The sequence below is a fragment of the Halochromatium glycolicum genome (genome assembly GCF_016584085.1).
GTDB lineage: Bacteria > Pseudomonadota > Gammaproteobacteria > Chromatiales > Chromatiaceae > Lamprobacter > Lamprobacter glycolicus.
Map to the genome: position 1 here is coordinate 1 of NZ_NRSJ01000009.1, position 57,522 is coordinate 57,522.

51 protein-coding genes and 1 pseudogene (1 of these 52 only partly in view) are annotated in these 57,522 nt (G+C 65.7%); 25 read left to right on the plus strand and 27 right to left on the minus strand.

Going from position 1 to position 57,522, the window contains the following annotated elements; all coding sequences use genetic code 11:
- Positions 1 to 266: 266 nt before the first annotated feature.
- Positions 267 to 1,601: an IS701 family transposase gene (locus CKO40_RS06935; RefSeq protein ID WP_207173464.1), complete on the minus strand. Its 1,335-nt coding sequence runs from the start codon at positions 1,599 to 1,601 to the stop codon at positions 267 to 269.
- Between the two features lie 646 nt (positions 1,602 to 2,247).
- Between CKO40_RS06935 and CKO40_RS06940 the strand changes: the two genes are divergently transcribed.
- Positions 2,248 to 3,609: an IS1380 family transposase gene (locus CKO40_RS06940; protein WP_200345477.1), complete on the plus strand. Its 1,362-nt coding sequence runs from the start codon at positions 2,248 to 2,250 to the stop codon at positions 3,607 to 3,609.
- Positions 3,610 to 3,912: 303 nt separating this feature from the next.
- Here the strand turns inward: CKO40_RS06940 and CKO40_RS06945 are convergent, their stop codons facing one another.
- Positions 3,913 to 4,221 carry a hypothetical protein gene (locus tag CKO40_RS06945; protein WP_200345478.1) on the minus strand — a complete coding sequence of 103 codons (309 nt, stop codon included), beginning with the start codon at positions 4,219 to 4,221 and terminating at the stop codon, positions 3,913 to 3,915.
- A gap of 343 nt (positions 4,222 to 4,564) precedes the next feature.
- Positions 4,565 to 4,933: a transposase gene (locus tag CKO40_RS06950; protein ID WP_207173466.1), complete on the minus strand. Its 369-nt coding sequence runs from the start codon at positions 4,931 to 4,933 to the stop codon at positions 4,565 to 4,567.
- A gap of 961 nt (positions 4,934 to 5,894) precedes the next feature.
- Here CKO40_RS06950 and CKO40_RS25285 point away from each other — a divergent pair.
- Positions 5,895 to 6,368, plus strand: coding sequence for a papain-like cysteine protease family protein (locus CKO40_RS25285; RefSeq protein WP_420827370.1), 474 nt, complete (start codon positions 5,895 to 5,897; stop codon positions 6,366 to 6,368).
- A gap of 411 nt (positions 6,369 to 6,779) precedes the next feature.
- On the opposite strand, the gene CKO40_RS06960 is transcribed toward CKO40_RS25285, so the two are convergent.
- Complete coding sequence (locus tag CKO40_RS06960; protein WP_420827366.1) at positions 6,780 to 7,070, minus strand: IS4 family transposase; 291 nt, start codon at positions 7,068 to 7,070, stop codon at positions 6,780 to 6,782.
- A 315-nt stretch (positions 7,071 to 7,385) separates the two neighbouring features.
- Here CKO40_RS06960 and mnmA point away from each other — a divergent pair, with 315 nt between their 5' ends.
- From mnmA to CKO40_RS06980, 4 genes are all read left to right on the plus strand, one after another.
- Entirely contained in the window at positions 7,386 to 8,483 is a 1,098-nt protein-coding gene (gene mnmA / locus CKO40_RS06965) for a tRNA 2-thiouridine(34) synthase MnmA (RefSeq protein ID WP_200345481.1), read from the plus strand.
- Positions 8,484 to 8,663: 180 nt separating this feature from the next.
- The gene (gene hflD, locus CKO40_RS06970) at positions 8,664 to 9,305 is read left to right on the plus strand and encodes a high frequency lysogenization protein HflD (RefSeq protein ID WP_200345482.1); all 642 of its coding nucleotides are present in this window, start codon (positions 8,664 to 8,666) and stop codon (positions 9,303 to 9,305) included.
- Positions 9,306 to 9,371: 66 nt separating this feature from the next.
- Complete coding sequence (locus CKO40_RS06975; protein ID WP_200345483.1) at positions 9,372 to 9,551, plus strand: DUF29 family protein; 180 nt, start codon at positions 9,372 to 9,374, stop codon at positions 9,549 to 9,551.
- Between the two features lie 655 nt (positions 9,552 to 10,206).
- The gene (locus CKO40_RS06980) at positions 10,207 to 10,425 is read left to right on the plus strand and encodes a hypothetical protein (protein WP_200345484.1); all 219 of its coding nucleotides are present in this window, start codon (positions 10,207 to 10,209) and stop codon (positions 10,423 to 10,425) included.
- 243 nt (positions 10,426 to 10,668) lie between these two features.
- On the opposite strand, the gene CKO40_RS06985 is transcribed toward CKO40_RS06980, so the two are convergent.
- The 10 genes and pseudogenes from CKO40_RS06985 to CKO40_RS07030 form a co-directional block, all read right to left on the minus strand.
- The gene (locus CKO40_RS06985) at positions 10,669 to 11,046 is read right to left on the minus strand and encodes a hypothetical protein (RefSeq protein ID WP_200345485.1); all 378 of its coding nucleotides are present in this window, start codon (positions 11,044 to 11,046) and stop codon (positions 10,669 to 10,671) included.
- A gap of 102 nt (positions 11,047 to 11,148) precedes the next feature.
- A complete protein-coding gene (locus CKO40_RS06990; RefSeq protein WP_200345486.1) occupies positions 11,149 to 11,526 on the minus strand; it encodes a hypothetical protein in 378 nt (125 codons plus the stop codon).
- Between the two features lie 459 nt (positions 11,527 to 11,985).
- Positions 11,986 to 13,686, minus strand: coding sequence for a dynamin family protein (locus CKO40_RS06995; RefSeq protein WP_200345487.1), 1,701 nt, complete (start codon positions 13,684 to 13,686; stop codon positions 11,986 to 11,988).
- A 489-nt stretch (positions 13,687 to 14,175) separates the two neighbouring features.
- On the minus strand, positions 14,176 to 16,494 hold the full coding sequence (locus tag CKO40_RS07000; protein ID WP_242476885.1) for an Hsp70 family protein: 2,319 nt from the start codon (positions 16,492 to 16,494) through the stop codon (positions 14,176 to 14,178).
- On the minus strand, positions 16,491 to 17,021 hold the full coding sequence (locus CKO40_RS07005) for a hypothetical protein (RefSeq protein ID WP_200345571.1): 531 nt from the start codon (positions 17,019 to 17,021) through the stop codon (positions 16,491 to 16,493). Before CKO40_RS07005 ends, CKO40_RS07000 begins: the two co-directional genes overlap by 4 nt.
- Before the next feature lie 989 nt (positions 17,022 to 18,010).
- Positions 18,011 to 18,694: pseudogene (locus CKO40_RS25290) on the minus strand (dynamin family protein); the annotation flags it as partial.
- Positions 18,585 to 19,436, minus strand: a complete 852-nt coding sequence (locus CKO40_RS07015) for a C39 family peptidase (protein WP_200345489.1) — start codon at positions 19,434 to 19,436, stop codon at positions 18,585 to 18,587. The pseudogene CKO40_RS25290 and the gene CKO40_RS07015, both read right to left, overlap by 110 nt.
- Positions 19,437 to 19,552: 116 nt before the next feature.
- Positions 19,553 to 19,963 carry a nucleotide exchange factor GrpE gene (locus CKO40_RS07020; protein ID WP_200345490.1) on the minus strand — a complete coding sequence of 137 codons (411 nt, stop codon included), beginning with the start codon at positions 19,961 to 19,963 and terminating at the stop codon, positions 19,553 to 19,555.
- Positions 19,964 to 20,254: 291 nt separating this feature from the next.
- A complete protein-coding gene (locus CKO40_RS07025) occupies positions 20,255 to 20,458 on the minus strand; it encodes a hypothetical protein (protein ID WP_200345491.1) in 204 nt (67 codons plus the stop codon).
- A complete protein-coding gene (locus CKO40_RS07030; RefSeq protein ID WP_200345492.1) occupies positions 20,455 to 20,619 on the minus strand; it encodes a hypothetical protein in 165 nt (54 codons plus the stop codon). The genes CKO40_RS07025 and CKO40_RS07030 overlap by 4 nt, the downstream gene beginning before the upstream one ends.
- An 89-nt stretch (positions 20,620 to 20,708) precedes the next feature.
- Here CKO40_RS07030 and CKO40_RS07035 point away from each other — a divergent pair, with 89 nt between their 5' ends.
- From CKO40_RS07035 to CKO40_RS07065, 7 genes are all read left to right on the plus strand, one after another.
- Positions 20,709 to 21,152, plus strand: a complete 444-nt coding sequence (locus CKO40_RS07035) for a hypothetical protein (RefSeq protein ID WP_200345493.1) — start codon at positions 20,709 to 20,711, stop codon at positions 21,150 to 21,152.
- Positions 21,153 to 21,193: 41 nt separating this feature from the next.
- Entirely contained in the window at positions 21,194 to 23,860 is a 2,667-nt protein-coding gene (gene acnA / locus CKO40_RS07040) for an aconitate hydratase AcnA (RefSeq protein WP_200345494.1), read from the plus strand.
- A gap of 20 nt (positions 23,861 to 23,880) precedes the next feature.
- Positions 23,881 to 24,087, plus strand: coding sequence for a type II toxin-antitoxin system HicA family toxin (locus CKO40_RS07045; RefSeq protein WP_200345495.1), 207 nt, complete (start codon positions 23,881 to 23,883; stop codon positions 24,085 to 24,087).
- A complete protein-coding gene (locus tag CKO40_RS07050) occupies positions 24,074 to 24,313 on the plus strand; it encodes a hypothetical protein (protein WP_200345496.1) in 240 nt (79 codons plus the stop codon). Before CKO40_RS07045 ends, CKO40_RS07050 begins: the two co-directional genes overlap by 14 nt.
- 93 nt (positions 24,314 to 24,406) lie before the next feature.
- The gene (gene purB / locus CKO40_RS07055) at positions 24,407 to 25,774 is read left to right on the plus strand and encodes an adenylosuccinate lyase (RefSeq protein ID WP_200345497.1); all 1,368 of its coding nucleotides are present in this window, start codon (positions 24,407 to 24,409) and stop codon (positions 25,772 to 25,774) included.
- Positions 25,775 to 25,824: 50 nt separating this feature from the next.
- The gene (locus CKO40_RS07060; protein WP_200345498.1) at positions 25,825 to 26,844 is read left to right on the plus strand and encodes a DMT family transporter; all 1,020 of its coding nucleotides are present in this window, start codon (positions 25,825 to 25,827) and stop codon (positions 26,842 to 26,844) included.
- The gene (locus tag CKO40_RS07065) at positions 26,841 to 28,067 is read left to right on the plus strand and encodes a cupin domain-containing protein (RefSeq protein WP_200345499.1); all 1,227 of its coding nucleotides are present in this window, start codon (positions 26,841 to 26,843) and stop codon (positions 28,065 to 28,067) included. The genes CKO40_RS07060 and CKO40_RS07065 overlap by 4 nt, the downstream gene beginning before the upstream one ends.
- A 187-nt stretch (positions 28,068 to 28,254) precedes the next feature.
- On the opposite strand, the gene CKO40_RS07070 is transcribed toward CKO40_RS07065, so the two are convergent.
- Both CKO40_RS07070 and CKO40_RS07075 read right to left on the minus strand, forming a co-directional pair.
- Entirely contained in the window at positions 28,255 to 28,800 is a 546-nt protein-coding gene (locus CKO40_RS07070; RefSeq protein WP_200345500.1) for an OmpA family protein, read from the minus strand.
- A gap of 296 nt (positions 28,801 to 29,096) precedes the next feature.
- Positions 29,097 to 29,687 (minus strand): OmpA family protein, encoded by a 591-nt coding sequence (locus CKO40_RS07075; RefSeq protein ID WP_200345501.1) that lies wholly within the window; start codon positions 29,685 to 29,687, stop codon positions 29,097 to 29,099.
- A 280-nt stretch (positions 29,688 to 29,967) separates the two neighbouring features.
- Here CKO40_RS07075 and CKO40_RS07080 point away from each other — a divergent pair, with 280 nt between their 5' ends.
- Positions 29,968 to 30,690, plus strand: coding sequence for a uracil-DNA glycosylase family protein (locus CKO40_RS07080; RefSeq protein WP_200345502.1), 723 nt, complete (start codon positions 29,968 to 29,970; stop codon positions 30,688 to 30,690).
- Positions 30,691 to 30,951: 261 nt separating this feature from the next.
- On the opposite strand, the gene CKO40_RS07085 is transcribed toward CKO40_RS07080, so the two are convergent.
- Positions 30,952 to 32,475, minus strand: coding sequence for an alpha/beta hydrolase (locus CKO40_RS07085; protein WP_200345503.1), 1,524 nt, complete (start codon positions 32,473 to 32,475; stop codon positions 30,952 to 30,954).
- Between the two features lie 82 nt (positions 32,476 to 32,557).
- A complete protein-coding gene (locus CKO40_RS07090; protein WP_200345504.1) occupies positions 32,558 to 33,754 on the minus strand; it encodes an alpha/beta hydrolase in 1,197 nt (398 codons plus the stop codon).
- 702 nt (positions 33,755 to 34,456) lie between these two features.
- Between CKO40_RS07090 and CKO40_RS07095 the strand changes: the two genes are divergently transcribed.
- Complete coding sequence (locus tag CKO40_RS07095; protein ID WP_200345505.1) at positions 34,457 to 34,828, plus strand: Rap1a/Tai family immunity protein; 372 nt, start codon at positions 34,457 to 34,459, stop codon at positions 34,826 to 34,828.
- Between the two features lie 86 nt (positions 34,829 to 34,914).
- Positions 34,915 to 35,148, plus strand: coding sequence for a glycine zipper family protein (locus CKO40_RS07100; RefSeq protein ID WP_200345506.1), 234 nt, complete (start codon positions 34,915 to 34,917; stop codon positions 35,146 to 35,148).
- A gap of 601 nt (positions 35,149 to 35,749) precedes the next feature.
- Here CKO40_RS07100 and CKO40_RS07105 read toward each other — a convergent pair.
- On the minus strand, positions 35,750 to 39,202 hold the full coding sequence (locus CKO40_RS07105; RefSeq protein ID WP_200345507.1) for a translocation/assembly module TamB domain-containing protein: 3,453 nt from the start codon (positions 39,200 to 39,202) through the stop codon (positions 35,750 to 35,752).
- A complete protein-coding gene (locus CKO40_RS07110) occupies positions 39,202 to 41,118 on the minus strand; it encodes an autotransporter assembly complex protein TamA (RefSeq protein ID WP_200345508.1) in 1,917 nt (638 codons plus the stop codon). Before CKO40_RS07110 ends, CKO40_RS07105 begins: the two co-directional genes overlap by 1 nt.
- A gap of 251 nt (positions 41,119 to 41,369) precedes the next feature.
- On the opposite strand from CKO40_RS07110, the gene CKO40_RS07115 reads away from it, so the two are divergent.
- The 9 genes from CKO40_RS07115 (at position 41,370) to CKO40_RS07155 (ending at position 53,544) form a co-directional block, all read left to right on the plus strand.
- Positions 41,370 to 42,500, plus strand: a complete 1,131-nt coding sequence (locus CKO40_RS07115) for a phospholipase A (protein ID WP_242476886.1) — start codon at positions 41,370 to 41,372, stop codon at positions 42,498 to 42,500.
- A 243-nt stretch (positions 42,501 to 42,743) separates the two neighbouring features.
- Complete coding sequence (locus tag CKO40_RS07120) at positions 42,744 to 44,114, plus strand: V-type ATP synthase subunit B (RefSeq protein WP_200345509.1); 1,371 nt, start codon at positions 42,744 to 42,746, stop codon at positions 44,112 to 44,114.
- A gap of 76 nt (positions 44,115 to 44,190) precedes the next feature.
- Positions 44,191 to 44,796, plus strand: coding sequence for a V-type ATP synthase subunit D (locus tag CKO40_RS07125; RefSeq protein WP_200345510.1), 606 nt, complete (start codon positions 44,191 to 44,193; stop codon positions 44,794 to 44,796).
- On the plus strand, positions 44,793 to 46,598 hold the full coding sequence (locus CKO40_RS07130) for a V-type ATP synthase subunit I (RefSeq protein WP_200345511.1): 1,806 nt from the start codon (positions 44,793 to 44,795) through the stop codon (positions 46,596 to 46,598). Before CKO40_RS07125 ends, CKO40_RS07130 begins: the two co-directional genes overlap by 4 nt.
- Positions 46,595 to 47,041, plus strand: coding sequence for an ATP synthase subunit C (locus tag CKO40_RS07135; protein ID WP_200345512.1), 447 nt, complete (start codon positions 46,595 to 46,597; stop codon positions 47,039 to 47,041). Before CKO40_RS07130 ends, CKO40_RS07135 begins: the two co-directional genes overlap by 4 nt.
- Positions 47,038 to 47,751: a hypothetical protein gene (locus tag CKO40_RS07140; RefSeq protein ID WP_200345513.1), complete on the plus strand. Its 714-nt coding sequence runs from the start codon at positions 47,038 to 47,040 to the stop codon at positions 47,749 to 47,751. Before CKO40_RS07135 ends, CKO40_RS07140 begins: the two co-directional genes overlap by 4 nt.
- Before the next feature lie 15 nt (positions 47,752 to 47,766).
- The gene (locus CKO40_RS07145) at positions 47,767 to 48,432 is read left to right on the plus strand and encodes a DUF2764 family protein (protein ID WP_338074137.1); all 666 of its coding nucleotides are present in this window, start codon (positions 47,767 to 47,769) and stop codon (positions 48,430 to 48,432) included.
- Between the two features lie 37 nt (positions 48,433 to 48,469).
- Positions 48,470 to 50,323: a V-type ATP synthase subunit A gene (locus tag CKO40_RS07150; protein WP_200345514.1), complete on the plus strand. Its 1,854-nt coding sequence runs from the start codon at positions 48,470 to 48,472 to the stop codon at positions 50,321 to 50,323.
- Positions 50,324 to 50,802: 479 nt separating this feature from the next.
- A complete protein-coding gene (locus CKO40_RS07155; RefSeq protein ID WP_200345515.1) occupies positions 50,803 to 53,544 on the plus strand; it encodes a hybrid sensor histidine kinase/response regulator in 2,742 nt (913 codons plus the stop codon).
- Positions 53,545 to 53,832: 288 nt separating this feature from the next.
- Here the strand turns inward: CKO40_RS07155 and CKO40_RS24875 are convergent, their stop codons facing one another.
- The 7 genes from CKO40_RS24875 to CKO40_RS07185 all read right to left on the minus strand — a co-directional run.
- The gene (locus CKO40_RS24875) at positions 53,833 to 54,084 is read right to left on the minus strand and encodes a type I restriction-modification system subunit M N-terminal domain-containing protein (protein WP_338074142.1); all 252 of its coding nucleotides are present in this window, start codon (positions 54,082 to 54,084) and stop codon (positions 53,833 to 53,835) included.
- Positions 54,006 to 54,215, minus strand: a complete 210-nt coding sequence (locus CKO40_RS25295; RefSeq protein WP_420827367.1) for a PIN domain-containing protein — start codon at positions 54,213 to 54,215, stop codon at positions 54,006 to 54,008. The genes CKO40_RS24875 and CKO40_RS25295 overlap by 79 nt, the downstream gene beginning before the upstream one ends.
- Positions 54,157 to 54,501: a PIN domain-containing protein gene (locus tag CKO40_RS24225; RefSeq protein ID WP_242476887.1), complete on the minus strand. Its 345-nt coding sequence runs from the start codon at positions 54,499 to 54,501 to the stop codon at positions 54,157 to 54,159. The genes CKO40_RS25295 and CKO40_RS24225 overlap by 59 nt, the downstream gene beginning before the upstream one ends.
- Positions 54,498 to 54,764, minus strand: coding sequence for an antitoxin (locus tag CKO40_RS07170; RefSeq protein WP_200345518.1), 267 nt, complete (start codon positions 54,762 to 54,764; stop codon positions 54,498 to 54,500). The genes CKO40_RS24225 and CKO40_RS07170 overlap by 4 nt, the downstream gene beginning before the upstream one ends.
- A 41-nt stretch (positions 54,765 to 54,805) precedes the next feature.
- Positions 54,806 to 55,060, minus strand: coding sequence for a response regulator (locus CKO40_RS07175; protein ID WP_200345519.1), 255 nt, complete (start codon positions 55,058 to 55,060; stop codon positions 54,806 to 54,808).
- Positions 55,061 to 55,197: 137 nt separating this feature from the next.
- Positions 55,198 to 56,832, minus strand: coding sequence for a YfcC family protein (locus CKO40_RS07180; protein WP_200345520.1), 1,635 nt, complete (start codon positions 56,830 to 56,832; stop codon positions 55,198 to 55,200).
- Positions 56,813 to 57,522, minus strand: the 3' portion of a protein-coding gene (locus tag CKO40_RS07185; RefSeq protein ID WP_200345521.1) for a hypothetical protein. Its footprint extends 571 nt past the window's final position; the window shows 710 of its 1,281 coding nt (coding positions 572-1,281); the start codon falls outside the window, past its right edge; it ends in the stop codon at positions 56,813 to 56,815. Before CKO40_RS07185 ends, CKO40_RS07180 begins: the two co-directional genes overlap by 20 nt.

Sequence of the window (57,522 nt, forward strand, 5' to 3'; positions counted from 1 at the left end):
GCTTTTGTCCGATGGGTGTGCAACGATTGTTGTGTAGCGACTGCTCAACTGAGGAGCCGGATGCGGGAATTCCGCACGTCCGGATCTGTGGGAACCACGGGTGAGCAATCACCCGTGGTCACCCGGCATACCCCCGCACCTCCACGATCCCGGGCTCGTCCAACAAACGGTTCAGATCGTCGCTCGCTTCGCTCGGACGATCTAACCTTATTCGTTGAAGCGGACACATTTGGTTTCCTGACTCGGCTTTGGCACTTTTCGGCCCCTCAGGCCGTCGCGGCACGCTGATCGAGCAAGCGCTCTAAGCGCTGGGGTGAGATTTGGACAGGGTCCTGCGCGCCGGCTGAGGTGTCGAAATAGGATTCGCTCCAAATCCGGCGCCGGACCAAGGCTAGGCAGTCGGAGAAGGTCGCCTCGGGCTTGAGATACCAGGCGCTCGAGCGCGCCAGGGTGGGCCAGTGCGCGCGCCAGCGATGCACCATCAGGCAGACCAGCGAAAACAGGGCCATCAGCACCGGCGTGGTGCGGGCGATGGCGAGCTCGCTCCACTGACGCTGGGTCTCGACGCCAAGATGGCGGCGGGTCTCCTCGAAGGTCACCTCGAGCGACCAGCGCCAGACGAATAGCTCGATGACCCGCGCCGGGGTCAGGGTCAGCGCCGTGGTGAAGAATGCCTGCGCCGGCAGACGCCCCTCGGGATCGACCACCAGCACCCAGCGAATCGGCAGCGGCGTGATGCCGGGCGTGTGCCAGAGCGCGATGCCGCTGAGCACGCGCAGCGTTTTGCGCTGGCCGCGATACCAGGGCACCGTGACCACCTCGCCCTGGGTGCGCGCTTCCTCCACGCGGCTGGCCAGTTTGGCCAGGCGCGCGCCTGTCTGCGGCTTGCGCCCGCGCCGCCCCGGCGGCACCGGTTCCGGTTTGGCAAACAGGCGCGCATCCAGGCGCAGGCGGCTGATCAGGGTGGCCTGGTGGGTCAGGCACTCCCAGCCCAGGCGGATGCAGGCGTAGCGCCCATCGCCGATCAGCATCCACGGGCGCCGACCCCGCCAGCGGGCCACAAGGCGCACCATGACGAGCGTCCACTCCACGGTGGTGCGATGTCGGCGACCCGCCGCGGTGTCGGCCTGCTCGGAGGGCATCAGCAGGGTCAGAAACGGCAGCGCCCACACCCGCTGGCTCCAGGGCACGGGCACCAACAGCGCCATCACCAGCCATTCCACCCCCAGGCAGGTGACGACCTTGCCCCGGCTTGAGCGCACCGCATCCCGATAGACGCCTTTGGCCCGAATGCGCGGCCCGAAGCGCCGCTCCAGGGTCTCGTCGACCGCCATCACGATCGGCACGCCAGCCGGCAGGAGCGCCAGCAACAGCCCCAGCAGGATCTGCGCACCGCGCAGTCCCGACCAGCGCGCCCGGTTGAGCACGCGATGGTCACGCTCGAAGCGCCGCTCGCCCGACAGACCCATCGCGCGCAGCGCCGCCGTGACCGTGCGCGGCCCCTGCGCAAGCAGGGTGCCGATCACCAACACCTGCGCATGCGCCCAGCTCGGACGCGTGAACAGCACGGCAAACGGTTCTAAAACAGCTACAATCGTCAACGGCAGAGCGGGCACGGGCGGGACAGTTTGGCGTTTTGGTCGACATCAGACGATACCGCTCGCTTCGCTCTGCCGCCAACCGCTCAGCCTCTGGCTGCGCCGCTGACGCCGGCCGCTCACCGGCGACAAGCCGCTTCGGCAAAATGGCCAAAGTCGAGTTATAGGTATAGAGGTTCTTTCGATAAGCAACAGGGACATGTCTGAGACCTTGGGAAAGGTGGCATAATCGCTCTCATTTCGTGTTCGCAGCCAGTTGAGTTACACCCAACAAGTGGCTCAGCTCCGATCCAGTGCCGCGCACCGAACTCAGCGCATGCTGTTACCGCCTTACGGGCGCCGTATTGGTCGGGCTAGCCATACGTTAGCTTCCAGACGACAGCCGAACAATTGTGTGTGAGATATGGCGAAGTCCGTTTACATCGAATCATCCGTTGTCAGTTACCTCACGTCGAGGCCGAGTCGGGATTTGGTAATTGCCGGGCACCAAGCATCAACGCACGAATGGTGGAATGAGGCGCGATCGGTTTATGAGGTCTTCATCCTGAATCCGTGAGCTAAATGAATGAGTAATGGCGAAAAATGCTGCCGAAACAGCGCGATGGTGGTAAAATAGGCATCTTTACCACATCACCCATTTGGTGGCGCCATGCGGCAATTCGTCATTGAGCAATCGGCGGCTGATCTGACCTCTCACGCGGGCCTTGGGCTCATTGGCCGGGCGCTGCATCATCATACCGACTTGGCCGATGCGGCGAGCGCTGTCTCGGATGTGCGCCCGGACGCGATCCAGCACCGGGACATTTTGGCCAGTTATATCGCCTTGGTGTGTTTGGGCAAGAGCGATTTTGAGGCGGTCACCGCCTTTCGCGCGGACGAATTCTTCTACGAGGCCCTGGGCCTGCGCGACGTCCCCTCGGAGGCGACGCTGCGCCAGCGCCTGGATGAGCACGCGCAGGCCTTCCGCAGCGCGGTCGATCAGGCCTCGGAGGACTTCCTGCGGCGGGTGGGCGCACCGATCACCCCGCTGGCGAATGGGCTGGTGCCGTTGGACTGCGATGTCAGTCCGTTCGATAACGGGCGCACCCACAAGGAGGGCGTCTCGCGTACGTACAAGGGCTGTGATGGGTACGCGCCGATGCTGGCCTACCTGGGCCAGGAGGGCTGGTGTGTGGAAGTCGAGCTGCGTGAAGGCCGCCAGCATTGTCAGAAGGACACCCCGGCGCTGCTCGCTCGGGTGCTGGAGCGCACCCGGCGCTTGCTCCCGACGTATCAGGGGGTGCTGCTGCGCCTGGACAGCGGCAACGATGCGTTGGAGAACATCGCTGCGGTGTTCGCGCACAACGAACAGCATCCGCAAGCCGCCCAGGTCCACCACCTGATCAAGTGGAACCCGCGCCAGGAGCGCCCGGAGGATTGGCTGGCGTATGCCGAGAGCCAGGAGTCGGACGCGCACTGGAGCACGCCGCGCCCGGGCAAGCGCGTGGCGCTGTTCAGCGTCGTCGAGGATCGGGTCGATGGCGAGTATGAAGACACCCTGCGCCGGGTGATGCGCGTCACCGAGCGCACCATCGACCAGGACGGCCAAGCCCTGCTGGTCCCGGAGATCACGCTTGAGGGCTGGTGGACCAGCCTGTGGCAGGCGGAGGCGAGCATCATCAGCTGGTATGCCGAGCATGGCACCAGCGAGCAGTTCCACAGTGAGTTCAAGACCGACCTGGACCTGGAGCGCTTCCCCTCGGGCAAATTCGCCACCAACGCCCTGGTGCTGACCTGTGCGCAGCTGGCCTACAACCTGCTGCGCTGGATCGGACAGGAAGGGCTGCTCGGCGCCAAGGCCCCGCCAAGGCATCGCGCCAAACGCCGGCGCCTGCGCACGGTGATGCAGGAGCTGATCGACCTGGCGGCACGGCTGGTGCGCACCGGCCGCCGTCTGAAGCTGGTGTTCGGTGCGCAGTGCCCGGCGGTGACGATCTATCGTGCTTTGTATCTGCAGTTGGCGGTGACGTAGCACCGCCACCCCCTCATCCCGCCCATCCTGAGACGACGCGGCGCGCTCCGAGGAGGGCGTGCGCCTGGCTGCAGCGCACATCCGGCTCACGCGCATGAAAAACCCACATTCGCCTCGTCGTTGAGGCGAATGCCATGGCAATCCAGCGCACTCGGCCTTCATCGCAACCAATCTCTAAACCGCGCATGCCTTTCGATGGAAACCTCCGTTTGGTGCTATTCACCTCACGGATTTACGTGCTGATCAAGCCCTAGCGGTTTGTCCGCCATTCGTTATCCGGGTTTGCGTGGCCAGCGCGCGGGACTAATGCCCGTCCAGATCGCGGTTCGCATCCGTGTCCGCAAAGCCCTCAGCTGGCGAATGCGATCGCGCAACCGTCGCCACTGCTTCCAGTCGCATAGGCGGATGCGCCGCCGCAGCCAGTAGTCCGACTCTTACATCGAAACCAAGAGCGCCATCCATGTGGCGCATGTCTATTGTGTGCGCAAGCGCAACTTCGGCGGGCAGCGCTTCGCGCTGTGTGACGAACTCGCCACCACAGTTGGACGCGATGACGCACTTGTCCGCGGCTACGTTCAGCACCAAGAGCAAGAGCGTCAACGCCTCGACCAATTGCAGTTCTGGAGCTGCACGGCAGCCTTTAGCCGGTCCAATATCCGTGGGTCCGGGTTAGCGTCCCCCGGCCGGTTTGAGCGGCCCGCCCATTGAGCCCACCCGGTTTCGCCAGCGGATGGTTACTCACCGAATTTTGACGGAGCGGATTGTTGCTTGTGCTTGCATCACTGGAAGCGCCGCATCATCAAGCGTTGGTGCGGTTTGGGGTGGCGGTCGTCATGGGTGCAAGCGCGTTGCCAGGCGACGGCGGGATCTAGGCTTGGCGACAAAGCGCTCCGGATCTAGCTCGAACAATCAATGCGGCAGCACCGTCGTGGTTTTGCTATTCTGAGGGAAAGCGCTATATCTGCGTGCTCGACGGACGCCCTTGTTCAAAACATGCTGAAAATATCTGCGTTAAGCACTGCGCGCCCGGCAGGGTGTGGACCTCATCGTACTGGCGTTTGGCCTGCTGGTAGCGAAAGATCACCCGGCCGTTTCGGCAGGCGAGAATATCACTCTCGCTGCCGACACCGCGATAACGATAGCGCCCAACATAGACAAGCGCCTTCTCCACGTAGTCCACACGCTTGCGGCGGACGACGTAGCCGTTGGTGACCGCGGCCGGAAGTGGCCGCCCTTGGTTGAAATGGCCGCCAGCAGCTTGGCCCAGAGTCTTAGAGAAATGATGCAACAAAAGAGTATAAGCATCTCTGATTCCGCACGCCATTTAGCGATGTCTAACGGTTATTGACGATGAATAAATTCAGGAGGGCGCTCGATCTGGCAGTTGAGATTGGTTGCTGCCATGTGAATTTTCGGTTTTGGTTGGCCAAGTGTTCTTAGAAGTCCTAACAGAATGACTTCTGCGGCCTTCGAAGTCAGACATTTGTGCAAGTCAAGCGGGCGGTTTGATAGCGCTTCTTAGAAATTCACTTGGCTCTAGCGTCGAACGTGAGTGCATGCGAGAAGAGGGACATATCATGGGAGAGCCTCGAGAACCGACTTCTAGCCGTTGGGCCATCCGGATCGCTGGTGCTGCCAGCGCTGGCGTGGTCGTTGCTGGTGAGGTAGTGATTGCCGAGATCTGTGACCCGGTCACTCGTATTGGTGCAGCTTTTCGGTATCTGGGTGGCGGAGGCGGTGTAGGCATTGGGGAAGCTCGAATTCCATCTCCGCCAGGAGGTTTGAGCGGTGCCTCTAATTGGGAGCATTTCACGCTGCCACGACCGATACCATTATCCGGATTCGAAGGCGGGGGAAGCGTGACCGCAGCGGGCCTTGGCGTCGGCGGCCACGGTGTAGGAAGTACCGTCCTGATTTTCTCAAACCCCGGCCGCTTGACAGGAAGAAACGTCAACGTGGAATTTTCCGGAGCCCCTCTGATGGGGGCCGGTTTTACCGCAACGACTGGTAACTGGACGATGTCGTCCCTCTATCCGATGCGCCAATAGCCCACAATAGATACGAATGAGTAGTTTGTCTCCATTCTCTTCTGACGCGGCAAATACGGCGCCCCGTACGGCCGGTGCTCCGCTGTCGCGCCCCGCCCCTGTTCCGTTCCGCGCCGCACGTTCTGCAGCTGGCTGTGCGGCAAGAGAGAAGATACAGCTATCTGTCTGGAGAAGCTCGTTATGGCCATCAGCTACGTGGTACCAGGAATAATTTCTCCAATCAGGCAGCGCAACTCTATGAGTTGCTGGGCTGCCATGTTTACCATGATGTATTCGTGGCAGCACAAGACTTCCGTGCCGGTTGAAACAGCTGTCGCAACGCTAGGTCAACACTATCTCGATGTGTACCGTCGAAATACTGGGTTATCGATTGCTGACAACCGAAATTTAGCGCGCGCTGCAGGCATAATTGCCGAGCCGCTGCAGAATTGGAGCATTGAAGGGTGGGCGAGCCTCTTGCGACGGCACGGCCTCTTATGGACCAGTTATGCCTGGCAAACATCCTCACGGAGAGGGCGGCATATAATTATCTTTTACGGTCTCCAGCATGATACTCGGAGAGGGCAGCTCGTGCTATATATTGATCCGTCAGATGGGGCTCGCCATCAGATGCCGTTTTCTAGGGCGGTGGCACAGCACGAATTAGGATTCACGATAACCCCTCTCAGTGATGCTCTGCTAGGACAATTCTCTCAAGTTATTCATTACTAGCCAACCGCCGAGTCGGCAAATGAGCAATACACACAGACGTCGAGACGTCTAGCGCCATCAATGCCCTACACTCGCAGTCGATAAGACTTGTGGGTGCGTCAGCGTTAATAAGGCTAGGTCATTATCATGAGCCGATGCGGCGTCGGTGGCGCGCGCGATGGTCCAGCCCGTCAAAGCCCGAACGAATGCTTCGCAGTACGAGGCTCGCTAACTGGAACTCAAGCCGAATCGTTGAGCTGCGATTGCAGTCTTCAGAGATCAGAGCGGCAAGCGCTACCACGTATTTCCTGCTGATCTTGGCCTCGCGTTCACTTTAGTGCTTGCCATCGATCTCGAGGCCGCGCATGATCAGCGCTGCCGGTTTGATTTTGGGTAGGCGCGCTTGTATCAGCGGGCGTTATGCCCATGCCATTACCCATAAGTCGCCCCCACGCTGCGCTGAGCCTCCAGTGCGAGCACAAAACCCGGGATCCTTTGTAGTCCGATCCAGAGTGTTTTCGGTCCCGGGAAGCCATCGCTGTTGCGATTGAGAAAGTCCCCCAAGCTGGCGACCATCCGCACCATGGTATCCAGTGACGGCGGCTGCTCGGGTGGCGGCTTGCGCTGGGTAACCAGATAGGCCGCCCTCCACTCCTCATCGGCGAACACCGTATCGCACGGCATCTGCGGGCACTCGCGCCCGAGCAGGGCCAGGTACAACACCCGCCAGTCGATCGATCATATCGATCGTCGTCGCTTGGCGAACTATCGAAAGCTGCTGCGCGAGAATGTGCTGGCGACAGCGACCTTGGCTGAGCAACGCGCCCAGGGTCGGGCTCTTGCGAAGATCGTGAAAGCGGGCAAGAGGGTCAAAAAAGATCGGACAAGACGTTATTCATCGGTACCAGGTCGGTCACGGCGATGGCCAGTGGAGTGCGCCTTCGACGTAATCTGTCGGGCACCGGCGCTGCGAGTGTCAGCGTCGCTCAAGTTTGGGTATGGTTTCGTTCATGACAGAGAACCTTGATCATCAAACCCGTGTCGCAGGCTAAGCCGCGGCGCGTCATCATCGGCCTCTCCGGCGGCGTCGATTCCGCTGTCGCGGCGCATCTCCTGCTGGATCAGGGCTATGCCGTCGAGGCCCTGTTCATGAAGAACTGGGAGGAGGACGACGAGCCTGGTTATTGCGCGGCGGCCGAGGATCTGGCCGATGCCGAGGCGGTCGCCGAGCGGCTCGGCATCCGGCTGCACCGGGTCAACTTCGCGACCGAGTACTGGGATCGCGTCTTCGAGCACTTCCTGGCCGAGTATCGCGCGCTGCGGACGCCGAATCCGGACGTGCTCTGCAACAAGGAGGTCAAGTTCAAGGCGTTCCTGGATCACGCCCTGACCCTCGGTGCCGATGCGATCGCGACCGGCCACTATGCGCGCGTCACGCACGCAGGCGATGGCGCGCACCTGCGCCTGGCCGTCGATGCGAACAAGGACCAGACCTACTTCCTGCATCAGCTCAGCCAGGCGCAGCTTGCCCGTGCGCTGTTCCCGCTGGTCGATCTGACCAAGGCCGAGGTGCGGGACCGCGCTCGCTCTCTCGGGCTTGCAAACGCCGAGAAGAAGGACAGCACCGGGATCTGCTTCATCGGCGAGCGGCGGTTCGCCGACTTCCTCGATCGCTACCTGCCGCGCAATCCGGGGCCGATCATGACCCCGGAAGGCGCGGTCGTCGGCGAGCATCGAGGGCTCGCCTGGTACACCATCGGGCAGCGTCAGGGGCTCGGTATCGGCGGGGTCGCCGAGCATGGCGAGGCACCCTGGTTCGTCGCCGCCAAGGCCGTCGAGTGCAACGCGCTGATCGTCGTCCAGGGCGGGGCCCATCCGCTGCTCTGGTCGCGCGAGCTGACCGCGGAACCGCCGCACTGGATCGCGGGGCGCCCGCCCGGGCCGGTGCCGTTGCGCTGCTGGTGCCGATTGCGGCACCGGCAACCGCTGCAGCGCTGCACGATAATTCGCTACGATAGCCGGATGTGTCGGGTTCGCTTCGATGAGCCGCAGCGTGCGATCACCCCCGGTCAGTCGGCCGTGTTCTACCTTGACGACGAATGCCTGGGTGGTTGCGTGATTCGAGAGGCCGCGTAGCATCGGCCTGTGTTTGTGCCCTTGTTGGCGCGAGAGTGGTCCGTTGTGCGGTGCGCGCTGGCCATTGCGTTATCTGCCCGGGCCGCGATAGGTCAGATGCCCGAAACCCAGTGGGCGCCTGTCAGCGCCGGCGGCCCGTCGCGCCGAACCCAGTATTTTAGCGTTCGAGATCCGATATCCATGCCCCACAGCGACCAAGACCGTATCATCGCGCTGGCAGGTCTTCATCAAGCGGCCCACTGCGTCCTCCGTATCGCCAACCGCGGTAGCGTCGATACCGAGCAGATGGAGCCCTGCCTGTACAGCCTGTTCCAGATCGACGCCGAGGATGTCCCGTCAGTGTTCGGCCCACCGGGCGCGGTCGCCACCGGGGCGCGGCAGGTGATCGCGCAGCTCACCGGCCAGCCCGAGCGCAATGTCGAGCTGACCCGCTACGTGATCACGCTTCTCAAGCACGAGCGGACGTTGGCCGGGCGGGGCGACATGCTCGCCGCGATCGCAGACGGCATCGAAGCCGCGGCTGCTCAACGCGGTGACGCCCACTTGCTCGATCAGGCGGTCATCAGCCGCCTGGCCGGGATCTATTCGGCGACCATCAGCAAGCTGGAGCCGCGGATCATCGTCCGCGGCAACCCGCTCTACCTGCAGAACCAGGAGAACCAGGAGCGCATTCGCGCCCTGCTGCTCGCCGGTATCCGTGCCGCGATGCTCTGGCGGCAGTGCGGCGGGCGTCGGATGCAGATCCTGTTCGGCCGGCGTAAGCTGCTCGATTCCGCGCGCGCCTATCTGAGTTCTGGGACCAGCGCGCGCCAGCCGAGCTGAGCGAGTCAGTCGCCGGATCTTGCTCGCACCTCTGATATTTGCCATCGATGAGCCGACCGAAACCTGATGAGCACCGGTTACGAGGAAGACTTCTTCACCTGGACCCAGGAGCAGGCGACCTATCTAAGGCAGGGCCGCCTCGATCTGTTGGATCTCGAGCATCTCGCGGAAGAGGTCGGTGATATGGGGAAATCCGAAACGCTTGGTTTAGGATCGTCCGCACGCCGCGGCACAGCCGCGTCCTAGCAGACTCGCCGGGAAAATCCCGCAGCGCTCTAGCAAGGGGCGATGCTTGCGCGTCGAGTGCCTCCGCAAGCGAGTGGCGCAGCCGATCTTGATCCCGCCAGAAGTCCGCTGGCGCTCGCGAGCTAGCCCGACATTGCCAGTCGACCAAAACCGCCCACTGTCCGATCTCAGCAGCGGTAGCGCTGAGCCTCCGGCAGTCCTTGTCATTGGGCCGGCAAGCCGGAGGTTCTGCGGGCAGGCCAGCGATCGTTGCGGCCCACTTCGGGTCTGCTCCCACCAGCCTTTGCAATGCCTGGCGGACCCCCGCGCGCAAGGCGCCTTGCTCCCGCGACGCCGGTGGCGGCCGACTACCGAATAACGGCTCGCCGCGCGGCCGATGCCGATCAGGAATGCGGCTGGACCCTAACGGCCCCATCCCTTTGGTCCTGCCCCCACCAGGACCAATCGCCCAAGATCGCGACTCCGGCGAGGGTACTTGGGCCACGGTGATCTGCCGGTAGAGATTATCGATTTGCTTGGCCGGGCTCGACTCGAGCAACAGTGGGCTCAGCGCGACCAACACGGCAACGCCGAGCGCACCGGCGGCGAGCGCGGGTCCCTGCCAAGTCCCGGTCCAACGGGGCTGCCTATTGCGGCGAATCAGATAGGAGCGCCAATGGCGCACGCGGCGGGCAATGCGTTGCAACCGAGCCGGGAGCATCCCGAGCTGCTCCAGCTCGGCATCGGCTTGTTCGAGCTGACGCAGCAGATCGAAAGTGCCTGGATCGCGAGCAAGATGCGAGAGGACCTCGCTGCGGCGTGGCTCGGTCAGGTGACCGTGGCGAAAGCGCTCGAGCTCGAGGAGCTTTGGGGCCGGCCCGCGGGCCTGACCTGAGGCTAGGGTCAAGGCGCAATTTACCTGCTGAGCCGCGGTCTTGCCGCGATCGGTCTTCTTCTGGTCCTCTCTTGAGGCTTTCATGCAAGCGGTGTACGGCCTCTAAGCGGTCGATACAACAAGGGGTTTCTGACGGGTTAAACGGATCGGCTTTGACAAAATGACGGTCCGTCATGTTGCGCCACAGCGGTCGGTTGAAAGCCTTCTCCGGCGGATCAGGCTGGCATGAGGGTACAGCGCAGATCAAACGAGGAGGTCATCAAGTGTGATCTGGTTTGCGGAAAGGTAGCGTTTGATCTTGGCGAGGGCCTGCTGGCGGCGGTACCGGACTTGGCGCACGCTGAGACCACCGAGCATCTCGCCCACACGCCGCTCCGGGATCGGGTCTTGAAAGCAGCGCAGGATGAATAGCTCCTCGTCACTGAGCACCAGGGGGCTTGCGTGGCTCTTTTTCAATTCCTCTGCCCGCGCACTGAGGAAAGGGGAGGGGGAGTCAACGTGTGCGCCAGAAAGTAGCTGGCACAGCGCACTGGCTTGGTCGCGGGTCGCGCTGTCGACGGGGTTTCCATCGCCAGCGACGGGCTCGATCCTGGATCGACCATCCTCATCGGTGGCTTCCAACGGCACGGACTCGCTGGCGCGGCCAGCGCATTCTTGACGGCGGTCCATTTCCTGCAGAATCCGGAGGATTTCTGCTTCGTTGGTCGGCTGCCCGTCCGTCGCTTACGGGTCATCGCGCAGCGCGGCCAGGACCTCGCTGTCAGTCAGACGCATCAGGCAGCGCAGCTCGAAAAGACGCTCGCCGAGCGCACCCAACTCCCGCAGCCATTTGCGGGGCGCGGGCCGTCCTGCCAGCTCGCGGTAGGCGTCGACCAGGCAACGCTTGAACGCCACGAAGATGTAGGCGCGGGTCAGATGGCGCGAGTCCCCGTCCGATTCTAGCCGGCTTAAGCGAATGGCGAGGCGTTGCCTGGCGTCTTCAGCCAATGCCTGAGGATCGGTCATGCGTCCGAACGTCTTGCGGGTGATCCCGAGGAAGAGGCGAGTCCATTCCTCGGAGTACAGCGCTTCTACCGTTGGTTCCGCTATTCCGTCTCTCATCGATGCTCTCGATCATCGATCTCGTGCCCAACGCCCGCTGCTAAGGGGCTCCGCCTTAAACCGAATCGAGGGAGGGGGCCTGTCCGCAGGGAAGGCGGTTCCAACGATGCACTATTCCAAATGCTTGGAATCCTGCGTTGGAGAGCCGCAACCCGGGCGACGGACATGCGCGGCGAGCCCCAAGGCCGCCCATATGACGGTAGGCGCTGCAGCTAATGACGACAATTAGGGCATGCGGCGACGAAGCTGCACCCTTCGGAGCGACAGCGATCCCGGTCTCGCCTCAACACTCGAACGGATACTAACCGAACTTGGTCCGCTGAGGGAACGACGCAGTCGCACTGGCATCCGGCGAGATGGGCGGTCCGGCTGGGTGATTAAGAAGCCCTAACAGAATCCCTCCTGTAGCCAGATAGATCAGCAGGTTGCGCGGGTCAAGCGGCCGTTTTGATAGGGCCTCTAAGCCTCACCGGCGGCATCTGCGTCATCAAGCTCATCCAAGATGAGTCCGAGGCGTGCCACGGCGCGCTCGGCGACGGCGCGCCGCGCGGCCGGGCGACCGGACTGACTCACCTGCAGCCAGTGCTGTTGATGGCGGCCGATCTCGTCGAGATCCGTGGGCTGAGTCGAGGGCAGCCGCTCTGCGGTCTGCAGGCCGTAGAGCCCCAACAGACCGCGCAGCGTGTCCAGCTCTTGGTCCGTGAACAGCTCGCTGTGCCGCTCGAGGGTCTGCAGGGCCTCGAAGTCGGCATTGAAGCCTTCGAGCTCGTGGTAGGCGCGCCCAAGCGCACGCTCGGCCGCATCGATGGCCTCGGCGACTGGAGACACTTGTGGTACCGTGGCCTTTTTCACCCATTCGGTCAGCTCTTGGGCGACCGCCGGATCACCCCCGGCGCCGCGGATAAAGGCAAGGAATCGGTCGCGCCGGGCGCTGTCTTCGCGCTCCCGTTCGCGCAGGACCGGCAGCCGATCGTAGCGCAGCGAGCGGACCAGGCGGCGCGCATCGCTGAGGATGCGGTAGGCGCGCAGCAGCTCGCTGCGCTTGAGGAAATGACTCTCCAGCACCGCGTGCAGCGGCGCGAACCCGGCCATGCGCTCCAGCTCGCCGACCACGGCATCGCGATCGCGCTCCGGGTCGGCCGCGAGCCGGGCCACGGTCGTGAACACCGCCCAATCCAGCGGCCCCTTCAGGGCGCGGCGCTCGGCGGTGCTCAGCGGACAGTCGTCGAACTCGTGGTCGCCATAGAACTCGTCGCTGCTCAGCAGCTTCTCGAGCCGTGGCGGCGGCACGCGGCGCAGCCCGTCCATCAGCCGCTGCAACCCGGCCTCCCCATCCGCCATGAGCCAATCCAACGCCCGCTTCAGCCCCGCCGAGATCGGCATCACACAGTTCAGGCTGTCCTTCAACTGCCCGGCGATCTTTCCGGACAGGGCTTCGCGCCGCGCCATCACCTCCGGCGAGAGGTCGATCTTGGCCATCACGCCGATCGCGTTCGAGGCGCTTGAGCGGCCTTGGGTCGCTTGGCCGAACTCCTCCAGGAAATCGCGGTCCGTGGCACGCGCGACGGCGCCGATCAGGTAGATGATGGCGTCGCTGGTCTCCCCGATCTGCTGGGTTTCCCGATCATGGCGCTCGCGCAGTTGGCCATAGAGGCGCATGTATTCGGCGGTGCGCCCTTGGTGCTGCGATACCACCGCGCCGGTCCCCGGCGTGTCGACCAGGGTCACCCGGCGCAGGTAGTCGAGCGGCAGCTGGTACTCCAGGTAGGCGATCCCGTCGGCGCGGCGCAAGGTCTCCTCGTCGTTGCCCTGCAGCTGGTGCAGAAAGTCGGGCGGCATGTCCTCGTAGCCGCCGCCGCGCCAGTGGCAGCGCACCGGTCGCGCCGGATCGGCCGGATTGCCGTAGCGGAAGTAGTTGATCGTCGCCGTGGTCTCGGTGGTGCCGACCGTCGCCAGGTCCTCGCGCGCCCCGAGCAGGGCATTGATGAAGGTGCTCTTGCCGGCCTTCACCCGGCCGACCACGGCGACGACGCAGGGCTCGTAGACCTTGCCGGCCATGGCGTTCAGCTCATCCGCCAATGCGCCCGGCAGCCCCGGCAGGCGCAGCCGCTCGGCCGATCGTTGCAGGGCCTGAACGATCTCGTCTTGGATCGCGCTCATGCTGTGCTCCCCGGTGGGCTCATCGGAAAGTGCCGCGGGCGCCGCGCTGCGCCGTCAGCGACAGGGCGACGGGCGAGCGCGCTGCGCTGGTCGCCGTTGACAGCGGCATTCCAGCCGGCTGATCGACGTCAATGGCGGATTGTGAGACAGCTTACCTCATTGGTCCAATCCGAGCGGCGCCATCGTCGGTCAGTCATCACGCTCGCGTCACCGCGGCCCGCCCGCTGTCCTGAAGGATTCCGTCATGCGCCGAAGCGCATTCAGACGTCCAGGTGTCGGGCTGGATCAAGCCTATGCGGCATGCCGACTCGTGGGGACCGGGTCGGCATGTGCTGGCGCCGTTCGATCTCGAAGCCGGTGACTGGCCCGCACCGCGGGCGGGCCCGTTGCGTCGGCAGAGCGAGCCCTAAACGTCGCGCGTAGCGCCGCTTCGCGGCGCATCAGCGGGCAGGGAATCAGCGCAGCAGCGATCAGCATCCCGGCGTCCAGCTAATCGATGGGGACGCCACAACACACGCGAAAGCCGACGTAGCCAAGGCAAGCGCCGGCGGTGATGTTGTGGCGGTAGGCGGCGCGGCAGTTCCTGGGGTCGTAGTTCCAGGACCCGCCCCGCACCACGCGACGTTCCCGGACAGTCTGCTCGGAAGCCAAACCAAACTCCCTCAGCACCCCTTGGAGGAAGCCCCCGCCAGACGAACGGCGAACGACGGTGCTCACCTTGTCCGGGCTTCCCCGCGCGGCGCCGTCGCTCGGCGCCCCCTGATAGCCGCCGTGCCACTGGTCCTGGCACCACTCCCAGACGTTCCCATGGACCTGATAGAGTCCGAACGGGTTGGGCTGGAAGGTGTTCACCGTCAGAGTCCGCTGGCGGTCGGTCCCGGTCGGGCCTCCGGCATAGCTATAGTTGCCATTGTAGTTCGCCAGGCTCGGATCGATTGCATTGCCCCACCAGAACGCGGTCGTCGTCCCGGCGCGGGCGGCGTACTCCCACTCGGCCTCGCTCGGCAGCCGGTAGCGCCGCCCGGTCTGGGCGCTGAGCCAGTCGCAGTAGGCGAGCGCATCGTCCCAGGAGACCCGGATCACCGGGTGCCTGCCCCGGCCCCAGCCGTTGTCGTCGGGCCTTGTCCGGCCGGTGTTCGCGCAGAAGGCATCGTACTCGGCGAAGGTCACGGCGAACCGGCCGATGGCGAAGGGATGGGCGAAGGTCACCGGGTGCTGGGGGCCTTCGTTGTCAAAGCGTTCGGCCTCGTCCGCCGGCGAGCCCATCAGGAAGCGTCCCGGCGGGATGACCAGCATCTCCGGCCCCTCACCGCCGTCCTGGAGCCGGTCTCGGAACAAGACCTCGAGGCCCAGCGCCGCGGCCGTCTCGCGCTGCAGGCGCTGGACGAGCTCGGCCGGCTCGCCGTGCAGGTCCGTCACCCGCGGCAGCGACGGGCGCGGGCTCCGGCTCCGTTCGGCGGCGCCGGCGCCCGCGCTGGCTTTGTCTCCGCCTTGCGCTGACTGTTTGGCGCGGCGCTTCTGCTGCTCCTGGCGCAGGCGCGCAAGGACCGCCTCCTTGGTCTCGCCCATGACCCCGCGCTCGATGGCGGCGGCCTGCTCCGCGTCGAGGCCCAGCTCCCCGGCGCGTGGTCCGAGCCCCTCGAGGGCCGACGCCGCCGGCGGCTGTGCCGACCAGACCTGCTCCACCGCGGCGCGGTATTGCGCCAGCCCCGCGGGCCGGTCGTCGACCGGTTCCGTTGGCCAGACCCGCTCGCTGAAGTACGCCGCCCCCAGCGCCACGGCCACGTCCATCTCGCCGTACTTGCGCGGGGCCACCGGCAGGGCCTCGGCGAGCTGGCGCTGGATCAGCGGGATGCGCGAGGAGCCGCCGATCAGCACCACCGTCTCGACCGCCTGGCCGCGGGCCTCGGCGCCGCGCACCAGCTCGGCGGTCAGGCGCACCGTGGCCTCGACGCGCTCGCGGATCAGGTCCTCGAACACGGCGCGCGTCAGCGTGTGCTTGAAGACCCGCCCGGCTGCGATCAGGCTGCTGAAGAGCACCTTGTCGTGGGCCGAGAGGTTCTCCTTGCGCTTGCGGCAGTCGCGCAGGAACCCGAGATCGAGGCCCGCCCCGTCGAGGCGCTCGCCCCATTGCTGCTCGGCGAGGCGCTCGCAGTGCTCGTAGAGGGCGAGATCGAAGTCGTCGCCGCCGCAGCGCAGCAGCCCCTTGGGCTCCATCGCCAGCTCGAAGCCGCCGGCCTGCTCGCGCAGCAGGGCCAGATCGAAGGTGCCGCCGCCGAGGTCGTAGACCAGCACATACTTGCCCACGCCGCGGCCGTCGCGGCTGTAGGCGAGCGCCGCGGCCACCGGCTCCTCGAGCAGCTCGACCGCGGCGAAGCCGGCCAGCCGCGCGGCCTTGGCGATCTCGTCGCGCTCGAGCGGGCCGAAGGCGGCCGGGCAGGTGATGACCGCGCGCGCCACGGGCTCATTGAAGTGCAGCTCCTCGGCGTCGCGCTTGAGCTTGCCGAGCACGGCGGCGGCGACCTCGACGGGCTTGACCCGCCGGCCCGGCAGGGCCAGCGTCGGGGCGTTGACCAGCTCGCGCTTGACGCTCGCCACCACCCGCCGGCGCTCCTCGTCGTCTTCGAGCATGTGCTCGGCCGGCGTGCCGACCACCGGCTCGCCGTCGCCGAAGTAGACCACCGAGGGCGTCTTCTCCTCGCCCTCGGCATTCTTGATGATCCGCGCCTCGCCCGTGCGCGGGTCCACCCAGGCCATGCTGCTGGTCGTGGTGCCAAAGTCGATGCCGAGGCTGGGCTCGGTGCTCATGCCGGCTTGTCCTGCTGCGCACCGCCGGTCTCTTCGGAAAGCGCCTGCTCGAGGCGCTGGGTCTGCTCGACGATGCGCTGGAGCCGCTTGCCGAGGGTGTCCCACTCGGCGAGGCAGGCGCGCAGCTCGCCGAGCCGCTCGGTGCGCTGTTTCTCATCGAGCTCGGCCTGTTGTTTGAGCCGTTCCAGCTCGCGCTGGGCCTCGGCCGAGCGCTCGCTAGCAAGCTGCTGCACGCTTTCGCCGACCTGTTGGGCCAAGTCGTCGAAGTGCGTGTCGACGAGGTTGTGCAAGCGGCCTGCGCCGACGTCGACGTCGAAGTAGTAGCGGCGGGCCTGATCGCGCACGCTGTGCAGATGGGCATGGAGCTCCTGCTGGGCCTGCCTGAGCTTCTGCTCTTTGGCCCGGCCCCAGCCTTTGCCGCCCTGGACGAGCGCCCATAGGCTCCCGGCGAGCGCGACACCGACAGCGGCCGGCGGGAAGACCGTGCTCGCGACGACATATTGTCCCGACTGCTGTGATCCGGACACCAAGAAGCCGCCAGATACTGGAAATAGGCGGCTCCTCCGTCTGGATTAGTCCCGGCGGAACAATAACCGACGCCGGCGACGAATCCCACACTCATGAAGTCCTGGCGAAACCCCTTGAACTTGTCGATCCAGTCATCCTGGATCGGCAATTGGTAGCCGGCAGCGGCCGTCTCCGGCGACAGCGAGCTGCCGGCAGCGCCCCGAGACAGCGCCTCCATCGCCGTTTCGAAATCGACGAGTTGCTCGCTTGCGCGCTCTCGGACGTCCTGATCGACCTGTTGCCATTTCTCGATCGCATCCTGCGTGACGCCTTCGGCCAGCCGTTCGCCCAATGCCTGCGCTTGCGGCAGCGAGGTCAGCGCCTTGATCTTGTCGCGCCATTCGCGATCGATGTCTCCTCCGCTCTCGAGTGCCTGCCTCATCTGTTGCTTTCCGCCGGTGACGACCTTTCGGATGCCGTGGATCAGGGCCTGCCGCTTCTCGCCGCGCTCGCCCCAGTCGCTGTCGAACCGGCGCTTGCGCTCGGCCATGTCGCGCTGCACAGCGACGCGCTGCTCCTTGGATTCGGAGAGCAGGTCGGCCACGCGCGTCTGCAGTGCTTGACGGGCGCTCTCGTGGTACTGGCCAGTGGCCAGTATGGCGGTGGCCACGCGGCTCAGGCCAGCCACGCGGAACAGGAAGGCCTTGAGCTCAGCGGCAAGCTCCCGATGCCGACTCAGGACCTCATAGTCCTCGTCCCCGGTCTCGGCGGCCTTCATCAGCAGCGTGCACGAGATCGGCCACACGCGAGGGTCCGTGAGCTTGTCGCCGAGCTCCTCGCGCAGCACCTGCTCGTTGCGCGCCTGCACCTCCTGCCAAGCCTCCCTGGCGAAACGGTCGATCCGCGTCTGGATGAACAGGACGTTGGGGGTGATGTCGAGAATGGCGCCGATGGTCTCCAGGTCGCGCTGGCCGAGGGGCTCGCTGGAGGTGAGCACATAGATCACCGCATCCGCCTGCGGGAGGAAGCGTTGCGTGATCAGGCTGTGTGCGGCGTAGAGGGAGCCCAGCCCCGGCGTGTCGAGCACGCTGACCCCGTCCGGCAGGAAGCGCACCGGCACATCGACCTCGATCCAGCGGATGACCTGATCCAGGCTTGGGGTGCTTTCCTGATCGGCCAGTACCTGCGAGCCGTAGTGCTCGAGCTCGGTCGCGGCGATCTCCTTGACCGTGTCGTCCTCGAAGCGGACGCGGTAATCCTCCTCCGCCGCCTTGTTGACCAGGAACACCTGGCTCGTCGCGATATCGACGTCGGTAGGCAGCAGCGGCCGGCCGATCAGGGCGTTGATGAAGCTGCTCTTACCGCGCTTGGCCTCGCCGACGACGAGGACGCGATAGCGGTTCTGCTGCAGCCTTTCGCGCAGGCTCGCCAGGGCCTCGGGTGGTGCCGGCAGGTCGCAGGCCGGCCGCTCGGCACCGAGGTCCTCGATGGCGTTCAGGCTGTCCTGGCGCAGGTCCTCGAACTGTTGCGGTAGCGGTGGGGTCATCGGAGCGCTTCCTGTCTGTCGGTCGTGCGTTGCCCGGTCAGCCGAGGTCGCTGTCGGCTTCGTCTTGAAGGTCGAGATCTTGCGGGTATTCGCCTGCGGCTTGGTCGACGGCCTCGCCTTCGGCCAGGGTGGACGTCTGCTGGTCATCCGCGCGGCTGTGCTCGGTGGTCAATGCGGCCAGGGATGCGAGCGGGCCCAGGCCCAGCATCTGTAATGCGGTATCCAATGCCCCATCCCAGCTCTCGGGCTGGTCGGCCAGCCCCAGGAAGTTGTCGTACGGCATGCCCCAGACGGTTGGGATATGGCCCTGGACGTAGTCGAAATTGGCCATTTCGGGGAGCCAGTGCGGCGCCGGCTCCTGCGTCGCGACCATGAAGCAGTTGCCGTCGCGCCAGGCGTCGACGAACTGGTCCATCGGGTAGGTGGCCGCCGCCTCACCCGTGCCGGGGTCGCTGATGATGACCTGCACGTTGTCCGGGTCCGTGGTGTCGATGCCGGAGACCACCACGGCGTGGTCGGCGCCGGACATGCCCAGTTTGTCGGCAAGGGACTCGAGGATCGGGCTCTGGCCCCAGATCTCGCCGGAATCGAGGCCGACGATGACCTTGTGGCCTTGCGCCAGCTCGTTGGTCAGGTTGAAGATCGATGCGCCCTCGTACCGGGTCACGCCGATGCCGTGCAGCTCCAGGAGATTGCCGACATCCTGCGGCGCCGTGCCGCCGCCCGGCTGATACCAGCCGGCATTGATCGCCTCGTCGCGCAGCATCGTCTCGTCGAATTCCACGCCCGTGAACTGCTCCAGGATGAACTCCTGACAGCGGATCGCGCAGGTATCGGCATACCCCTGCTGGCCGTCCCAGAGCTGGATGTCCTGCTCCGGCGTGCCCATCTGGGTCTCGGCCGGCCGTATCGGAGCACCGACCTGCGGTTGCGGCGGAAGCAGGTCATCGAACGGCGAGGACCAGTCACTCGAGCCCAAACCAGGGGTTGTGTTCGACGCGTTTGTCATGACGAATCTCCTCGTGCAGGGATGTCGGGACCTCGATCAACTGCAACCCGCGCGCGCCGCAGGATGCGGCGGCCGACGCGGAAACCGGGCGTGACGACCTGTATCGGCGGCCTGGCGCCGGCCGTCGGGGCGCCTGCCGAAAGCTGGTGCAGCTTGCGCTCGAAGGGTCCGTCCTGATCGATCAGCTCGACGCCGTTGCGCTGCAGAATCTCCTGCAACCGCAGGCAGGCATGCTCCGCGATCTCGCGCCCGGCGGCGTCGAGCCCGTCCGCATGGGTGTCGAGCTCGTCGTACAGGTCGGTGCACTCATTGACTAGCTTGAGCCAGGCACGGTTCTCGAGTGTCTCGGTTTCCGGCACCTGAGTCTGATGCCCTGCATCAGGGTCGGTACGGCCTTGATCCTCCACCGGTGGGACGTCGGGAGTCGCCGGGGGCGACGCCGGAACCACAGTTTCGTCGCGCCCCGGCCGGGCTCGTTTGCCCCATGGCAAACCGAATAGCCTAGCGAGGCTCCAACGGCGGTTTGAAACGCCACTTCGAGAAGAGCTCATGACGACACCTCATTATCCTACGGCAGCATCTTCGTCGGCGATCTTCCGGCCGCTCCTTTGGCGATCAAGGCAGCCAAGGACGTAAGCATCGACAACGCTCCGCATGCCTATAGACTGAACGGATTTGCCGCTGCGATCTGACAATCTTCAGTACGGGCCTTCGATGCGAGGCGCGCCGCTGCTCGACTGACGCTGGCCCAGGCTGGAATCGCGCGCTCGCAAGCCCCGCTGCCGGGCCGCCGCGCCGGATGCACCGCCGCGGCAGCGCAGCGTCCAGCATCCGGCCGCCAAGCCCCAGCCGAGGCGCAGGCTCGCTGGCACCGAGGGCAGGGCATCGGGATCGGTTGTCACGGCAACGTTTCGGCCTTTCCGGCACCCGCTGCGGGCTCCAAGAGCGCAAGCGCATAGTCCGGCACGGTCCGTGGCTTGGCGACCACGGGGTGCTGGCTGCCGTCCGTGAGAATCGGGACGGTGCGCTGTACATAGGTCTCAAGCTCGGTGAGGAAGACCATATCGTCCTGAATCAGGTCCGCCGAGCCTCGAACGCCATTGTGCTCATCTGGCGGTAGGTCCCGGGATCTCCCAGAAACATCTGGAACAAGTGCCTGAGTTGCTCATCTACGCGCAGGTCTTGTGCGAACTCTGTTGCATCAAAATCGTCACTGAATGCCGGGGCCGCGAGGAGGAACAGACCGCCGACCAGGATGACGAAGACCTTCTGAAGAAGCGGTTGGAAACCGAGTTTCGTAGATATGCCCAAGTGATTCCTTCAAATAGACTGGCCGTGGGTTGCGCCGACGGCGTCATGCAGGCGGTTCGTCAGCGTCGTGCCGCAGTCCCGGGTCAAAAGCGCTGGTGTCGGGTTGTGCTGAGCAAACCGTCTCCCTGGTCCTTCACGGCGGACCGGATGGGCAGAGATTGCGCCATGCTGCGCGCGGTCGCGGATGTAGCCACTTCCATGCGCGGCGTTAAAACTGACCGAGCCGACGAGCTCGCGATGACGGTCCTTAAGGCTTGGGATGCCTTTCGCGCCCGGCCTCGCTAGAATCGGGCGTCAAGATGCCGTCACCGAATCCCGGAGTCCCCATGCACGATAGCTTCAACGCCAAGGCGCGCCTCGATGCCGCCGGCCAGTCCTACGAGATCTTCCGCGTCGACGCGGTGGAGAACAGCGCGCGGCTGCCGTTCTCGCTCAAGATCCTGCTCGAGAACCTGCTGCGTCACGAGGACGGTGTCACCGTCCGCCGCGCCGACATCGAGGCGCTCGCCCATTGGGACCCGAAGGCGGAGCCGGATCGGGAGATCCAGTACCGCCCGGCGCGGGTGCTGATGCAGGACTTCACCGGCGTGCCGGCGGTGGTCGACCTGGCGGCGATGCGCGATGCGATGGGCGCCCTCGGCGGCGATCCGGACCGGATCAATCCGCTGCAGCCGGCCGAGCTGGTGATCGACCACTCGGTCCAGGTCGATGCCTACGGCTCCGACGATGCGTTGCAGCGCAATGCCGACCTCGAGTTCCAGCGCAACCAGGAGCGCTACCGGTTCCTGAAGTGGGGCCAGCAGGCGTTCGACGACTTCAAGGTGGTGCCGCCCGATACCGGCATCGTGCATCAGGTCAATGTCGAGTACCTGGCCCGCGTCGTCTTCGGCCGCGAGGTCGAGGGCGTGCGCCAGGCCTATCCGGACACGCTGGTCGGCACCGATTCCCATACCACGATGATCAACGGCGTCGGCGTGCTCGGTTGGGGTGTCGGCGGCATCGAGGCCGAGGCCTCGATGCTCGGCCAGCCGATCTCGATGCTGATCCCGCAGGTGGTCGGCGTGAAGCTGACCGGGCGGCTGCCCGAGGGCGCGACCGCGACCGATCTGGTGCTGACCATCGTCGAGATGCTGCGCCAGCACGGGGTGGTCGGCAAGCTGGTCGAGTTCTACGGCCCGGCGGTCAAGAGCCTGCCGATGGGGGATCGCACGACGATCGCCAACATGGCGCCCGAGTACGGCGCCACCTGTGGGCTGTTCCCGATCGACGACGAGACGCTCGACTTCCTGCGCCTGACCGGCCGCTCCGACGCGCAGGTCGCGCTGGTCGAGGCCTATGCGAAGGCGCAGGGGATGTTCGACGCCGACGGCACCTTCGAGGCCGACTACAGCGATTGCCTGGAGCTCGATCTCGGCACCATCGTGCCCAGCCTGGCCGGCCCCAAGCGCCCGCAGGACCGGGTCGCGCTGACCGAGGTCAAGGCCGGCTTCGAGGCCGCGCTGAAGACCCTGAACGCCGAGCGCGGGGTCGACGAGCGGCCGGCCGTCGCGACCGAGATCGACGGCGAATCGGTCCAGATCGGCGACGGCGCGGTCGCGATCGCGGCGATCACCTCCTGCACCAACACCTCGAATCCGACCGTGATGCTCGGCGCCGGGCTGGTCGCGAAGAAGGCGGTCGCGCGCGGCCTGAAGGTGCCGGCCTGGGTCAAGACCTCGCTCGGGCCAGGCTCGATGGTGGTCACGCACTATCTCGAGGACGCCGGGCTGATGGGGCCGCTCAAGCAGCTCGGCTTCCACGTCGTCGGCTATGGCTGCACCACCTGCATCGGCAACTCCGGGCCGCTGCGCCCCGAGGTCTCGAAGGCGATCAGCGACGGCGATCTGAGCGTCTGCTCGGTCCTGTCCGGCAATCGCAACTTCGAGGGCCGGGTGCATCCGGAGGTGCGGATGAATTATCTCGCCTCGCCGCCGCTGGTAGTGGTCTATGCGCTGGCCGGGCGCATGGGCTTCGACCCCTATAACGACCCGATCGCTGATGACCCGGACGGCAATCCGGTGTTCATGCGCGACATCTGGCCGACCCAGGCCGAGGTCGCCGACACCGTCGCCAGCTTCCTGAGCCAGGACGACTATCGCAGCACCTATGCCGATGTGTTCGCCGGCGATGCGCACTGGCAGGGGCTCGAGGCGCCGTCCGGCAAGGTGTTCGACTGGGACCCGGCCTCGACCTATATCCAGGAGCCGCCGTACTTCCAGGGCATCCAGATGGAGCCCGAGCCGGTGCAGCCGATCACCGGCGCGCGCTGCCTGGCCGTGCTCGGGGATTCGGTGACCACCGACCACATCTCGCCGGCCGGCAGCATCAAGGCCGACAGCCCGGCCGGGCGTTATCTGATCGAGCACGGCGTCGCGCCGGCCGATTTCAACTCCTATGGCTCGCGCCGCGGCAATCATCAGATCATGATGCGCGGCACCTTCGCCAATATCCGGCTGCGCAATCGGATGGCGCCCGGGACCGAAGGCGGTGTCACCCTCCATCAGCCGTCGGGCGACCAGGAGGACATCTACGACGCGGCCATGCGCTATCAGAGCGAGGGCGTGCCGGTGATCGTGATCGCCGGCAAGGAGTACGGCTCCGGCTCCTCGCGCGACTGGGCGGCGAAGGGGCCGCGGCTGCTCGGCGTGCGCGCGGTGATCGCCGAGAGCTACGAGCGTATCCACCGCACCAATCTGGTCTGCATGGGCATCCTGCCATTGCAGTTCCAGCCGGGCGAGAGCGCTGAGTCGCTCGGGCTGACCGGCACCGAGTTGTTCAGCATCGGGGACTTGGATGATGGCAACGCCAAACAGGTCGAGGTCACCGCGACCCATGCCGACGGCAGCGCGGTCCGCTTCCAGGCCAAGGTCCGGATCGATACCCCGAACGAGGCCGACTACTACCGCAACGGCGGTATCCTGCACTATGTGCTGCGGCGCCTGGCGGCGGGCTGAGCGGTCTTGTTTGGCTCAGGATGCCGCCAAAGGTTCGAGAGCTGATTGCAAGGTTGGAGCAGGCAGGCTTTGTCGATCGCGGTGGTAAAGGGAGTCATCGCAATTTCGTCCACCCGAGTGTGGTGAAGCCGATTACCGTGCCAGGAAAACCAGGAGAGGATGCCAAGCGATACCTGGTGCGAGCGGTCGAGAAGGCCATTGCGGAGTCGCGCGATGAAAGACAGTGATCAATACGCCAAGATCGTGGAATGGTCCGAGGAGGATCAGTGTTACGTCGGCAGTTGTCCCGGTCTCATGCTAGGCGGCTGTCACGGCGACAACGAGCTGGCCGTTTTTGAGGAGCTTTGTCATGTCGTGGACGAAATCCTGCAGCTCTATCGCGAAGACGGTAAGGCGCTCCCCCCAGCGACGGCCGGAAGAGATCTTGTGAATCAGTTACAAGATGTCGCCTAACCCGGTCGACCAACCTCCTTAGGCAAGACGGGGCGGAATGCTGCGGGTTGAGATTCTGACCCCCTTTCACCCCGAATGATGAGCAACTGTTTGATGGATTTATCTTCTCTGACCGCCATCTCCCCGATCGACGGCCGCTACGGCGCCAAGACCGCCGAGCTGCGGGCGGTGTTCAGCGAGTTCGGGCTGATCCGGCATCGGGTCAGCGTCGAGGTCGCCTGGCTCAAGGCCCTGGCCGCGCATCCGCAGATCAGCGAGGTGCCCGAACTCTCGAACGCCGCCGAGCAGCGTCTCGATGCGATCGCCGGCGAGTTCGGCGAGGACGATGCGGCGCGCATCAAGGCGATCGAGCGCACCACCAATCACGACGTCAAGGCGGTCGAGTACTTCCTGAAGGAGCGCATCGCCGACCACACCGAGCTGAACGCGATCGCGGAGTTCATCCACTTCGCCTGCACCTCCGAGGACATCAACAACCTGGCGCATGGGCTGATGCTCAAGGCCGGGCGCGATCATGTCCTGCTGCCGCGGATGGATGCGCTGATCGAGGCACTGCGCACGCTCGCGCACTGCCATGCCGAGACTGCGATGCTGTCACGGACCCATGGCCAGCCGGCCTCGCCGACCACGCTCGGCAAGGAGCTGGCGAACGTCGTCCATCGGCTGCGCCGGCAGCGCGATGCGGTCGCCAAGGTCGGCCTGCAGGGCAAGATCAATGGCGCGGTTGGCAACTACAACGCCCACCTGGCGGCCTATCCGGAGGTCGACTGGCCGGGATTCGCTCGCCAGTTCGTCGAGTCGCTGGGGCTGGAGTGGAATCCGTACACGATCCAGATCGAGCCGCACGACGCGATGGCCGAGCTGTTCGATGCCATCGGGCGCTTCAACACGGTGCTGATCGACTGGTGCCGCGATGCCTGGGGTTACATCGCGCTTGGCTACTTCAAGCAGCGTACCGTTGCTGGCGAGGTCGGCTCGTCGACGATGCCGCACAAGGTCAATCCGATCGACTTCGAGAACGCGGAGGGCAATCTCGGCATCGCCAATGCGCTGTTCGATCATCTCGCAGCGAAGCTGCCGATCTCGCGTTGGCAGCGCGACCTGACCGACTCGACGGTGCTGCGCAACCTCGGCGTGGCGATGGCGCATACGCTGATCGCGCTCGATTCGGCGCTGAAGGGGGTCGGCAAGCTCGAGGCCGATCAGGCGCGGCTGGCTGCCGATCTCGACGCCAATTGGGAGGTGCTGGCGGAGCCGATCCAGACCCTGATGCGCCGCTATGGGGTCGAGCAGCCCTACGAGCGACTCAAGGAGCTGACGCGCGGGCAGCGCATTGGCCCGGATGCGTTGGCGCTGTTCGTCGAGGGGCTCGAGATCCCGGCCACCGCGAAGGCTGAGCTCAAGGCGCTGACGCCGGCAAGCTACATCGGTAATGCCGCTGAGCAAGCGCGTGCCATTTGATGGGCGCCAGCCGCTTGATGGGTACCAGCCGCGACTGATGTGCGCCTCCGTTGCCTGATCGCCGCCTGCAGCGACCGCAGCGCCTGCTGCTTGGGGCGGGCTTCATCGTGCTGGGCGAGTTCTGCTTCGCGTCGATGGGCGTCGGCATCCGGCTCGTTTCGGGCGAGCTGCCGAACGCGATGGTGGTCTTCGGCCGGAACCTGGTCGGTATCCTGCTGCTCGCGCCCTGGCTATTGCGCAACGGCCTCGGTGATCTGAAGACCGCCGTGCCCGGTCTCCATCTGCTGCGCGCGACCGCCGGCATCTCGGCGATGTACTGCTTCTTCTATGCGATCGCCGAGCTGCCGCTGGCCGAGGCGATGCTGCTCAAGCTGACCGCGCCGCTGTTCATCCCGCTGTTTGCGATGCTCTGGCTGCACGAGCGCGTCAGCGGCCTGCTCTGGATCGCGTTGGGGGTCGGCTTTGCCGGGGTGATCCTCATCCTCGATCTGGCACCGAGCACGGCCTGGGCCGGCGTGTCGCTGGTCTCGTTGATCGGACTGCTCGGCGGGGTCTTTGCGGCCGTGGCCAAGGTCACGGTGCGGCGGCTCTCGCGCTCGGAGCCGACGACACGGATCGTCTTCTACTTTGCCCTGATCGCCGGCCTGATCTCGGCGTTGCCGCTGGCCTGGGAGTGGCAGACACCGACTGCAACCGCTTGGGGCCTGCTGCTCGGCATCGGCATCGCCGCCACGCTCGGCCAGCTCGCATTGACGCGCGGCCTGACGCTGGCGCCGGCATCGCGCATGGGGGCGTTCGGCTACTTCTCGGTGATCTTCGGTGCCGCTTACGGCTGGTTGTTCTGGGATGAGCCGCTGACGCTGAGCCTGCTGTTGGGCACCCTGCTGATCGCCGCCGGTGGACTGCTCGCGAGCCGGGCGCGCAGCGAGACACGGGTCCGCGCGCCGCGCCCAGAGCCAGGCCCAGAGCCGGACCCAGAGCCGGGCCCAGAGCCGGGCCCAGAGCCGGGCCCAGAGCCGGGCCCAGAGCCGGGCCGGCGAACGCGGACCGCCGCGAAACTCTCCCTATGATCAACGACAGTCCTGCGTTCCCAGCGTTGCGGTTTCCATCCGGGCTGGATGCCGAAGGCTTCCTAGCCCGCTACTGGCAACGCCGGCCCCTGCTGATGCGCCAGGCGCTGCCGGGCTTCGAGAACCCGTTGCCGGCCGATGAGCTGGCCGGTCTCGCGTGCGAGTCCGATGTCGAGGCGCGCATCGTGCTCGAGCGGAGCGAGCAGGGACCCTGGCAGTTGTTGCACGGACCGTTCGCTCCTGAGCGCTTCGCGGCACTGCCGGCGACCCATTGGACGCTGCTCGTGCAGGATGTCGACAAGCACATCCCGGAGATCGGCGCGTTGCTCGAGCGTTTCCGGTTTCTGCCCAACTGGCGTCTCGACGACATCATGGTCAGCTATGCGGAGGATCAGGGATCGGTCGGGCCCCATGTTGATGACTACGATGTGTTCCTGATCCAGGCCGAGGGCCGCCGGCGTTGGCGCATCGCGACCCGCGCCGATGCGCCGCTCGAGCTGCTGCCCGACCTCGAGATCAAGATTCTCGAACGATTCGAACCGGATCACGAGTGGCTGCTCGAGCCTGGCGACATCCTCTATCTGCCGCCCGGCGTTCCGCATTGGGGGGTCGCCGAGGGCGCCTGTCAGACCTGGTCGGTCGGGCTGCGCTCGCCGAGCTGGGGCGAGCTCGCCGACGACTGGCTGGCCGAGGTGGCGGAGCGCTTTACCCCGGCCGGCCGCTGGCGCGATCCGTCTCCGGACGGCGGCTCGGTTGCCGTGACGCCGGACGATCCGGCCGAGTTGACGGCGGCGACGATCGCCAGTATGCGCACGCAGATCGAGTCGGGTATCGCTGCGGCCGGGTGCGACGACTTCGCGGTTTGGCTCGGGAAATGGATGACAGAGCCGAAGCTCAATCTGGAGCTGGCGCCGCCCGAACCCTCTTGGCCTGTCAGTGCGGTCATTGCGCTATTGGAATCGCGGGGGGCGCTCCAGCGTGATGGGCGCTCGTTGCTGTTGTTCGCGCGATCATCCGAACCCGTTGGGCCGGTGTTGCTGTTTGCGAATGGGGAAGATCATCGTCTGCCGGCTGAACTGGCGCCGTTCGTCTCGCTGTTGGCGAATGGTCGGGAGCTCGAGGCTGGCCGAGTTCGACCCTGGCTCGATCAAGAGCCGGCGCAGGCGCTGCTCGCAACGCTGTTCAACGCGGGTCACTATCGTGTCCCGGATGAGTCTGCCTAAAGCCGACCGGCTGCTGCAACAGAGGTTTCCGGCGAGCAATGATCCGCATCCGACAGCCTTGATCATCTGCTGGCCCGTCTGCCGCCCAAATGTTGTGCGGCAGGGTTGCAATCCGACCCTTGGGAATCGATCAGCGCGGCATCTGTGATCCAATCTTTGAGGTCTTGGGCGAGGCGCTGACCGAGGTCTATCGATCGACCTTGGTGATGACGACGCGGCGCTGCTCGACCGAAAAGGGGCTGTACTGCGGCAGTAGCTCGCGTTTCCCGCGACTTTCAGGGGGTGCGAGCAGCTCGGCTGGATAGCCTTCGGCAATGAAGTAGTCGCGCACCGCCTTCGCACGCCGCATCCCGAGTGCCATGTTGTACGCATCCGAGCCCTTGGCATCGGTATGCCCGACGATGGTGACATACTCGCGGGCAGGCGACCGCTTCACCTTTCGAATATAGCTATCGATCGTCGCAAGTACCGGGCGGTTGACGACGGTGTCGGGGACGATGTACTTGTCGAACTCGAAGAGCAGCTTGATCGTGAGCTCTTCTGGAACCCGGACGTCGCCGCAGGCAGGCAACTGTTGGGCTGTCGGGTCTTCCCAGCACTCACCGAAGGGCGGCTCTGTCCAGCTCCAGCCGCCCGGGTGGGGACTGCTCCGGTCCGGCGTTGGAGGCTTGGCGCCGCCGGCCGTGCCTTCAGCGAATCCAGCGAGTGCTGGGCCGCTGCAGAGTAGCAGCATGAGGACGGCGCAAACGATGCTGGGTCTTCTGGTGGACGGCTTCAATTCGGTAATCGGGTCGACTTAGGAATGATCAATCATTGCCTTCCCGACGCTGCCGCGACCGGTCGCTTTGAAATCGGGAAGTCGTTTCTGGGCGGTCACCTACAAAAGCGAAAGCCGGCTAGCTGCAAGCTAGCCGGCTTTGCCAGGCTCGATGGCCGGCGCCAAACGCCTCGGGCTCGCCGCCTAATCAATAAGGCCGAAGGCTGCGCTGGTGCGGCAGCGGGCTCTGGCGTCGAGCCTATCCTAGCAGCTTACTGGTCGACCTTGGTGATGACGACGCGGCGCTGCTGGACCGAGAACGGGCTGTACTGCGGCAGCAGATCGCGCTTGCCAAGGCTCTCGGCTGGTGCGAGCAGGCGCTCTGGATAGCCCTGGGCGATGAAGTAGTCCCGCACAGCGTCGGCGCGCCGCATGCCGAGTGCCATGTTGTAGGCGTCGGAGCCTTTCGCATCGGTGTGGCCGACGATGGTGACGTATTCCTCGACCGGCGTGCTCTGGACCCTGGCGATGTAATCATCGATCTCGGCCAGGACCTCGCGGTTCACGACGGTCTCCGGGACCTGATACTTGTCGAACTCGAACAGCAGCTGGACCGTGATCTCGGCCGGGACGATATCGCGCTCGCACGGCGGCAGGTTGGTGGGACCGCTAGGGTAGGCGCTCTGCCAGCACTCGCCGTAGCTGGTCGCCCACAGCTGGCCGTCTGGGAAGTTCTTGCTGCCAGCCGCATACCAATACGACTCTTGCATCTCATCGGCGACAGCAGTGCCGCCCATCAAAAGAGCGGCCGCTGCCGTGCAGGCGATGGCCGCGGTGCGGAGGGGTTTCGTCGTGATGAACATCAGTGGCTCCTATCGTCAGGTTAGAGGTGCAGACTGGGTGACGGCCTCGGAATGCCCAGCAGTTGACGAGGACTTGGCGTCGACGTCCGAACGACTGCCGTGACACAATGATAGCGTGTTGTCGGAAAAATGAAACAAGAAAAGCAAAAAAACCGCCTTAGTGGGCGAACTATACCATAGGTTTGTTGTTTGGACACCATCTTACAGTGTAGTTGTATCGCTGCAACAGCTGTGTCAAAGGCCCCGAAGTGTGGCGGGTTCTGAGTGGCGGCTGCGCTCGATGACGCTGATTGAGAGTGCTTTGGCGTTGCGGGCCGAGGTTGAGCGCTTGGCGTTCCAGCCACCGGTTGCGACGATCTATAACCCGCTCGATTACGCTTGGGAGGGGCATCGCGCGTATCTGTCCCGGTTCGGGCAGGGCTCGCGTGCGGTGCTGCTGCTGGGCATGAATCCCGGGCCGTTCGGGATGGCGCAGACTGGTGTGCCCTTTGGTGATGTGCAGATGGTCCGCGATTGGCTCGGCATCAAGGAGCCGATCGCTGCGCCAGCCTCGATCCATCCCAAGCGACCCGTGCTCGGGTTCGACTGCACGCGGCGCGAGGTCAGCGGTCAGCGACTATGGGGCTGGGCGCGTGCGCGGTTCGATACGCCCGAGCGGTTCTTCGCTCAATACTTCGTCGCCAACTATTGCCCACTGGTCTTCATGACCGAGACGGGTCGCAATCTAACGCCGGATGCGCTGCCCGCCGCCGAGCGCGAGCCCCTGTTCGCGGCCTGCGATCGCGCATTGCGCTCAACGGTCGCGCAACTGCAGCCGGAGTTCGTCGTCGGTATCGGGCGATTTGCGGAGCAGCGCGCGATCGCCGCCTTGTCGCACGAGCCGGTGCGTATCGGTCGCATCCTCCATCCGAGCCCAGCGAGCCCTGCCGCGAATCGTGACTGGGTTGGTCAGGCGGAGCAGGGGCTTCGTCGGTTGGGCATCGCGCTGCCTGAGCCCAGCTAGAAAACGGGCAATTATTGATGAGCCCTCACAACATGGTTCCTGGGCCTTCGAGATCAGTGGCTTGCGCGAATCAAGCGGCCTCTTGATAGCGCATCTCTAATCCCGAAGCTGCCACGGCGATTCGCTGCGAAATCGCAAAGCATCTTCTGACCAGTCATCAAGCGGGCGTTTTGGCCTGCATCCAGGACCCCAGTCGGCTGGCCGATTCTCCTTGGGCCCGGCCTGCTTGGAGTCTGCAAGGGCCTGAGCGCGCGAACGCACTCAGTCGGTTTCTTCGTTTGGCGTATCGCGAGACGGCTGCTGGTCGCCATTGGCCGCGCCGATCCAGTCGAGCACCCGTCGCTCTTGGTAGTCGTAGAACGGATTGTGGCGCAGCCTCAGTAACCATTGAGCAGGCACCTTGAGCACCCCGCGCTCGCCTCGTATCGCGAGTTGCCCCAAGAACACCTGATCGTTACCGGGCGGCGGATAGCGCCCGTAGAGCGGATCGTCGATCGGAAACGGGAGATCCACATGGGAGAGCGAGAGCGCATCGGCGGGCCAGGGCTCGTCGATCCGCTCGGTTCGGGTCGGCTCGGCGCTGAACGGTGGCTTGTACGAGGCGACGACCTCAGAGCTGTCCGGCCCGGCATTGGTGATCAGGGTCAGCTCGAAGGGCAGCGTCGGGTCTTCGAGGAGCTGTTCGGCAAGCGCGGCGCGCTCAGTAACCAACAGCGATGAGGTCACCGCTCGGCGGTTGATGTCATAGAGCAGCAGCCCATGCCGGTCCGGTGCGAGCCGGCCAAGCAGGTTGTCGACCGCGGCCTCGGGTGAGACCGTCGCATCGACCACGCTCAACAGCACCAGGGTTGCCGGGAAGTCGCGGATCGGCCCATTGGTTGCCAGCTCACGCACCCGTGCGGTCGTCGAGCGCGTCATTCGGTGCACCTGCAGGCTCGCGTTGGCCGAGAAGGCGTTGTAGTTGAACGGATCGAACTCGGGCAGCAAGGTGGTCCAGGCGACTTGCTCGAGCCCTGGAACGCGTGACAAGCGCACCAGCCAAGGCGTTGCCGCGGCTGCCGGAGTGATGCCGATCGCCGGCGAGACCAGCACCAGGCTGGCCGGTACCTGCGCTGCGACGGCCGCTTCAGTGCCTTGGGCAGCCATCGCTGTGAGTGCATAGTCCAGCGCCAGTGCGGCGCCGGTCGAATAGCCGATTATGTGCAGGGGTCGGCCATCGAGCTGCTCGCCAAGATGGGCCATGCCGATCCGGGTGGCGGCGGCCATGTCCTCCCAGGTCACCGAGAGCAGTCCGGATGGCGCCGTGCCGTGGCCCGGCATGCGCAGACCGAGCACAAGGTAGTCCTGCTCGGCAAGCGCCTGGCCGATCGCGCGCAGGCTGTAAGGGCTGTCGGACATCCCATGCAGCAGAAGGACGCCGCCGATCGGGTCTTCAGGGGTCAGCTCGAAGCTGCGGTTCCAATTCTGGTCGCGCTCCTCGGGATCGGCGGCGCTGCCGCTGCTGAAACGGTTGAGGATCTGCTCGGGACCAGTCGGCGTCAGCGCATAGACCTTGTTGCGGAGCTCGGTGAAGAGCCGATCCTCCAGCGCCTGGTAATCCTGGAAGCTGTTCAGTCGGTCAGCGTGCTCGGCGCTGAGCTCTTCAGTCAGCTCGACGGTATGCCAAAGCTGGACTGCGAGGCCGCTGCGCACCCAGAGCACATAGAGCACGATCACCCCGGTTAGGAATCCGAGGAAGGCGATCAGTGCCCAGAGACTGAAGCGTTTGAGTAAGCGGACGGACATTCGGGCGGCCCTCAACGGTGGTCTTGGCGTGGCGGTGATCGGCGTCAGTCGTCCGGGGCGGGCCGCGCATTGGCGCCTTGCGTCAACGGCCGCGCGTCAGGACCGAATAGACCGCACCATCGGCGGTTTGGAATTGGTAGCGCTGTCGGTTCAGCGGGCTGCCCTCGTTGGTCAGGCGCAGGAACATGTCGTCGAAGTACTCGGGAACCTCGAGACTGAAGTTGTGGAAGTTGCGGGTGCGGTTCACCGGGGTCACGTCGATCAGCTCGATCCGGCCCCTTTCAGCATCCGCCCACCGCAGGAGTTCCTCGATCTCATCGGTCAGCTCCGCGTCGCGTTTGTCGAGGGTGCTCTGACCGAGTCGGCGCTGCAGGTTCAGGACGCGGCTGAGCAACAAGGCGCGATCATTGGACGAGACGTAGATGGCGGTGTCATCGACCAGGGCCGCGAGCTGTTGTCTGAACTGTTGGTCGAAATCGGACCGGTTGACATCCGGGGCCGTTAGGACGACATCGTTGATCTCACGTCCCGAGTCGGCGAATTCGGGGTCCTGATAGAGCTGATCGATCGCGTCGACGACGACTTGGCCGCCCAGGCTGTTGGCGACCACCCAGAGCCGCTGCGGGCGTACCTCGTCGATCAGCAGTCGCAGCGTCGTCGCCAGCTCGGCACCGGACGCCGTCGCGATCCGGCGGGCGCGACGATAGCCGCTCAGCGTATTGCCCTGGTTGCTCGGCCAATCGAACACCATCACCGGTGCATTGATGTCGAGGATATGGGCGAGGAAGGCGGTCCCGCGCATCGCAAAGTCGAGATCCGTTCTGAGGCCGTGCACGAGCACGAGCAGCCCGCGATGAGGCGAGGTCGAGACCATGCCGCGGAGCTGATGGATGAAGGCGGTACGGTCGAGCGGGGTCAGGTTGGTGATCCGGATCTCCTCGTCGAGGAGCCAGCTGCTTGCGTCGAGCCACATCCCGAGGCCGAGGCTGGGCTCGATCTCGGTGTCGAACGACGCGAAATGCATTGCCGGCGAGCGCGCATTGCCGAGACGCTCGAGGATCGGCGCCGGGCCGGGCTCCGCCATTCGGTTACTGACGATAAAGAAGCGAAAGACGTTCTGGTCGCCGACGCGCGCGACCTGCATCCGGCGAAACTCGAACGACTCCGCACGGTTCAGTGCGGCGTTGGTCGAGACGAAGAACGCATAGGCACCGAGGACGCCGAGCAGGGCGAGCCCAAGGCCAAGGACTACGAGCAGGCGCTTGGTCGAAGCTTTCATGGCCTGACAGACCCGGTTAAAACGGTCGTTTGACTCGCGCAAGCACCTGATTCAACTGGCAACAGGAGCCGCTCTGTTAACCTGAATCTCCGCGGGGTTTTGCGTCCGGCGTGGCAGCGTGGCCTGAGCGTTAGGCGATTGCCGGAAAAGCTCGTACCGAATTGCGCAGGATTGTCGTTTGCCTTCGAGGAGCGTCGCCGGGAGCATAGCCGGGCTATGTGACCGGCGGCGCGACGAAGAAGGCGAGCGAAAAGACCAGCAAGGCGGTATGAGCTTTGACAGAAATCGCCTTAGGGCCTCTAAGACCCTGCCGCGGCATGCGTGGAGGGGCGGCGACGCGGCAAGCCCACCACGGCCGCCCGGCGCTGGCACCCTGCGCTGGCACCCTGCGCTGGCACCCTGCGCTGGCACCCGCCGCTGGGGTTCAGAGCCTAGCCCCCGGGGGTTGCGCTGGCAAGACGATAGGCGATCACAGCTTGTTACTGGGCCGAGGATGCTAAGAAGCGCGACCGATCCTCGGTTATCATCGCAGATCGTTGGAGCCGAACCGGAGACAGGGATCAGTCGCCCCGCCCTGATTCGGGGCCCACGTGCCGGGCAGCTGCGCGTCAGTGCTCTTGTTGGCAGGCGCCGTCGCTGCGTTCATTTTGCCCAACTCATTCAGGAGCGCTTGCCGTGCCGTCTTTACCTCATCGCGGTCGGATGACCTTAGCCAACCTCCTCATCGTCTCGTTCTGTGCGGCGCTAGCCGGCTCGGCCAGTGCCGTTGAGTCAGAAGACCTCCGCTTCGATACCACCGAAGACCTCTATCAGGTCTGCGCCGCTGACCCGGCCTCGCCCGCGCAGCTCGCCTGCACCGGCTTCATCGAGGCCACCGTGCAATACCATGACGGCGTTGCCGACCGAACAGAGATGAAACGCCTGATCTGCTATCCAAGCGGTGCGACCATCGCTGATGGCCGGGAGGCCTTTCTGCGCTGGGCCGAGGACAACAAGGACGACGCGACGCTGATGGGCGAGCAGCCGGTGGTCGGTCTCGTGCGCTCTCTCGCCAACGCATTCCCTTGCCGTTGAGCGTCATTCGGCATCACTCGTGATCAGCCTCTGCCGTCGGTCAGAGCAACAACCGGCGCTTTACCCCGACATAGAGGAAGAAATAGATGATCTCCAAAGGCTTCTCGATGGTCCTGGCGCTCGCCGGGCTGCTGGTCTTATCCGGTTGCGGCGAGACGACGACCAGTCGCGCTGGTAGCGGCGCGATGATGGGTGCGGCCAGCGGCGCGGCATTCGGCTCGCTCAGCGGCAACGCCGGCCGCGGTGCCGCGATCGGTGCTGGCGCCGGCCTGCTCGGCGGATACCTGTTCGATCAGCATCGTCGCGGCAACATCGACTGACCTCTGCCTGGTCTGAACGGGCATGGCTCCGGCCTGAGAAGAGCCGGTGCCCGCCCGCTTTTGCACCGCCGCTCATGGCGGTGAGCGCCCTCAAGCCGCAGATCCCAATTGGACAGCCGGCCACTGGATCATCTCGTTCTGCTTGGTGCGGCAAGCTGGCGAGATGCCGGGAACGGTTTCCGGGGTGCGTCTTGGGCACTGCTGCCGATCCTGCTCCTATCCGTGCTGCGCGGCTGTCAGAGGATCTCCTAGGCCGTAAGCTGCGCGTTGCCCTTGCCGACCCGCTCCGGCTCGAGTCGATCGAGCTTGCAGGCGAGCAGAGGACGCGCTCGGTCAACCTACCAGTGGCGATGGACCTCGAGGCGCCTTTGGATGCAACGCGTTCGATGGGACCGCGCCCGTTCGACGGCCTGCGCGACCTGTTGCGAGCCGATCGCTTAGCAGGTCGGTCACGGCGGCTTCTTGTACCCGTTGGCCGTTGCGGAGCTGATCCGGGTGCTCAAGCTGGACCTGGCAGCCGAGCAGCGCGTCGTGCCGCAGTCTGGCGTGCGTTGAGCATGGCGGGCGGTGAATCTCGCCCGGTCAGTACTCCTTTTCCCAATCAGTACTCGAGCTCGAAGGCGGCACCAGCTCGCGCACCGCCGCTGCCGCCAAGGTCGGTCTCCAGCCGCAATTGCGGACTGAGCTCCATCCGCAGCAGACCCCAGGTCTCCCCGGTCCTCGTGCCTTGGCGCGCACCCAGGTAGATGCGCTCGCTCAGATAACGTCCGCCTTGGACGACCAGCTCATCGCGTCCGTCGGTATCACCGTCGATCCTGAGTCGGTTGAGGCCGAGGCCGGAGCGGGCGCGCTCCAACAGTCCCGGCCCTCCGCCGCCGATGCCGGCCAGCGAGGCGGCCGCGAGCCCGATCCGGGTGATCTGCACAGCCGAGAGCCGAGAGCGGGAGCGTCCGAACAGCAGACGGGCGAGCACCTCGTCCTCCGGCATCTCGGGCTCACCGCGCAGGCGCACAATCGGTGTCCGCGCCGTGCCTTCAATGGCGAGGATTGCGGTGGCCCCTGCGGCCTGCACGCGCGCCTCGAGATCGAGGCTCGGGTCCAGAATCGAGGCCCCATCGAAGCCGATGCGGCCGCGGGTCAGACCGAGTTGTTGTCCGGCCAGCTCGTAGTCGCCGCGCAGCAGGTTGAAGCCGCCGAGGAGGCTCGGATCACCGAGGGTCCCCTGGACGCTGATGTCTCCGCCAAGCAACGCATCGACGCCGCGTCCGCGGACCGTTATCGCCTGCGGGGCACTGAGCGCCAGGTCTAGGGCGATTGCTCCGACCGAGCCGCTGCGTGCAACAGTGTTCGCGGGGCCTGAGCGACGCGCCCGCCGTGGCGGTTGTCGGCGTTCGCCGACCTCCTCGACCTCCAGCGTGGCGATTGTTACCGGAAAGCGTTCCGGGATGCGCAGATCGATCCGCTCGAAACGGGCCGAGCCGCTGAGCGCGCGGCCCTCAGGCAGGTTGCCCTGCAGACGTAGGTCGGCGTCGCCCTGCAGCTGCAATCGGTCGAGCTGGAGCGGACTGGCATTGCGCGCGCTGAGCCTGAGATCGACTGGCTGGCTCGGCTGCAGCCAACCGAGATGCCCGCTCAAGGTCAGGGTGCCCGGATCGGCCCGTGCGCTAAGGCGCTCGATCAGTAGCTCGTCACCCGCCAGCCGAAGCGCGCCGGTGATATCGGTCAGGATCAGCCCGAGCAAACGATCTCTCCAGGCGCCCTCGCGAAGCCGCACCCGGCCATCGACCCGAGGGGCATCCAGGCTGCCACCGATGCCGAGATCGAGCGCAAGCCGCCCGGCCGCCTGACGTCCCGCTTGCGAGAGCAGCGGCTCGAGCAGACCCAGGTCGAGCTGGCCCTGCGCGTCGAGCGCCAGGTCCGCGCTGCCGTCAAAGGGCGGCGCACCGATCCGGCCATCGAGCGCCAGACGGCTGGTCGTGCCGACCGAGGCCCGCGCATCGATGGTGGTCATGGGCGGTTCGAGACGCAGTGCCAGCCTCAGTTCGCCCGCCGGCAGACTGCGCGCTAGCCCTCCCGGATACCTGAGACCGCGAACGTCCATCGATAGGGTGCCAAACGGGCCGCGGGGCTCGCCGGTGAGCCGAGTCTCGAGATCGATCCGCCCGGTCAGTCTCGGGAGCGGTGCCGGCAGCCAGCCCATCGCAACGGCCACCGGCAGGGCTGTGATCCGGGCCTCGAGCTCAAGCAGCGGCGCCAGCCTGCCGTCGAGCTCGAGCCGGCCGCTCTCCACCGGGTTGCCGTCGGGGTCCGGTGCACGGAGCGCCAGCCGCAGCCCGTCGATCTCTAGGCCATGGCCCAACTCGAGGCGGGCCGGTCCGAGCAGGCGAACACCCTGTCCTGGTAGATCGAGCCGGAGGGCGTCCAGTTGCAGTCGCCGCACGCGTGCGTCCAAGATGCCGCCCGCGACGAGCTGAACCGGCGTTTCACCGCCGGGTCGCCGCCATTGCAGATCGGTCTTGCTGCTCAGTGTCGGCGTCTCGATCGGTCCGCTCGCTTGCAGTCTGATATCAGCGGCGAATGCGGCCGTGCTCAGACCAGCAACGATTGCCTCTGAGCGCAGCCGGGATGCACCGAGCGGCTCGTGGATCTCTGCTCGGACGTTGAGCGATCTGATGCCGATCCCATCGGGAAGCTGCAACGCCGCGCCCTCGAGGTCGAGGTTGAGCGCGCCGCGGTCCCGACGCGAGAACCCTGCTTCGAGGCGTCCAGCCAGCGCCGGGTCGTCGCCGAGCCAGGGCGCTAGCAAGGCATCGAGCACCTCGACGCGGTCGATCGCCAGGTGCAGCTCACCGAGCGGCAGGGTCTCTCCAGGCTGCAGCAGCAGGCTGCCCCCCACCCGGATGCCGGCCCAGTGGCTGTCGCCGAGCCTGAGGTTCAGCGCGCCGGTGTCGAGGCGTCTGAGAACCATCTGGACGGCCACCGGTTGCCGCGCCCAGTCGCCGTCGAGAGCCAGGGCGGCCTCCTGCGTTACCGGGCGCAGCATCAGGGTTCCGCTGACCTGGCCGGTCCCGACGGTCTCAGTGCCGGCCTCGGCCGCGAGCAGCGCCTCGACGATGGGATCGGTTGCGCGACCGCTGAGCTGTCCTTGGGCCTGGAGCCGCCCGTGCGCTTGCTCGGTCAATAGGCCGAGATCCTCGATTGCAAGCTGCCAGCCGAGGTTGAGCTGGTCGTTCGTGACGGTCCCGGACAGGACCGCGCTCAGTGCCGCAGCCTGGAGCGTTGCGCGCTCGATCGCCCAGCCTGTTGCGCCCTGCTCGGCAGTGAACGAGAGCGCCGGCTCCGCCCCCAGCAACCCTGCGATCAATGGCGGCGCCTCGTGGATCGCGGCGGTGATGTGCGCGCTGAGCGAGGTCTGCCGAGGGGGCGAGGCGGTCTCAGGCACGCCTCGCGCCGCCTCGCTCGGCAGCGCCTGGCCGATCTGCGCTTCAAGCCTGAGGTCGATGTGGCCGTCGAGTCTGGCATCGTCGAGCGGAGTGATCCGCAGGGCCGTCTCGAGCCGCCCATCCGCGCCGACCGAGCCGGAGCCCTTGACGCCTAGCGCCGGCGCCTCGGCGACCAGGCCGTTCAGCCGCAGGCGCCCGATGCTGAGCTGGTCCACTTCGATCCGGAATGGCAGCCAGGAGCGGGACGCGCCTCTGTCTCGACCGGCCGGGAGCCGGCCAAGCTCGATGCTGTCGGCGTCCACGGCGTGGATACCGAGCGTCCCTCGCAGCAGTGCCCCTGGCTGGAGGGTGAGCCTGGCCCGCTCGGCCTCCAGCCAGGGGCCATCAGCGTCCGCCAGGACCAGCGTCTCGACCCGCGGCGCGAACGGGAGGGCGCCGCTGAGGCCGGTGATCCGGACGCGTCCGGCGCTGGCCCGCTCGATCGTGTCAGCGATCAGTCCCCGCCCGGCCTCGCTGTCGAGGGCGACCCAAAAGGCTGCTGCGATCAGCAGCAGAAGGGGCGCAGGGCTCAGCACCCGCTGCGCCCAGTACCAGGAATGCGAGCGTCGCATCAGAACGCCTGCCCGATGCCGATGTAGAGCTGTACCGGCGGGTCACCCTCGGACTGGGTCAATGGCGTTGCCAGATCCGCACGCACCGGGCCGACCGGGGTATGGAAGCGCAGGCCGAGCCCGGCGCCGACGGCAAGGTTGCCGACGCCCGGGAAGCCGTCCCGAGAGACGTCGCCGAGATCGACGAAGGCCGTGATCCCCCAGCGTTGCCCGAAACGTTGGCGCAGTTCCAGGCTGCCCTCGATCAGGGTATCACCACCGGCCGGTGAGCCATTGCGGGTGCGCGGACCGATCGACTGGAACGGGTACCCGCGGACCGAGCCACCGCCCCCGGCGTAGAAACGCCAGTCTGGCGGCACGGCGCTCGCTGAAGCGCCGAGGATACGGCCGATGGCTATCCGTGCGGCGAGCACTCGGCGCCCGAGCAGCGGCGGGTCGGATGCGTCCGCCGCCGCGAGGCGGGACCCGGCGCTTCTCGATCCGGATAGGTCGAGATAGGTCGCCGCAGCCAGGCGGGCGCGGAGGAAGGCACTGCCATCCCCTTCGGGGACCGAGGTCGGCGTGAGCTGCGCGCTCAGGCGCAGGCCGCGCCGGGGGTCCAGCGGGTCGTCGGTGGAGTCGAAGGTCAGCGTCAGCGGCAGCGACAGGAGCCGAAAGTCCTGCGTCGGGCCGTCTTGGGCGACCTGCGACTGCTCCAGGCCGAGGCCGGCGCTGAGCGAGAGCCTTGGCGAGAAGCGCCGCTCGAAGAGGGCTGAGGTGAGTATCGCATCCCGCTCGTAGGCGTCGAGCCGCTCACGCACGGCGCCGAGCCGAAGCTGAAGGTCCAGGTCGCGGCCTATGATGTCCGGTATCCGCAGTCCGATCTGGGCGGCGTCATTGATGTCCCCCAACGCCCCCGGTGCGATCCGGCTCAGCTCCAGATCGAAGGTGAGACGCTCGGCGCCGCCGAGCAGGTTGCGATGCGTCCAGCCTACGGACAGGCTGCCGCTCTGGTCGCTCGAATAGGCCCCGGCCAGGCGCAGCACGCGCGGCGGTCGTTCGACGACCTCGAGCCTGAGCGGCAGGCGCCCGCTGGCGTCTGCCTGCTCGGCAGTCGACAGCCGCGCCGACGCCAGGGTCTCGCTCGCGATCAGGGACCGGCGGGCCGCCTCGAGGCGACTCGGGCTGAACGGCTCGCCAGGCTGCAGGCCGAGCCGGCGGCGCACATAGCCTTCGCGCAGGCGTTTCAGCCCGATGATCTCGATCTCGCCGAGCGGGAGACGCGCGCCGGTTTGAACGTCGAAGCTCAGGGTCATCGTGCGGGTGCGATGATCGACAAGCGCGGCGGGCGGTGGCACTTGCGCCAACGGATAGCCCAGCTCTTGGAGCGCCTGCAGCAGCGCCGTGCCGGCGGCGAGCACCTGTGGCGCGAGGGCGGGATCACCCGGCTTCAGGTCGAGTGCCGCGCGCGCCGCGGCCGGCACCTCGCCTTGCAGACGCACCGCCTCGATGCGATACCTCGGGCCGGGGTCGATCTCGACCTCGATCTCGACTGCTTCCGCCCCGCCCGAGGCGAGCTGCTCGAGCCGAGCCGGCAGGGTCGGGTCAGCCAGGTCTTGGCCGGCGATCCGGATCACGATCAGGGCATCGTAGTAGCCGAAGCTGCGCAAGACGCGGTCGATGCGGGCGATGTCGTTCTCGGCGCGCGCGATCAACGCAAACGGGTTCAGGGGGCCATCCTCGCGCAGCGTCGAAAGCAGCGAGCCTTCACCGATGGCCCGATCGAGCCGCTCATCGGGCAACGCGGTGATCTTGACCCGGTAGTCTAGATGGTCGGGGCTGTGCTCGGCTGCAGTCACCTGGCGCGCGTCCGAGCGCGACACGTCGGCGAGTGCCGGAAGCGAGCAGAGACTGAGCAGGATCATGATGGCGAGCATAGGCGCATGCGCCAGTATCACGAGCCGTGCCGAGTCTGAATGAGCATTGCGAGAGAAGTGCTTAGCCGAAGACTCACCTCGGCGCTAGAATGGTCGGAAGGGTTGTAGACTGTTGCCGATGCGATAATCGGGTCGCATCCGATGCGGCGCTCGCGCGCCTGGAGCCGGACCGACCGATATCGATCACGTTCGCATTGTGTCACCAATCACCAGTGCGCAGGAGGTCACCAGTGCGCAGGAGGCGATCCGTCTTGAGCCATTCCATCCGGCTACCTTGCTGTCAGTCGGCCCGAGGGGTCATGCCGCTGCTGCTGTTGCTGCCTGCGCTGCTCACGGCCTCGCCGGTGGCGGTCAGCGCGGCGCCCGGCCTGCAATCCTGCGCAGCGATCAACGATGCTCAGCGACGGCTCGCCTGTTATGACCGGATCAGCGGACGTTCTCCGGCCTTGCCAGGGGCGCTATCCACGGGTTCAGAGCCTGCAGCCGCGTCCCGGCAGCCCATCTCGGCGCCGGCAGCCGTGAGCACCGGCGCCGATTTCGAGCGATCAGTCCCCGCCAGTGCGCCGGTGCCGGCCGCCATGTCGATGCTCGAGCGCGCCTGGAGCTTCAATCCGGATAGCGACCGCTACCTGATCAAGCTCTTCAATCCGAACTACCTGGCCCCGGTGCGCTATCAGAGCCGGACCAACGATCGGCCGTTCTCGCCGGTGTTCAGTGCGCTCGAGACCCCGGAGAGCGAGGTCGACAACATCGAGGCCGCCTTTCAGATCAGCTTCAAGACGCGGGTTTGGGCCAATGACGATCGGCGCTTCGGCCTTTGGTTCGCCTATACCCAGCAGAGCTTCTGGCAGGTCTACAACGATGAGAACTCGAGCCCGTTCCGCGATACGAACTATAAGCCCGAGCTGATGGTCGCCTGGCAGCCGCAGCTGTCCGTGGGCGGCTTCGAGCTCGGCCTGCTCGGTCTCGGTTACACCCATGAGTCCAACGGCCGCGCCGATCCGATCTCGCGCAGCTGGGATCGGCTCATCGCCCGGATCGGGCTCGAGAGGGGCGACTTCGCGCTGCTGCTGCGGCCCTGGATCAGGATCGACGACGAGGGCTCCGATGAGGATAACCCCGACATCACCGACTACTATGGCTACGGGGATATCACCGCCGTCTACAAGTGGCGCGGCAACAGCTTCACACTGATGGCGCGCGGCAATCCTGGAGAGTCCAAGGGGGCGGTGCGTGCCACCTGGATGACGCCCAAGCTCGTCGGGCCGTTGCGCGGCTATCTGGTCGCCTTCAGCGGCTACGGCGCGACGATGATCGACTATAACTTCAAGCAGAATGCGGTATCGGTCGGGATCGCGCTGAACGATCTGCTCGACCGCTGATTCAGCACCTGAGCGGAGAGGGCCCATTGTCGGCCGCCTTCCCAGGCCTGGATGGCACGGCGAGGCGCGCAGGGAACGAGCGCTTCAACCCGTCTGCTCGATGAGCCGAGTACGGACGGCCATTGGTGATCTCGGGCGCCTGAGCAGGTCAGCCCTGAAGCCTGAACCCTGAACCCTGAACCCTGAGCCCTGAACCCTGAACCCTGAACAGGTCAGCCTAGCGTCGAGGAAAAACCGAAGCCCATGTCCCAGAGCCTTGCCCGCTATTCGAACGTGGTCGCGATCGTCGGTGATCTGCTCAAGGTCTCGGTCCCGCCCGCGGCGGCCGCCGATACGCAGCCCGTCGCCTTCGGCGACCTGGGCCTGGTCGAGGACCCGGGCGGTTTCCAGTCGCTGGCGCGCGTGATCAAGCTCGAGCGCGAGCTCGTCTCGTTGCAGGTGTTCGGCGGCACCAAGGGGCTCACGACGCGTGCCTCGGTGCGGTTCTTCGGCTATCCGATGCGTGCCACCTATTCGGCTAATGTGCTCGGGCGGGTGTTCCGGGGTGATGGCACGCCATTCGATACGGGCCCGAGCCTGTCGCAGGACCCGAAGATCGAGATCGACGGCCCTTCCGCGAACCCGGCCCGGCGCCTGCTCGCCTCGAAGATGGTGCGCACCAACGTGCCGATGATCGATATCTTCAACTCGCTGGTCGAGAGTCAGAAGATCCCGATCTTCTCGGTCGCCGGCGAACCCTACAACGCCCTGCTCGCGCGCATCGGCATCCAGGCCGATGCGGATATCGTCGTCTTCGGCGGGCTCGGTCTGATCTTCGACGACTATCACTACTTCGTGCGCCGCTTCGAGGACGCGGGTGTCTTCGCGCGCACGGTGATGTTCGTGAATCTGGCCTCGGACCCGGTGGTCGAGCGGCTGCTGGTGCCGGATATGGCGCTCGCCGTCGCCGAGCGCTTCGCGGTCGATGAGGGTAAGCGGGTGCTGGTACTGCTGACCGACATGACCGCCTATGCCGACGCGATGAAGGAGGTCGGGATCGCGATGGAGGCGGTCCCGTCCAACCGCGGCTACATGGGCGACCTCTACTCCCAGCTCGCGCGCCGCTACGAGAAGGCAGCTGATTTCAAGGACGCCGGCTCGCTGACCATCCTCAGCGTGACTACGATGCCCGGCGGCGACGTGACGCATCCAGTGCCGGACAATACCGGCTATATCACCGAGGGGCAGTTCTACCTGCACGACGGCATGCTCGATCCGTTCGGCTCGCTGTCGCGGCTGAAGCAGCACGTGATCGGCAAGGTCACGCGCGAGGACCACGGCCAGATCATGAACACGATGATCCGCTTCTATTCTGGGGCGCGCGACGCCGAGCAGAAGCAGGCGATGGCCTTCGATCTGTCTGAATTCGACCTCCGACTGCTGAGGTTCGGGAAGCTGTTCCGCGAGCGGTTCATGGACATCGATGTCAGCCTGCCGCTCGAGGAGGGGCTCGATCTCTGCTGGCAGACGCTCGCCGAATGCTTCGAGCGCGATGAACTGCTGATGAAGGAGAGCCTGGTCGATAAGTATCTACCCCAGCTTGAGCCGGACGACAGCATGCCGACGGCGGCCTGATTGGAGACCAGCCCAGAGACCAGCCCAGAGACCAGCCCAGAGAGCATCTCAGAGACCAACTCGGAGACCTGCAGCGATGTCCCGTGTCAGCCTCAGCAAGGCCTCGCTCGCCAAGCAGAACCAGGCATTGCGCACCTACGAGCGGTTCCTGCCGTCGCTCGATCTGAAGCGCCGACAGCTCATGGCCGAGCGCGCCAAGGAGATGGCCGCTCGCGACGCGGCCCTTCGCCGCATCGATGCGCTGCGTGAGCGCGTGCGTGAGACCCTGCCGATGCTCGCCTACCACGAGGTCGCGGTCGAGGATCTGGTGCGCGTGCGCGGGCTCCGACTGGGTGAGGAGAATCTTCTCGGGGTCCGGCTGCCGCGGCTGGATGGACTGGATCTGGAACGCGCGGACTATGGACTGCTGACCAAGCCGCACTGGGTCGATTCCCTGCTCGAGCTGCTCGCTGAGACGCTGCACCAGCGCGTGCTGGCGGACCTCTACGAGCAGCGCATCGCTGAGCTCGATGCGGCCGTGCGTAAGGTCACGCAGCGCGTCAATCTGTTCGACAAGGTGCTGATCCCCCGCACCCGAGAGAACATCAAGCGCATCCGCGTCTACCTCTCCGATGCCGAGCGCGCGGCCATCGTGCGTTCGAAGATCGCGAAGAACAAGCGCTTGCGGGAGTCGCTGGCATGAGCATCCAGAACCTCAATCGCTTGACCATCGCTGGCCTCACCAGCGACAAGCATGCCGTGCTCAACGCATTACAGGACCTGGGCTGCCTGCACCTGATCCCGCTGCGCCCGGCCCCCCGAGAGCCCGAAAAGGAGCCTACCGGGCACGCCGTCGAGACGGTGCAGGCCCTGCGCTACCTGCAGGACGTGCGGGACAAGCGCCGTCAGGTGCGCGATCCCGAGGGGTTCGACCTGGAGACGGTCGTGCGGGCCGTGCTCGAGAACCAACAGCGCCGGCGCGAGGTCAGCGATCGCCGCGATGCACTGGCCGAGCGTGCCGCCGAGCTCGAGCCCTGGGGCGATTTCGAGCTGCCCCCGGAGGCGGATCTGGCCGGGCGCAAGCTCTGGTTCTACATCCTGCCGCAGCGACAACTGCGTCAGCTCGAGACCCTCGAACTGCCCTGGCAGGTGGTGCATCGCGACAACCGCCAGGCCTGGGTCGTCGTGATCCATCCCGACGAGCCGCCGCGCGACGCGCTGCCGGTGCCGCGCACCCTGACCGGGGCACTGAGTCTGACCGAGGTGAAGCGGCGGCTCGAGGCGGCCGAGGTCGAGCTCGAGGCGGTCCAGGCCGAGCACCAGGCCTTGACGCGCTGGATCTACCTGATCTCCAGTCACCTCGCGGAGGCCGAGGATCAGGCCCAGCTGCGTCTGGCGCATGCGCAGACGCACGACGAGGACAGCCTGTTCCTGGTCCAAGGCTGGGCGCCGGATGCGGCACTGGAAGCGGTGCAGGCGCTGACCGACAGGCGCGGACTGGCCCTGCTGGCAGAGCCGCCGGCGCCAGGGGATGCGCCGCCGACCTTGCTCGAGAATCCGCCCGCGATCGCAGCGGGTCAGGACCTGGTGGCCTTCTACCAGATGCCGGCCTATGACGCCTGGGACCCGTCGCGGGTGCTGTTCTTTTCGTTTGCCGCCTTCTTCGCAATGATCCTGTCCGACGCCGGCTATGCGCTGCTGCTCGGACTGCTGCTGGTGCTGTATTGGGGCCGCCTCGGGCGCACTGAGGTCGGTCAGCGGATGCGGCTGCTCGCTGCGACGCTGGTCGGGACCTCGGTGGTCTGGGGCATGCTGGTCGGCAGTTACTTCGGCTTCGCGCCGAGCCCGGAGACCCTGCTCGGCCAGTTGCATCTGCTCGATATCAACGACTTCGAGATCATGATGCGCATCTCGGTCGCGATCGGCGTCGCCCATCTGGTCATGGCAAATCTGGAGATGGCCGTCGCGGCGCGCGGCCGCGCCGCCGGACGGGTCGCGCTCGGCTGGATCGCGGCGATGCTCGGCGGCTTCGCCCTCTGGATTCTGCACGGTGCCGGCGCGCCGGAATGGCTCTCGATGACGGCCCAGGGGCTGTTGATACTGGGCTTGGCTGTCGTGCTCCTGCTCGGTAGCGACCGCCGCATCGATGGGCTCAAGGCCCTGGCCCTGCGCGCCTTCGATGGATTGAGCGCTCTGGTGCGGGTCACGCAGGCGTTCGGCGATGTGCTCTCGTATCTCCGGCTCTTCGCGCTCGGGCTCGCGTCGGCCTCGATGGCGATGACCTTCAACGGGCTCGCGCGCGACACTGCCGCCGGGCTGCCCGGCATCGGCCTGCTGCTGGCGATCCTGATCCTGCTGGCGGGCCACACGCTGAACCTGCTGCTCGCGCTGATGAGCGGCGTGGTGCATGGGCTGCGCCTGAACTTCATCGAGTTCTACAACTGGGCGCTGGCCGGCGAAGGCTACCCCTTCAAACCCTTCAAACGGACGGAGTTGCGTGAATGAACGAGTTTGTCGTTGCAATGGGCTGGGCCGGCCTCTTCGCCCCGATGGCCCTCGGGGCCATGGGCAGCGTCATCGGCTGCGCCGTGGCCGGGCAATCGGCGATCGGCGCGATGGTCGATACCGAGTCCGGTTACGGCCGTTACATTGGTGTCTCGGTCATGCCCTCGTCGCAGGTGATCTACGGCATCGTCATCATGTTCAGCCTGCAGCGCGAGGTGACCCCAGAGACGGCGCCGGCGCTGTTCGGTATCGGCCTGCTGGCCGGACTGGCGCTGCTCGTCTCGGCGATGCGCCAAGGGCAGGCTTGCGCCTCGGCCATCCATGCCAGCAAGACCAAGCCGGAGATCTTCGGCCTGTCCTTGGCCCCAGCCGCCATCGTCGAAGGCTTCGCGGTCTTCGCGTTCGTCTTTGCGCTCGTGCTGGCCGGAGGGATTCCAGGATGACTGATCCGGCCAAGCGCGATAGCAGCACAGCAAGCGGGCTCGCGTCCTCGGGGGTCGAGGCCCTGATCGAGCGGCTGCGCGATGAAGGGGTCCAGGTCGGCCGCAACGCCGCCGAGCGCATCGAGGCCGAGGCGCACCGTGAAGCGGCCCGCATCCTGCGCGAGGCCGAGGCGCGGGCGAAGACGATCCGCGAGACCGCCCGCGAGGAGGCCGACGCCCTCAGGAAGGGCGGTGAGGAGGCCTTGCGGCTGGCGATGCGCGACACCGTGCTGCGGCTCAAGGCGGACCTGGCCGATCGTTTCAGCGATGAGGTTAAGCGGCTGATCGCGGCCAAGATGGAGCAGGAGGCGTTCCTCGAGCGCCTGATCCTCGAGGTCGCGGCGCAGGCGCGGGCCGAGTCCGGTGTCGACGTCGGCCAGGCGGTCGAGGTGACGCTTCCGAAGGCCCTCGTGAGCCCGGAAGAGCTGCGGCGCAACCCGCTCGAGCTGCGCGAGGGCTCGCTGTCGCATTTCGTGCTCTCATTGGCCGGGAACGTCCTCGCTGAAGGCGTGACCTTCGGCGTATCGACCGATGAAGGCGAGCGGGGTATCCACCTCTCACTCGAGGGCCAGGAGGTCAAGATCGACCTGACCGACGAGACGGTCGCGGCGACACTGCTCGCGCATCTGCAACCCCGTTTCCGCGCCATCCTCGAAGGGATGGTGAAGTAGAGGGGCGCAGCGACCGTGGCCCATCCCGATCGCTATGCGATGCTGCTGACGGCGCTGCCGTATCACGGTCCGCTGTTCGGCGCGACGCAGACCCCGCTGTCGCGCTTCCGCCTCAATCAGCGCCTGTCGCTGCTGGGCGAGGACGAGGCGCGCTGTCTCCAAGATGCACGCCGCGTGATCGAATGGGCGCAGCAGCCCTCCGAGCGCACCGATGCCGAGACCGTCCGCGAGGCCCGGCGCCTGATCGAGCGCATCGACAATCGCTTCGTGCGCGATCTGGTCGTCTGGCGTCTGGAGTTGAGAACCCTGGTGGCCGCGCTGCGTCGCCGTCACCGCGGCGAGGACGTGCCGCGCGGGCGTGACTGGGGCTTTGGCCGCTGGGTCGGGCACCTCCAGCGCCATTGGCACGAGCCGGCCTTCGGGCTCGAGCGCGCGTTCCCCTGGCTGCCCGAGGCCGAGCGCCACCTGCGCACTGGTGCGGCGGTCGATCTCGAACGCCTGCTCCTCGGTGTGGTCTGGGACCGCCTCGAGCGGCTCAGCGACGGCCACTATCTCGATTTCGAGGCGATCCTGATCTACGTTCTGCGCTGGGACCTGATTGCGCGCTGGACCAGTTACGACGGCGAGCGCGCGCTGCAACGCTTCGATGCGCTGCTCGAGCGCGCATTGGCCGACCTCTGATTCACAGGACCTATCCAAGATGTCCGAGGATGCACCGATGACACCATCCGATGCCGACCGCCAAGATGCGCCTGCCCGTGTGGTCGCGGTCCAGGAGAGTCTGGCGACCATCGAGGCCGGCTGGGAGGGCGGGCAGCGCCGGCTGCTGAAGAAGAACGAGGTCGTGCTGATCATGCCGCGGCGCCTGGCCGCGGACGGGCGCCAGGAGCGCCTCAAGGCCGAGGTCTTGCGTGTTCGCGGTGACTTGGCCGATCTGCAGGTGTTCGAGGATACGCGCGCGATCGCGATCGGCGATCCGGTCGAGCAGACCGGCGAGATGCTCTCGGTGATCCTCGGCCCCGGGTTGCTCGGTCAGGTCTTCGATGGACTGCAGAGCCCGCTCGACAAGGTGGCATTGGAGCATGGGGTGTTCCTGCCGCGCGGGGTCGACATCCCGCCGCTCGACCGCGAGCGCCGCTGGTCGTTCGTACCGGCGGTGCAGCACGGGGCGCGCCTGAAGGCCGGCGGGCTGCTCGGCACCGTTGCCGAGGGCCGCTTTACGCACAAGATCATGGTGCCCTTCGACCAGGCCGGGGAGGTCGAGGTGACCTGGATTCAGGAGGGCAGCGTGACCCTCGACACGCCGGTCGCGCGCATCCGCGACGCCCAGGATCGCGAGCGCTCGCTCGATCTGCGCCAACGCTGGCCGGTCCGTCGTCCGTTGACCGAGCACATGCTGCGCGAGCGCAACACCGAGCGGCTCTATCCGCACGAGCCGATGACCACCACGATGCGCATCGTCGATACCTTCTTTCCGGTTGCACGCGGTGGCACGGCCTGCATCCCCGGCCCCTTCGGCGCCGGCAAGACGGTGCTGCAGCATGCGCTGGCGAAGCATTCGGATGTCGACATCGTGGTGGTGGTGGCCTGCGGTGAGCGTGCCGGTGAGGTCGTCGAGACCATCCAGGAGTTCCCGCGCATCAGCGATCCGCACACCGGTGGCTCCCTGATGGATCGCACCCTGATCATCTGCAACACCTCCTCGATGCCGGTCGCGGCGCGCGAGGCCTCGATCTACACCAGCATCACCATTGGCGAGTACTACCGCCAGATGGGTTATCACGTCCTCCTGCTGGCCGACTCTACCTCGCGCTGGGCGCAGGCGATGCGCGAGACCTCCGGGCGGCTCGAGGAGATCCCGGGCGAGGAGGCCTTTCCGGCCTACCTCGAGTCGGCGATCCGCAGCGTCTACGAGCGCGCCGGTCTGATCCGCACCGGCGACGGCAGCACCGGCAGCCTGACGATGATCGGCACCGTCTCGCCGGCCGGCGGCAACTTCGAGGAGCCGGTCACCCAAGGCACCCTGAGCACCGTCAAGAGCTTCCTGGGCCTGTCCTACGATCGCGCCTATCGGCGCTTCTATCCGGCGATCGATCCCCTGATCTCCTGGTCGCGCTATCTCGAGCAATTATCGGCCTGGTACGGCCAGCATCTCGACCCGAGCTGGACCGAGCGGGTCGAAGCTCTCAAGGAGCTCCTAGCACAGGGTGACTCTGTGCAGCAGATGATGCAGGTCACCGGCGAAGAGGGCATTACGACCGAGGATTACGTCGTCTACCAGAAGGCGCTTTTTCTGGACATGGTCTTCCTCCAGCAAGATGCCTTCGATCCGGTCGACGCCTCGGTGCCGATGGCGCGTCAGCAGCTGGTGCTCGGTCGGGTCTGCGAGGTCGTCGAACGCAGCGACAGCTATCCGGACAAGGAGACGGTGCGCCACCACTTCAACCGGCTCACCGGGCTGTTCAAGAACTTTCACTATTCGCCGCCGGACTCTCCTGACTATCAGCGTCTGCTGGGCGAGATCGACGCCCTAACGCGCGGCGCCGGCGAGCCGGCGCATGATCAAGGATGACGCGAGCAGGAGCAGGTTTCTGGAGAGTCGTCAGATTGCTGCAGCCATGGGTTGAAAATGCGGGGCTTGAACCTAGAAACCGCAGTTGACCGCTTAGCCCAACATGTAACCCTTTGCACTGGTTCCACTTCTGGCGCTTCATGAAGCGCACCCATGGGTGACGGCCGCTACGACCACCAGGGCACGCCCCGCGCGGCGCCCAGCGTTGTTACAACTCGTTGGAATAGAATGACTATTCCGCCTCGTTGTGCCTCGCTGTGCACCACGCGGGACGCACCCTGACGGCCGTCCAACTGCGGTTTCTAGGTTGAACGGTTCTGCCGCTCGAAATCTCGTCGGGCGCCCGCTCAGGATAACGCGGCAACAGCCAGGTCACCATCGCGACGCTGACGGCCATGATGATCATGTGCTGCGATGCGTCGGCCCACCAGGCCGGGGCCTACGCAGCGCAATCGGGATACCTCAGGATCAGCTAGCGAATGGGTTGGGTAACGATCATCTGGGCCATGATGGCGGGCGTAGCGGCGACGCTGGCCGGCCTTTATCTGATCGCCTGGCTCCGGGCGCGAACGGATCTGTCCTACCTCGCCTTTGTCGTCCTGGCCGCGAGCGTCGTGGGTCTCGCCGGGACGGAGCTGTGGATGATGAAGGCGCAGACAGCGCACGAGTTCGGCGAGGCCTTGCGTTGGTTTCAAATCCCGATCTGGTCCGGGGTCTGTTCCCTCGCAGCCCTGGTTTACCTGCGCTTGCGACCGCGCTTCGTTTGGATCGGCTGGCTCGCCGTTATGCTGAGAACGGCGTCGCTGGTGCCGAATTTTCTGTCTCCGACGAATCTCAACTACACGCAGATCACGGGGATCAGTCACGTCCGCGTCCTCGGCGAATCCGTGACGCTGGCCACCGGGGAGCCGAATCCCTGGATGCTGCTCGGCCAAGCGAGCCTGCTGCTGGCGCTGTTGTTCATCCTCGACGGCGGTGTCAGCGCATGGCGACGGGGCGGCCGTGAACGGCCGCTGTGGCTGGTGGTCAGTCTGTCCGCCCTGGTCGCGCTCGGCACCGCCCAGGCGGTACTCGTGTTCTGGGGCGGTGTCGCGTTGCCGATGATGGGCTCACCGCTGTTTCTGTTGACCGCAATCGCAATGGCGCACGAGCTGAGCTCTGGCCTGCTGCGCGCCGAGCGTGCGGAGCGTGAGGTGGTGGCCAAGGACGCGGCCTTGGGACTCAGCGAGCAGCGCTTGAGCCTCGCGGCCGAGGCTGCGGCAGCCGGTTTTTGGAGCCTGGATGGGCAGACCGGGGCCATTTGGGCGACGCCGAAGACGCGAGAGCTGCTCGGGGTGACCGCGGATGGGGAGCTCCGGCTTGCCGATATCATGCAGCGTGTGGATGCGCGAGACCGCCCAGGGCTGGAACAGGTGATCATGCGGGCGCAGCGCTCCGACGAACGCTATCGCACCGAGTTCCGGCTCATCGATCCGCGAGGCAAGGTTCGCTGGCTCGTCGGTTTGGGTCGTCGCGTCGCCGAGCCCCAGACCGGGACCCAGGCCGGGAACGAGACCGGGACCCAGACCGGGAACAAGACGCTGATGGGCGTGGTGATCGACATTTCCGAACGCCGTGCCATGCAGGATGAGATCCGCCGGCAGCAGACGCGGCTGGCGGCGATGCAGCGCGAAGAGAACGTCAGATTGACCGCGGAGGTGGCCAAACAGACCGAAGCGCTGCGTAACGCGAGTGCGCAGGCGCAGGCGAGCAGTGAAGCCAAGTCTAAGTTCCTGTCTAGCGCCAGCCATGAGCTGCGCGCGCCCTTGCACGACCTGCTCGGCTATGCACAGCTGCTCTCGCGCGAGATCCCGCCCGAGGCGCAAGCGCATCTGGCGGTGATCCAAAAAAGCGGCAACCAGCTGCTACACCTGATCGACGACATTCTCGAGTTCAGCCGCGGCGATGCCAAGCCCATCGTCCTCGATCCAGCACCCGTGTCGCTGCCCGAGTTGGCTGCGCACCTCGAGGCGACCTGCGCGCCAGCGGTCGCACGGGGCGGCAATCGGTTCGAGACGCGCGCCCGCCTGGGATCGCTGAAGTGGGTCATCGCCGATGAGCGCAGACTCACCCAGGTTCTGCGCAACCTGATCGACAATGCCTGCAAGTACACTCGCAATGGGCTCATCGAACTCGGCATCGAGACGGTTGACGCCACTGCTGGCATGGCCGGCGAGCCCGAGGGCATCCACGAGCCATTGGTGCGTTTCTCGGTTCGAGATACCGGTATCGGCATTCCGGCTGACCAGCAGGAGGCGATCTTCGAGCCCTTCAAGCGGCTTAACCGCTATGACGACGCGCCCGGCCTGGGTTTGGGGTTGGCTATTTGCCGACAAATCGTCGTGGCCAGCGGCGGGCAGCTTCGCGTCGAAAGCCGCCAAGGGCCGGATTCCGGCAGTCTGTTCAGCTTCGATCTAAGGTTGCGGATGGCTGAGGCCGGAAGCGAGGCGGCGGACAGCGAGAGCCCGCGCGCCATCCTTGGCTATAGCGGGCGGCCACGGACGGTATTGATTGTCGATGACAGGGCCAGCAGCCGCCGGCTCCTTGCCAAGCGTTGTGAGCTCCTGGGCTTGGAGGTCTTGGAAGCGGCCACGGGCCGGGACGCCTTGGACCTGTTGAGCATGGCCGATCGGACACCGGACCTCGCCCTTGTCGATCAATTCATGCCGGGGCTGGATGGCTGGGGTTTCCTGCGCTGCGTGCGCACATCCGACCAGCACCGGGGGCTGCCGATCGTCCTCGTTTCGGCGGCGCCGTTGGAGCGGCCAAAGGGTTTTCCCGCTGACGTCGAATTCGACGAAGTCGCCTTAAAACCCCTCTCGGCAACGGCACTCACCGATATCTTGCAGCGCCACCTCGATCTCGTGTGGGCGTACGCCGAGACGGACCTACCGGCTGACGCTGTCGCCTCAACCTGCGAGTTCGATTCGACAACGCTGTCCCTGCCGCCGGGTTGTTGCGACCTGGAGCTTACCCAGCTCAAAGAGATGCTGGCGCTGGGGGCGGTCGTCGCGATCGATCGATGGGCAGTCGAGATGGCCGAGACCTACCCGGAGCACAGCGCTCTGTGGAATGAAATCAGGCACCGCGCCAACCGCGTCGACCTCTTTGGACTGCGCGACCTTGTCGCTCGACTGCCACGAACGGCAGCCGACTCCGAGCGCGCGAACGAGTTGTCGTGATCAGATCGGCGTGACACGTTCGGCGGCGTTCCGCCATCGGAGACGGTGCGGGAGTTCGGTTTCTCACTGCCGTTGACGTTCTAGACATCATGTCTAGACATCATGTCTAGACATCATGTCTAGACATCATGTCTAAACCGCGTCCAGATTGAGATGCGTAATTGTTGTGCCACTGTCGGCACTCCGTTGCGCCACGTCTCCCGTGGCTGCGTGTTTTGATCCTGTTGTTCACCGGATTGTTGCATATTGACGTTGGACCTTGCCAAATGGCAGCAACCCCCGAAGACCTCAGGCAGCTGTCACTAGCCGGGAGCCGGGGCTGCCAAGGTGGATGAGCAGGATCTTGTAGAACTCGAGCCGATCGGGCGCCGGCTGGTCCTCCAGGTCGCCCCAGCGGTAGTCCGCGGGGAGTTGGTCCTCGGTGCCCGTCTCCTGGGCCATCTTGAGGAACAGCAGGTAGGTCAGCTCGGTGATGTACTGGTGGTAAGTGACCCCATCGTCCTTGAGGACGTTGCAGAGGTTCCAAAGCTTGGCGACGATGTCGTGGGTAACGGCGGTCCTACTTGCTCGTAGGCTTGGATCGTCAAGCCGGGGACCCGGGCGAAGGCGCCGTCATTGGTGATCAGGGTGGCGCCCTCGGCCAGGGCGTGGGCGGCGATCATCAGGTCCATGGGGGCTAGGGGCTTGCCCAGGGCGGCTAGCTCGGCGCGCAGGGGGGCCGTAACGACGCGCGGTCGCGGAGGTCCAGGGGCGGATGTCGATGCCGCCCAGCACGGTCTCGGCGAGCCCGACAAATTCGACCCTTTGCGGGCGGCGTGCAGGGCCGAAGCGAATCTCGTCCTCGGTGACCACCGAAATGCAGAATGGCGCGATGGACAGCCGCAGGTCCAGGTCCGGGGAGCGGGCCTTCATCACCGCCGAGAGCGCATTGGTGTCCAACATCAGCAGGCCGCTCATGGCCAATCGCGCTCGACGTGCTCACCCTGATCGCGATCCGCCATGAATTCGTCCAGCTCCTTGCGCTCCTTCTCCGTCATGCTGGCGATCAGGTGATCGCGCTCTTCCAGCCAATCGCGGAAGGACTTGTTCAGCGGACTCAAGATCACGTTGCCGGTCTCAGGATCGCGGCGGATCTCGACGGCGTCGCCCTCGAAGCGGAACTCCGCGGGCAGGCGTACCGCTTGGCTGCGACCATTCTTGAAGTGTTTTGCGGTCTGCATCTCAACCTCCGATCTTGGCGCGGTATAGATCGCGGTCTAATCTAATGCCGCGGAACCTCGGGGCCAAGGGTGCAGCAGAAGGCGCGCGGGCTCCTTGTGCAAAGGGCTCCTTCGATTTCGGGCATCGCCACGTCCAGCACTCGACAGGCGGGGCCGTGCGGACGTACGTGGGCGATAAACTCGCGCGCGCCGCTGAAGCCTCGAACCTGGAACCCCTCGGCGCGGAGCAGTCGAGTCAAGGCCTTCAGCATCTCGGGCTCGTCGTCGAGCAGATTGACCATCGGTTCATCGGTCATGATGCGGCGCCGTCCCTGGGTAGATACAGGTGCAAGGAGGCGCCGCCGCCGGCTGCCGACTCGGCCCAGACGCGCCCGCCGTGGCTGTTCACGAACGACCAGCGACTGGCGTTAACTGCTCTTTTTTGGGGTTATGGTTAAGCGAGGCTGGCGGCAATGACAAGGACGGCCGCAGAGACGACGAACAGGGCCAGCAGCAGCGGCCAGATGAAGCGCAGGTACTTGTCGTAGCCCACCTGCGCGATGGCCAGGCCGCCGATGACCACGACATTGGTTGGCGACACCAGAAGTGCCAGCCCGTGGCCCAGTATCCAAGCGGTAATGGTCAGTGGCCGACCGACCCCGGCGAAGTCGGCGAGCGGTGTCAGCAGGGGCATCGCCAGCGCGGCATGCCCAGAGCTCGACGGGATCACAAAGGCCAGCGGGATGTTGACCACCATGGTCGCAACAGCAAAGGCGCCCGCAGAGGCGCTCATGATCAGCTGTTCCATGGCGTACAGGATGGTGCCCAGCGTCTGGGTGTTGGTCATGATCACCGAGACACCGCCGGCGAGGAGGATGACCATGGCCGGTCCCATCATGTCCGAGGCACCGGCTTTGATCAGCCGCACGATCTCCTGCTCGTCCATCCGCGCGACCAGACCCACCAGCACCGAGGCGATCAGAAACAGCATCGCCAGTTCCGGAAACCACCAATCGAGCTCAAACCAGAAGGGCTTGACCCCGGCGATCTCATGGGTGGTGTAGTAGTTCGCGGGGCCGGTGGTGCCGCCGAGGATACTGGCCCAGGGGATGACCGAGAAGATCATCAGCCCAAACGCCAGGACGGTGATCGCCAGCACCCATTTCTGGGTGCCGCTGAGGGTTTGATTGGCGGCATCGGGAGGAGGGGCATGGTCGGGTCGGCTGGCGCCGTCATCAGCGCAGGTGGTTCCCTCGGCATCGGCGGACGTCGTCCCCTCGGCGCTCGACGCCTCGAACCCGACCAGGGAGAGGCTCGGGTCTGCCCGCGTCCGCGCCGCGTAGCGCAACACCCAGACCACCCCCATCGCGGTGAGCAGCACCCAGAGGATCACCCGCAGCAGGATGCCTTCGCCGATGCCGACCCCGGCCTCGCCGGCGGCGACGCCGATCGAGAACGGATTGACCGTGGCCGCCATGATGCCGATCACGGAGCCGACGATGATCATCGCTGCGGTGACCAGGCGGTCGTACCCAAGAGCGGTCATCAGCGGGATGAAGAGGGCATAGAAGCCGAGTGTTTCCACCGAGAATCCCATGGTGGTGCCGAGCAGCGAGAACAGCACCATGACCGCAGTGATCAGCAGCCAGCCCTGGTTTCGCAAGCGGTTGGCGAGCGCCGCCACAGCCACCTCCAGGCTCCGGGTGGCAAAGCTGATGGAGATGAAGGCGCCGATCGACATGATGAAGACGATGATGCCGATCTGGCCGAACAGGCGGCCGACGATCTCGGTGTCGACCAGCGCCGCCGCCGGGCTCAGCAGGCCGTAGATCCCGTTGACCGGGGCGAGGATCAGTTGCTCGACCCGCTCGCCGAAGCTCAGCGGCGATTCAATGCGCTCGAAGGTGCCGGGGATCGGGGAGCCGTCGGCGTCCTGCGCGTAGCGTCCTGACGGGATGAAGAGGGCGGCCACCCAGACCAGGACCATGACGATCGCCAAGGTCGTGACGGCGCTCGGGAACTGGAACCCTGGCCTCGATGCGTTGCCTTCGGTGATCGAGCTCGGGGAGCTAGAAGGACTTGCGCACATTGACCCAGATCTCGGTCGAGCTGTAGTCGCTGAACTCCGCATCGCCCTCATCACGGATGTACAGCACCTCTGGCCTTAGGGACCAGCCTGGGGCGAACGCATAGGTCAAGCCGCCGCCGATCTCGTAGATGTCGAGGTCCGGCCTCAGTCGCCCGGGGTCGCCAAAGGCGTTCTCATAGGGGATGTCCTCATGCGTGCCGTTATGCTCCCAGAAGCCAAACAGAAAGGCGCTCAGGCGATCGTTGATGTCCATGCCCCAGTCGATCTCGGCGCCATAGATGGTTTGATCCCCGCCCGCACGGCCATGGGTGGCCCATTCGCGCCCCCCAGTCAGGGTGAGGGTCAGCGATGCCCTCCCGTCCAGCAGGGCGCGCGTCCAACCCAGCCAGACCTGCGCGATATCCCGGCTGCGATCGCGCTCGCCGCCACGGGGATATTCGCGGGCGCGGATCTCGCCCTCGAGGAGGATCTCGTTATCGGGATCGAGGATGAAGGACCGATTGGCGAAGAGCCCATAGTCCTGCCGATAACCGTCACCGCCCCGGTAGCTGGCCCGGCCGCGCACCCCGATCGACTGACTGCCCGCGGTCAATGACTGAGTGATCCTCGCATTCCAGCGCAGATCCGAGTCGTCCCGCCGATCGGTGTCGTCGTAGTAGCGGTACTGGTAGTCCAAGCTGGCGTCGATCG

Coding starts and splice junctions, on each gene's coding strand:
- CKO40_RS07065 (WP_200345499.1), top strand. CDS start 26,841: ATGATCAACGACAGTCCTGCGTTCCCAGCGTTGCGGTTTCCATCCGGG.
- acnA (WP_200345494.1), top strand. CDS start 21,194: ATGCACGATAGCTTCAACGCCAAGGCGCGCCTCGATGCCGCCGGCCAG.
- CKO40_RS07110 (WP_200345508.1), bottom strand. CDS start 41,118: ATGCTCGCCATCATGATCCTGCTCAGTCTCTGCTCGCTTCCGGCACTC.
- CKO40_RS06975 (WP_200345483.1), top strand. CDS start 9,372: ATGAGCACCGGTTACGAGGAAGACTTCTTCACCTGGACCCAGGAGCAG.
- CKO40_RS07100 (WP_200345506.1), top strand. CDS start 34,915: ATGATCTCCAAAGGCTTCTCGATGGTCCTGGCGCTCGCCGGGCTGCTG.
- CKO40_RS07080 (WP_200345502.1), top strand. CDS start 29,968: ATGACGCTGATTGAGAGTGCTTTGGCGTTGCGGGCCGAGGTTGAGCGC.
- CKO40_RS07180 (WP_200345520.1), bottom strand. CDS start 56,832: ATGTGCGCAAGTCCTTCTAGCTCCCCGAGCTCGATCACCGAAGGCAAC.
- CKO40_RS06980 (WP_200345484.1), top strand. CDS start 10,207: ATGGCGCACGCGGCGGGCAATGCGTTGCAACCGAGCCGGGAGCATCCC.
- CKO40_RS07030 (WP_200345492.1), bottom strand. CDS start 20,619: ATGGTCTTCCTCACCGAGCTTGAGACCTATGTACAGCGCACCGTCCCG.
- CKO40_RS07045 (WP_200345495.1), top strand. CDS start 23,881: ATGCCGCCAAAGGTTCGAGAGCTGATTGCAAGGTTGGAGCAGGCAGGC.
- CKO40_RS07090 (WP_200345504.1), bottom strand. CDS start 33,754: ATGAAAGCTTCGACCAAGCGCCTGCTCGTAGTCCTTGGCCTTGGGCTC.
- CKO40_RS07120 (WP_200345509.1), top strand. CDS start 42,744: ATGTCCCAGAGCCTTGCCCGCTATTCGAACGTGGTCGCGATCGTCGGT.
- CKO40_RS25285 (WP_420827370.1), top strand. CDS start 5,895: ATGAGTTGCTGGGCTGCCATGTTTACCATGATGTATTCGTGGCAGCAC.
- CKO40_RS07095 (WP_200345505.1), top strand. CDS start 34,457: ATGACCTTAGCCAACCTCCTCATCGTCTCGTTCTGTGCGGCGCTAGCC.
- CKO40_RS07015 (WP_200345489.1), bottom strand. CDS start 19,436: ATGGGCACGCCGGAGCAGGACATCCAGCTCTGGGACGGCCAGCAGGGG.
- CKO40_RS24225 (WP_242476887.1), bottom strand. CDS start 54,501: ATGAGCGGCCTGCTGATGTTGGACACCAATGCGCTCTCGGCGGTGATG.
- CKO40_RS07125 (WP_200345510.1), top strand. CDS start 44,191: ATGTCCCGTGTCAGCCTCAGCAAGGCCTCGCTCGCCAAGCAGAACCAG.
- CKO40_RS07075 (WP_200345501.1), bottom strand. CDS start 29,687: ATGTTCATCACGACGAAACCCCTCCGCACCGCGGCCATCGCCTGCACG.
- CKO40_RS07070 (WP_200345500.1), bottom strand. CDS start 28,800: ATGCTGCTACTCTGCAGCGGCCCAGCACTCGCTGGATTCGCTGAAGGC.
- CKO40_RS07105 (WP_200345507.1), bottom strand. CDS start 39,202: ATGCGACGCTCGCATTCCTGGTACTGGGCGCAGCGGGTGCTGAGCCCT.
- purB (WP_200345497.1), top strand. CDS start 24,407: ATGGATTTATCTTCTCTGACCGCCATCTCCCCGATCGACGGCCGCTAC.
- CKO40_RS07050 (WP_200345496.1), top strand. CDS start 24,074: ATGAAAGACAGTGATCAATACGCCAAGATCGTGGAATGGTCCGAGGAG.
- CKO40_RS07135 (WP_200345512.1), top strand. CDS start 46,595: ATGAACGAGTTTGTCGTTGCAATGGGCTGGGCCGGCCTCTTCGCCCCG.
- hflD (WP_200345482.1), top strand. CDS start 8,664: ATGCCCCACAGCGACCAAGACCGTATCATCGCGCTGGCAGGTCTTCAT.
- CKO40_RS25295 (WP_420827367.1), bottom strand. CDS start 54,215: ATGGACCTGATGATCGCCGCCCACGCCCTGGCCGAGGGCGCCACCCTG.
- CKO40_RS07140 (WP_200345513.1), top strand. CDS start 47,038: ATGACTGATCCGGCCAAGCGCGATAGCAGCACAGCAAGCGGGCTCGCG.
- CKO40_RS07170 (WP_200345518.1), bottom strand. CDS start 54,764: ATGCAGACCGCAAAACACTTCAAGAATGGTCGCAGCCAAGCGGTACGC.
- CKO40_RS07150 (WP_200345514.1), top strand. CDS start 48,470: ATGACACCATCCGATGCCGACCGCCAAGATGCGCCTGCCCGTGTGGTC.
- CKO40_RS07000 (WP_242476885.1), bottom strand. CDS start 16,494: ATGAGCACCGAGCCCAGCCTCGGCATCGACTTTGGCACCACGACCAGC.
- CKO40_RS07175 (WP_200345519.1), bottom strand. CDS start 55,060: ATGACCGATGAACCGATGGTCAATCTGCTCGACGACGAGCCCGAGATG.
- CKO40_RS07130 (WP_200345511.1), top strand. CDS start 44,793: ATGAGCATCCAGAACCTCAATCGCTTGACCATCGCTGGCCTCACCAGC.
- CKO40_RS07155 (WP_200345515.1), top strand. CDS start 50,803: ATGGGTTGGGTAACGATCATCTGGGCCATGATGGCGGGCGTAGCGGCG.
- CKO40_RS07085 (WP_200345503.1), bottom strand. CDS start 32,475: ATGTCCGTCCGCTTACTCAAACGCTTCAGTCTCTGGGCACTGATCGCC.
- CKO40_RS06990 (WP_200345486.1), bottom strand. CDS start 11,526: ATGAGAGACGGAATAGCGGAACCAACGGTAGAAGCGCTGTACTCCGAG.
- CKO40_RS06940 (WP_200345477.1), top strand. CDS start 2,248: ATGCGGCAATTCGTCATTGAGCAATCGGCGGCTGATCTGACCTCTCAC.
- CKO40_RS06995 (WP_200345487.1), bottom strand. CDS start 13,686: ATGAGCGCGATCCAAGACGAGATCGTTCAGGCCCTGCAACGATCGGCC.
- CKO40_RS06950 (WP_207173466.1), bottom strand. CDS start 4,933: ATGGCGTGCGGAATCAGAGATGCTTATACTCTTTTGTTGCATCATTTC.